Here is a 57671-nt window from a genome sequence, read left to right as displayed (position 1 = left end):
TTCTCCCAATAGTCGAACCATTCCGTCGCATCGTCGGCCGTGAAACCGAGCCCGACGCTTTCCCTCGCAAAGAGGCTCTTGCCGCGTTGGCGCAGCCAGGCGTCGAACACATAGGCGTAGCGGGCCGCATAGGGGCCTCCGCTCTTGCCGGACGCCTTGGCGAGTTCCACGGCGAGCTTGGCATATTCATCCCAGGTGAGATCGGGTGTCGGCAGCGGAATGCCGGCCTTTTCGAATTCGACCGTGTCGAAGAACATCGAGAAGGAGTTGAGGCCGAGGCCGACGCCATAGAGTTTGCCGTCGATGGTGGTCAATTTCAGCATGTCGGGGCCGAAGGACTGAACCTTCAATGCCGATGGGACGAACTCGTCAAGCGGCATGCAGGCGCCGCGCTTGGAATAGTCGGAGATCGTCCCCGGTTCGAGCTGGAAGATGTCGGCGATCGAGCGCCCCGCCATCTGGGTGGCGAGCTTCGTCCAGTAGCCGTCACCGGAAAGCGATTCACCGACGATCGTGACGCCGGGTGTCTTCGACTGGTAGAGTTTGGCGACGTCGAGCGTGCGTTTGGCGCGGTCGTTGGACCCCCACCACATGGCGCGCAGCGACGTGTCTTCGGCAAAAGCCGGAATGGCGCGTCCCGCGAATGCCAGGCCGGCAGCTGCGCCGGCGGAGCCCATCAGGAATGAACGGCGGTTGACCTGCATACTATCCTCCCTTGTCCCTTATATGCCCGCGGCCAATCCTCCAGAGTGTCGTCGGGCATTCGGCAGGCAGAGTACGCAAAAAAATATTTATTGCAAGAAATAACGTTCATGTTGCAAATTTGCGTAGTTTGCATAATGTTTGCTCATGGGCGATGAAAAAATCAGACGGCCGCGTCAGGCCGATATAGCCACATTGGCGGGTGTCTCGGTCTCGACGGTGTCGCGCGTGCTGGCGAACGAGCCAGGCATCAGCGAAACCGTCCGCCGTCAGATATTGAAGGTCGCGGCCGAGCACGGTTATCCGGTCAAGCCGGCTGTTGAAGCCGTTGCCGGCGGGCTGGCGCTGATCGCCAGCGACGGCGTCACGGGCGGCCTCAGCGTCTTCTACGAGGCGATCGTCGAGGGCCTGCGCGCCGGAGCGGCCGAAGCGGGCATGCCGTTCGAAGTCCGGATGGTTCGGGAGGAGCGCATCACGCCGGACGCCGCGCGCGATTACATGCAGGCCGCAGCGGCCGAAGGTCTCTTTCTTGTCGGCATCGATCCGAACGACATGCTGCGCGACTGGCTGCAGGACGCCATGGTGCCGACCGTTCTCGTCAATGGCACCGACCCGGGAATGCGTTTCGATGGAGTTTCTCCGGCTAATTTCTTTGGCGCCTATCAGGCGACTGGCCGGCTGACGAAGGCCGGCCATCGCCGCATCCTGCATCTGAGCGGCTCTCATCGCCAGACGATCCGTGAGCGTATCCGCGGTTTCGAGGCGGCGATTGCCGCTGTTCCCGGCGCCGAAGGTCGTTTCGTAGCCATGACGCTGCAGGGCAGCGCCAGCCGTGAGGCCCATGAACGCACGGCGGCGATCCTCGCCGAGAATGCCGGTTTTACCGCCGCCTTCTGCATGAATGATTTCATCGCCGTCGGCGTGCTCGAGGCTGTCATCGAAGCGGGCCTGCGGGTGCCGGAGGATTTCGCGATCGTCGGTTTCGATGATCTGCCTTGTGCGCTGATGACCAATCCGCAGCTCTCCACCATGCGCGTCGACCGCGCCGCCCTCGGGCGCGAAGCCGTTTCGCTGATGCTGTCCCGTTTCCGCAACAGGACGGCGCCGGCGCGCCACATCTGCCAGGCTGTCGTTCCCGTTGCGGGAGGGACCGTTGTGAACGTCGAAACCCGTGAGTTGATCCAATGACCTATGATCCCGCCAGCGCCAATCCGCTTGCCGGCAATCCGCTCGAAACCCGCGCCGATATGAGCCGAGCCCTGCTTGATCTCTTCGATCCGCTGCTTGCCTGTTTTTCGAAAGGCAATGCCCGCGTCAGGCTGAGCGGTGCCGCCGCCCATTTCGACCGGGCGGCGGCCGATCTCGAAGGTTTTGCCCGCCCGCTCTGGGGTTTGGCGCCGCTTGGCGCCGGCAATGGAGACTTCGCCCACTGGCATCGTTTTGCCGAGGGCCTTGCAAACGGTACCGACCCCGCCCATCCCGAATATTGGGGAACGGTCAATGGCCGCGATCAGCGGATGGTCGAGCTTGCCGCCCTCGGTTTTGCCCTGGCGCTGGTGCCGGAAAAAATCTGGGAGCCGCTCGATACGCGCGCCCGCAGCAATGTCATTGCCTATCTCAAACATGCTAGACAGTTCGACTATGCCGACAACAACTGGAAATTTTTCCGGATTTTCGTCGACATCGCCCTCGATCGCCTCGGCGCCGATTTCGACCGCAGCCTGACGCGGCAATATCTGGAGGAGCTCGAAGGCTTCTACATCGGTGACGGCTGGTATCGCGACGGAAACGTGCGCCGCATCGACCACTACATTCCCTTCGCCATGCATTTTTACGGGCTGATCTATTCGAAGCTCGTCGATGACGATTATGCGAAACGCTATCGCGAACGGGCGATCCTCTTCGCCCGGGATTTCCGCCACTGGTTTGCCGCCGATGGGGCAACCATCCCCTTCGGCCGCAGCCTGACCTATCGCTTTGCCTGTGCCGGCTTCTGGTCGGCGCTGGCCTTTGCCGGCGTCGAGGCACTGCCCTGGGGCGAGGTCAAGCACCTTTGCCTGCAGCATCTGCGCTGGTGGAGGGACAAGCCGATCGCCGATCGCGACGGCGTGCTGTCGATCGGTTTCGGCTATCCGAACCTCTTGATGTCGGAGAGCTACAATTCCGCCGGCTCGCCCTATTGGGCATTGAAGGCCTTTCTGCCGCTGGCGATCGCCGAGGATCATCCGTTCTGGACCTCCGAGGAGAAGGCGCCGGAGCCGACGTCAGTAGTCATCCCCCTGCGCCATCCCGGCATGGTGATCATGCGGGCGGGCGGCGATGTCGTGGCACTGTCATCAGGCCAGGAAAACCTGCAGATGCGCTTCGGCACGGAAAAATACGCGAAATTCGCCTATTCCACCCGATACGGCTTCAGCGTCGAATCCGATGAGCGCGGCTTTGCGCTCGCCGCTTTCGATTCGATGCTGGCCTTCAGCGATGACGGCCTGCATTACCGCGTGCGCGAAACGAATGAGGAAGCCAGGCTCGCGGGCGATATGCTTTATGCGAAATGGTCACCCTTCCCCGATGTCAGCGTCGAAAGCTGGCTGGCGCCCGCGGCCCCCTGGCATATCCGCCTCCACCGGATCAGGGCGGCCCGGCCGCTGAGGGTCGCCGAAGGCGGCTTTGCCATCGCCCGCCGGGATTTCGAGCTGGACACGCTTTCGGCGTCGGATGGCGCTGCCTATGCGATCGGCGAAGCTGATTTCAGCGGTATTCTCGACTTGGGATCGTCGGTCGATCGCGCCGGGCTCGCGCAGAAGGCCCAGCCCAACACCAATGTGATCGTCGCGAAGACCATCGTACCGCAGCTGCGCGGTCAGATTCCGGCCGGTGAGACCATCCTGGTAACGGCGGTGCTGGCGCTCGGCGATCCCGCCGCCGTCGCGTCCGCCTGGACGCGGCCGCCGAAGGCGCCTGATATTGCGGCGCTGGAGGCGCTGGTGCGGGAAAAGGGTGTGATCGTCAGCGCCATCGAAGCGCCGGGTCAGATGCCATGAGCCGCCCGGCAATCGTCCTTGCCATGGAACCGTCGCGCACGGAGCATGTCCTGCCCGACGAGATCCTGCGCCGGCTCGATACCATCGGCCGCCTGCTGGATTCCGAGCCGTTGCAGCATTTCGAGGACGAACGCGCCAGCCGCCTGCTGGCCGAAGCCGAAATCTTGGTGACCGGCTGGGGCGCGCCCTATGTCGGGCCTGAGATTCCCGCTGCCGCGCCGCGGCTTCGCCTCATCGTCCATGCGGCCGGCACGGTGAAGGGGATCATCGACGAGGCCATCTTCGAAGCCGGCATCGCGGTCAGCCACGCGGCCGAGGCCAATGCCGTGCCGGTCGCCGAATTCACGCTAGCCGCGATCCTCTTCGCGGGCAAGCGCGCCTTCCGGTTCCGCGATCTCTACGTCGCCGACCGCAACCGCGATCGGACCTATCCGATGCAACGCGAAGCGATCGGAAATTATGGCCGCACCCTCGGTATTATCGGCGCCTCGCGCATCGGCAGGCGGGTGATCGAGCTGTTGAAACCGTTCGAATACAGGCTGCTGCTGTTCGATCCGATGGTCGATGCCGCCGAGGCGGCAGGCCTCGGAGCTGAAAAGGTCGAGCTCGACGATTTGATGCGCCGCGCGGATATGATTTCCCTGCACGCGCCGTCGCTGCCGTCGACAGAGCATATGATCGATGCATCAAGACTATCGCTGATGAAGGACGGCGCGACGCTCATCAACACCGCTCGTGGCATTCTCATCGATGAGGCGGCTCTGCTTTCGGAGCTGAAGACCGGCCGCATCGACGCGGTCATCGATGTGACCGATCCGGAAATTCCGGAGGCCGGTTCGGTTTTCTACGATCTGCCGAACGTTTTCCTGACCCCGCACATCGCCGGCGCCATCGGTCTGGAACGGGCGCGCCTCGGCGAGATGGCAGCGGATGAGATCGAGCGTTTTACGGCCGGCCGGCCGCTGCTTTATCAGATCAGGCGGCAGGATCTCGAAAACATCGCCTGAGGCAATCCTCGTCCAACGGCACGCGTCAGCGCGGTGTCCTCAACGAATTGGGCGAGCCGTCATTGGCAAGCTCGGGCATCAGCTCGGCGATATCGACCACCTTGCCGGTGTGCGAGCTCGTCAGCGCGGCGATGCCGCAGAGCACGGACATGGCGCCCGCCCGGGTACCGGCGCGCTGGCCGAGCCTGTCTTCCATGCCGGGCTTGAAGATCATGTTGCGCATGCGGTCGTCGCCTCCGTAATGGCCGCCGGTGAAATGCGGAACGACGATGCGCTCGACGGCTTGCCGGTCGTTCGGGAAATTGCGGATGAGGAGGATCGTATCCTCCTTCGGCTGTTCCCAGGGCTGGGCCTCATACTGGCGAATTTCGATGCGCCCCTTGGTGCCGTTGAAGGCGAGGTGATGGCCTTCGATCGGCTGGAAGGTGTTCAGCGAATAGGAGACATGAACGTTGTTGCGGTAGCGGAGGTTGACCACCATCGTATCGGGAATGTCGATATCCTCGCGGAAGACGCAGCCGTCGCGGAAATAACCGTCGATCTTCGAGGGATCCTCGTAAAGCTGATCCAGGAAAGGATCGGCCTCGAGATCGAGATAGTAGTCGCATTCATGCGCGTGCGGACAGAGCTTGCAGCGGGGCCCGCGGAACGGCCCCTTGCGGCCGTAGTTCTGCAGGTCGGCAAAGGACGTGACCGCTTCGGGATCGCTGTCGAGATACCAGTTCAGAAGATCGAAATGGTGGGTCGCCTTGTGAACGAACAGGCTGCCGGAATTTTCCGTATAGGCGTGCCAGCGGCGGAAGTAGTCAGCGCCGTGCTTGGTGTTCAAATACCAGTGGAAGTCGACGGAGGTCACTCGGCCGATCTCGCCGGCATTGAGCAGTTCCTTGATGCGGGCCGCCGTCGGCGCATAGCGATAGTTGAAGGACACGTCGACCCGGCGGCCGGTGCGCTTCTCGGCGTCGAGAATCCGGCGAATTTTCTCGATCGAGGTGGTCATCGGCTTTTCGGTGATGACGTCGATGCCGGATTCCAGCGCCCGCACGATGATATCGTCATGCGTCTGGTCGGGCGTGCAGACGATGACCAGATCCGGCTTCTGCTCGGCGAGCATGGAATCGATGTTTTCATAAAGCGGCGCATTGCTGCCGATCATGTTGCGGGCGCGCTCGCCGCGCAGCGAGTTCTTCTCGACGATGGCGGTCAGGTCGACATGTTCGCGCCAGCCGGCAAGCAGGTCCTTGCCCCACATGGTCGTGCCGCGGTTTCCGGTGCCGATCAGGGCAAAACGGCGTTTCTCCATCGAATGATTCTCCTGCATGCGTGATGAAACAAATACTGAAAATCAGATCTGACAGCAGCTGCGGAAACGCTCGACGCAGGTGGCGATCACCTCGTCGGCCGGGCGTTTCCACCAGGTCTCGGCCGAGAAGATCTCCACCTCCTGCGCCCGAAGAAACCGGCGGCCTCGATCATCCGTCTTATGCCTTTGAGGTCGATGACGCCATCGCCCATCATGCCGCGGTCGAGCAGCATGTCCTTGGTCGGCACCAGCCAGTCGCAGATGTGATGGGCGAAGATACGTTTCATGCGGCCCGCGCGGGCGATCTGATTGGCGAGATCGGGGTCCCACCAGACATGGTAGACATCGATCGCAACGCCGACATCCTCGCCGAGCGGTTCGCACATGTCGAGCGCCTGGCCGAGCGTGTTCACGCAGGCCCGGTCCGCGGCATACATCGGATGCAGCGGCTCGATCGCGAGCTTCACACCGGATGCCTGGGCATGCGGCAGAACGGCAGCGATGCCGTCGAACACCATTTGCCGGGCCGCGACGATATCCTTCGAGCTGCCGGGCAGGCCGCCGACGACGAGCACGAGGCAATCGGCGGAAAACGCGGCCGCTTCGTCGATGGCGCGCCTGTTGTCGTCGAGGTTCTTTTGCCAGTCGGCCTCGTTTGCCGCCGGAAAGAAGCCGCCGCGGCAAAGGCCGGTCAGCTTTATGCCGTTCGACTTGACGATCCTGACCGCCTCGTCGAGGCCGGCCTTGGCGACCTGGTCGCGCCAGGGCGCGATCGAGGTGATGCCGTGCTTCAGGCAGATATCGACGGCTTCGGCAAAGCCGCATTGCTCGCGGATCGTCGCCAGATTGATCGAAAGTCCTTCGACCTGCATCTCATTCCCCTCCCATTGCCATGCCTGAGATCAGTGAATGCCGTGGACGGCCAGCACTTGGCGCATGCGCGCCGTTGCAAGTTCCGGATCGGCCAGAACCCGTGCCTTGTCGGCCAGGCGGAAGAGTTCGGCCAGATGCGCCAGCGAACGCGTGCTCTGCTGGCCGCCGACCATGACGAAATGATCCTGCAGACCGTTGAGATAGGCGAGGAAGACGACGCCGGTCTTGTAGAAGCGGGTCGGCGCTTTGAAGATGTGGCGCGACAGCGGCACCGTCGGCTCGAGCAGATCGAAGAATTCGTGATTGCTTTTGCGGCCGAGCGCGTCGAGCGCGGCCGACGCTGCCGGCGCGATCGCATCGAAAATGCCGAGCAGTGCGTCGGAATGGCCCTCTTCGTCGCCGGCGATCAGTTCGGCATAGTTGAAATCGTCGCCGGTATACATGCGCACGGCTTTCGGCAGCTGCCGGCGCATGGTCACTTCTTTCTCCTTGGAAAGAAGCGAGATCTTGATGCCGTCGACCTTGGCGGCATTGGCTTCGATCACCTCAAGGCAGGTTTCCATGGCCTTCAGGTGGTCGCCATTGCCCCAATATCCCTCGAGCGCCGGGTCGAACATCTCTCCCAGCCAGTGGATGATGACGGGTTCCTTGACCTGGCGGAGGATACGGTCATAGACGCGAATGTAATCGTCCGGCCCCTTGGCGGCGACGGCAAGCGCCCGGCTCGCCATCAGGATGATGCGCCCGCCGGCCGCCTCCACCGTTTCGATCTGCTCTTCATAGGCTTTGATGATCGTGTCGATGGTCACGTCAGGACCGGGCGACAGATGGTCGGTGCCGGCGCCGCAGGCAATCAGCGCATCCTTGCGCCCGGCCGCCTCGCCGAGCGCCCGGCGGATGAGGTCGCGCGCTTCAGGCCAGCCGAGGCCCATGCCGCGCTGCGCCGTATCCATCGCTTCGGCGACGCCGAGGCCAAGATCCCAGAGCCGGTGGCGGAAGGCGAGCGTCTGCTCCCAGTCGATCGCCGGCGTCAGCCAGGGATCGTTGTCGACAAGCGGATCGGCAACGACGTGCGTCGCCGCAAAGGCGATGCGCGGGAAGCTCTTCGCTTCGCGCTTCTTCAGTTCGATCGGCGTGCCGGTCAGCGTATAGGGGACGATCTTGCCGTCGAGGGGGAGATTGATCGTCGTCACGGCTCAGAACTCCAGTGCGGGAACGTCGAGCCAGCGGCGCTCGGCCCAGGATTTCAGTCCGAGTTCGGCCAGCTGCACGCCCTTGGCGCCGGCTTCGAGCCCGTAGGGCCACGGCGCGTCCTCAACGACATGGCGGATGAACATTTCCCACTGCGCCTTGAAGCCGTTGTCGAAGGCCTGGGTGTCCGGAACCTCGTCCCAGGTCTTGTAGAAGTCGATCGTCTGCGGCTGGTCTGGGTTCCAGACCGGCTTCGGCGTGTTGACGCGGTGCTGGCTCCAGCATTTCGTCAGGCCGGCGACGGCCGAACCATGGGTGCCGTCGACCTGGAAGGTGATGAGATCGTCGCGGCGCACGCGCACCGCCCAGGAGGAGTTGATCTGCGCGATCGCACCGCCTTGGAGTTCGAAGGTCGCATAGGCTGCGTCGTCGGTGTCGCAGTCATAAGGCTTGCCCTGTTCGTCGATGCGCTGCGGAATATGCGTGGCGCCAAGGCAGGAGACAGCTTTCACCTCGCCGAACAGATTGTCGAGCACGTAGCGCCAGTGGCACAGCATATCGAGGATGATGCCGCCGCCATCGGCCTTGCGGTAGTTCCAGGAAGGGCGTTGGGCGGGCACGCCCCAATCGCCTTCGAACACCCAGTAGCCGAATTCGCCGCGCACCGAGAGGATCTTGCCGAAAAAGCCGGAATCTCTGAGCAGCGCCAGCTTGCGCAGGCCCGGTAGGAAGAGCTTGTCCTGTACCACGCCGTGCTTGAGTCCTGAGCGGCGCGCCTTGCGGGCGAGATCGATCGCCACCTGCAGATCGTCGGAAATCGGTTTTTCGCAATAGATGTGCTTGCCGGCGTCGAGCGCCTTGGACAGAAGCTCGGCACGCATCAGCGTCGTACCGGCATCGAAGAAAACCGTGTCATCGGGATTGGCGAGCGCATCATCGAGATCGGTCGACCAGCGCTTGATGTTATGCTTCTTCGCCAGCTCTTCCATCTTGGCGCCGTTGCGGCCGACGATGATCGGGTCGATTTCGAGTTTCTCGCCCGATTTCAGCGTGATGCCGCCTTGGTCGCGGAAGGCCAGAATCGAGCGCACCAAGTGCTGGTTGTAACCCATGCGGCCGGTGACGCCGTGCAAGATGATCCCCAAGCGTGCCATTTTTTCCTCCCTGCAACCTTTTGCGGCGGGAGCGGGCGTCCTGGCCCGGCCCTCCCAACCCGGTAACTAAACGGTTACTTGATGGCAGAAGAGCGGCGAGCCTGTCAAGAAGTCAAATCCTGCTTTCGTTATTCAGCGCTTGATCGAGGCGAGGGTGACGTGGACGATATGCCTTTCCCAGGCATTGAGATTGGCCGGCTCGATAAGATCGCGGCCGAAGATCGTCGAAAGCGTGTACTGGTTGGAAAGGTAGAAATAGCCGAGTGAGGCAATCGTCAGGTAGACATGCAGCGGATCGGCCGCCTCGATGAAGACGCCCTGTTTCTTCCCCGCTCGAGCACTTGGGAAAGCTCGCCGATCAGATGCGAATGCAGTTCCTTGAGCCTGACGGACTGGCGCAGCCACCGGGCGCGATGCAGGTTCTCCGTGCCGAGCAGGCTCAGGAATTCCGGATGCTGGAGGAAATAGCGCCAGGTGAAGAGCGCCAGCTCGCCGATGCCTTCCTCCGGGCTGCGATCGCCGATATGCAGCGCGCGTTCGGCGGTGCGGATGCCGACATAGGCCTCCTCGAGCACTTTGAGGTAGAGCTGCTCCTTGTCGCCGAAATAATGATAGAGCATGCGCTTGTTGGTGCCGGCCCGTTCGGCGATGGCGTCGACACGGGCGCCGCCCATGCCGTTTTCGGCGAATTCCCGGGTTGCCGCCTCGAGGATCGCCGCGCGTGTCCGCTCCGGATCGCGCTGGGCCGTCCGCTCCGGCGACGGTCGCCGGGCCTGCTTCTTTTCCCTGTTTCCCGCGCTGTCGTTCATCGCTCCACCCCTGTCTCACGTGTTGCGCTCATAAGCCTTCGGTGCGAAATTGTAAAAACCGAATTTGGAAGGGCGGCCCACCAGAACAGAAGGGTCGGAGCATGACGTCGCATGAAACCGTCGAGGCTTTTCGCCATCATGCTCTGACCGACACCGCTTGACAGGCTTGCCGCTTTGCTCGTAGCTTGTAACCAATTAGTTATTTGCGCAAGCGAAACTGGTTTGGAAGCGTGTGGAGGCGCTTCCCTTTGGAGGAGGAAAAAATGACCCTGCGTGTAAACAGACGTAATTTCGTGGCCGGAGGCGCAGCACTTCTGTCGCTCTCGGCGCTCGGCACCAGCGCCTTGGCTCAGGAAAAGCGCCTGCGTCTCCTGTGGTGGGGCTCGCAGCCGCGCGCCGACCGAACCAACAAGGTGTCGCAGCTCTATCAGACCAAGAATCCGGGGACGTCGATTACTGGCGAATTTCTGGGTTGGGGCGATTACTGGCCGCGCCTTGCGACCCAGGTCGCGGGCCGCAACGCGCCCGACGTCATCCAGATGGACTATCGCTATATCGTCCAATATGCCCGGCGTGGCGCGCTCGCCCCGCTCGAATCCTATATGCCGGCCAAGCTCAACCTCGACGATTTCGACAAGGCCCAGATCGAAGGCGGCAGCGTCGACGGCCATCTCTATGGCGTCAGCCTCGGCGCCAATTCCGCCGCGACGGTGCTAAACACCACCGCCTTCAACGAGGCCGGCGTCGATCTGCCGACGCAGGCGACCACCTGGGATGAATTCGCCCGCATGGGTACGGAGATCACGAAGGCCGGTAAGCGCAAGGGCATGTTCGGTATAGCCGACGGGAGCGGCGCTGAACCGCTGTTCGAGAACTGGCTGCGTCAACGCGGCAAGGCACTCTATACCGCCGACGGCAAGATCGGTTTCGGTGTGGAGGATGCATCGGAATGGTACGACATGTGGGCCAAGTTCCGTGAGGCTGGCGCCTGCGTTCCCGCCGATATCCAGGCTCTCGACAAGAATGATATCGAAACCAACACGGTGTCGCTCGGCAAATCGGCCGCCGGTTTCGCCCATTCCAACCAGTTCGTCGCCTATCAGGCAATGAACAAGGATAAGCTGGCGCTCACCAATTACATGCGCGTCAAGCCGGATTCGAAGGGCGGTCACTATCGTAAGCCTTCGATGTTCTTCTCGGTATCGGCCCAGTCGAAAGCGATCGACCTGGCCGTGGACTACGTCAATTTCTTCGTCAAGAATCCTGAAGCAGTGCTGCTCCTGGATGTCGAACGCGGCATTCCGGAATCGGCCGCCATGCGCGAGGTCGTCGCGGCGAAGCTCGATGAGAACGGCAAGGTGGCATTGGCCTATGTCAGCGGTCTCGGCGATCTCGCCGGCAAATTGCCGCCGCCGCCGCCGGCCGGCGCCGGTGAAGGCGAGCTGATGCTGCGAAACATCGCCGAACAGGTCGGTTTCGGACAGCTGTCTCCCGCCGACGGCGGCAAACAGTTGGTCACTGAAATTACGCAGATTCTCGCACGAGGCTGATCCCGTATGAGCAATGCGATGCGCACGCCCGCAGGGGCCATAAATGTGGAAAGATATCAGGGGGCTGTGGCCGAAGGACGCTTCCGGCGTCTTTGGAATGCCAATGCCCCCGGCTATCTCTTCCTTCTGCCATGGCTTGCCGGCTTTTTCGGGCTGACGCTCGGGCCGGCCCTGATTTCGCTCTACCTCTCCTTCACCGACTTCGACATGCTGCAGTCGCCGCGATGGGTGGGAATTGCGAATTACGTGCGCATCGCCGCGGCGGATCCGAAATTCTCGGCCGCCATGCATGTCACCCTGACCTATGTCGTCTTCTCGGTGCCGTTCAAACTGACCTTCGCCCTGCTGGTCGCCATGGCGCTGAACCGCGGCCTGCGTGGGCTGACCTTTTATCGCGCCATCTTTTACCTGCCCTCATTGCTGGGCGGCAGCGTGGCGATCGCCGTTCTCTGGCGCCAGCTTTTTGCCAGTGATGGTCTCGTCAATGCCGCGCTTGCCCAGATCGGCATCGAGGGGCCGAGCTGGATCTCGCATCCGAATTATTCGATCTATACGCTGGTGGCGCTCTCGGTCTGGCAGTTCGGTTCGCCAATGATCATCTTCCTCGCCGGCCTGCGCCAGATCCCGCAGGACATGTATGAGGCGGCCAGCCTCGACGGCGCCTCGAAATTCCGGCAATTCTACAAGATCACGCTGCCGCTTCTGACGCCGGTGATTTTCTTCAACGCCGTCGTCCAGACGATCGAAGCCTTCAAGGCCTTCACGCCGGCCTTCATCATCTCAGGCGGCACCGGCGGGCCGATCAATTCGACGCTGTTCTACACGCTCTACCTCTATCAGGAAGCCTTCGGCAATTTCCGCATGGGCTATGCCTCGGCGCTCGCCTGGATCCTGGTGGTGATCATCGCGATCTTCACCGCCTTCTCCTTCCTGACCTCGCGTTACTGGGTGCACTACGATGACTGAGACGACCGCTTCCATCACTGCGGCCAGGCCGCCATCGGACATCACCAAACGCAGCCTGCCGGCGTCGCTCGTCATCCACGCCCTGCTGATCGCCGCTTCGCTTCTGATGCTCTATCCGCTGTTGTGGATGGTCTCGGCATCGGTCAGGCCGGAAACCGAGATTTTCTCGTCGACTTCGCTCATCCCGTCTTCGATCGATTTCTCCTCCTATGCACGCGGCTGGGTCGGCCTCGATGTCAGCTTCGGCCGGTTCTTCTGGAATTCGCTCGTCATCTCGCTGCTGGTGGTGACCGGTAATGTCATCGCCTGTTCGCTGACGGCCTTCGCCTTTGCCAGGCTGCGTTTTGCCGGCCGCAATTTCTGGTTTGCGATCATGCTCGGCACGCTGATGATCCCCTATCACGTGACGCTGATCCCGCAATATGTGCTCTTCCTCAACCTTGGCTGGGTCAACACCATCCTGCCGCTTGTCGTGCCGAAGTTCCTGGCAAGCGATGCCTTCTTCATCTTCCTGATGGTGCAGTTCTTCCGCGGCATTCCGCGCGAACTCGACGAGGCGGCGATGATGGACGGCTGCAGCGCCTGGCGCATCTATTGGAAGATCATGCTGCCGCTGTCGCTGCCGGTGCTGGCAACCGCCGCCATCTTCTCCTTCATCTGGACCTGGGACGATTTCTTCGGCCCGCTGATCTACCTGAACGATATGAACACCTATACGATCCAGCTCGGCCTGCGCACCTTCGTCGATTCCACCAGCGCATCGGATTGGGGCGGTCTGTTCGCCATGTCGACTTTGACGCTCGTGCCGGTCTTCTTCTTCTTCCTGTTCTTCCAGCGCCTGCTGATCGAAGGCATCGCCACGACGGGCATGAAACGCTGATGGCGGCAGTGGAAAAGAGTGACATGAGCATCAAGACCGTCGCGATCGTCGGCTGCGGCATCGGCCGTTCGCATATCGTCGAAGGCTATCTGCCGCATTCCGACAAGTTCAAGGTCGTGGCGATCTGCGACCTGAACGGTGAGCGGTTGGCTGCGGTCGGAGACGAGTTCGGCATCGAGCGCCGCACCACTTCCTTTGCGGAGCTGCTTACCGATGACATGATCGACATCATCGATATCTGCACGCCGCCCGGCGTGCATCTGGAGCAGGTGGTCGCAGCACTCGCCGCCGGCAAGCATGTCGTTTGCGAAAAGCCGCTGACCGGCTCGCTTGCCGCCGTCGATACGATCATGGAAGCGGAAAAGACTGCCAAAGGCGTGCTGATGCCGATCTTCCAGTATCGTTACGGCGACGGTATCCAGAAGGCCAAACGGATCATTGATGCCGGCATTGCCGGCAAGGCCTATACGGCTTCGGTCGAAACCTTCTGGCTGCGCAAACCGGAATATTACGCCGTGCCCTGGCGCGGCAAATGGGCGACGGAACTCGGCGGCGTGCTCGTCACCCATGCGCTGCACCTGCACGACATGATGATGCATCTGATGGGCCCGGCGGCCAGGGTTTTCGGCCGCGTCGCGACCCGCGTCAACGATATCGAGGTCGAAGATTGCGCCTCCGCCAGCCTGCTGATGGAAAACGGCGCCTTCGTCTCGCTGTCCTGCACGCTCGGCTCGCAGGAGCAGATCAGCCGGCTGAGGCTGCATTTCGAGAATGTCACCTTCGAAAGCACGCATGAACCCTACACGCCGGGCAAGGATCCCTGGAAGATCATCGCCGCCAATGATGACGTCAGGGAAAAGATCGACCGCGTGGTCGGCGACTGGCAGCCGGTGGCGCCGCGGTTCACCACCCAGATGGGTCAGTTCCACGCCTTCCTCAGCGGCAATGGACCGCTGCCGGTGACAACTGCGGATGCGCGCCGCGCCCTGGAACTTGTCACCGCCATCTACCAATCTTCCGACAGCGGTGCTGAAGTGCCACTGCCGGTCGGTCCCGACAGTCCGAAATACGCCGATTGGCGCGCAAGAACGAAGTAACCGACAAATAAACGAGAGGGTTTTGAGAAGATGGCAACCAGTGTCGTTCTTCAGAAGGTCGAGAAGCGCTACGGCGCGATGGATGTGATCCATGGCATCGACCTCACGATCGATCCCGGCGAATTCGTCGTTTTCGTCGGGCCCTCCGGCTGCGGAAAATCGACCCTTCTGCGCATGATCGCCGGCCTCGAAGAGATATCGGGCGGCGCGCTGCTCCTCGACAGCGAGCGCATGAACGAGGTGGCGCCGGCCAAGCGCGGCATCGCCATGGTTTTCCAGTCCTATGCGCTCTATCCGCATATGTCGGTCTACAAGAACCTCGCCTTCGGCCTGGAGACGGCGGGTTACAAAAAGGCCGAGATCCAGCCGAAGGTCAAACGCGCCGCCGAGATCCTGCAGATCGAAAAGCTCCTTGAGCGTAAGCCGAAGGCACTGTCCGGCGGCCAGCGCCAGCGTGTCGCCATCGGCCGCGCCATCGTGCGCGAGCCCCGCATCTTCCTGTTCGACGAGCCGCTGTCGAATCTCGATGCCGAACTGCGCGTGCAGATGCGGGTCGAGATCTCCCGCCTGCACCGGCAGCTCGGCAACACCATGATCTACGTCACCCATGACCAGGTCGAAGCGATGACGATGGCCGACAAGATCGTCGTCTTGAATTCCGGCCGCATCGAGCAGGTCGGCGCGCCGCTCGATCTCTACAACAACCCGGCCAACCGCTTTGTCGCCGGCTTCATCGGCAGCCCGAAGATGAACTTTCTGCAGGCGCGCATCGAAGAGGTCGGTGAAGCCGAAACCAGCATTCATGTCTGCGGCAATTCCGTCCGCTTGCCGCGCCGGCTGCAAGGCGAGGCCGGTGAGACCGTCACCTTCGGCATCCGCCCCGAGCATCTTTCCCTCACGCAGGGTGCCATCACGCTCTCGACCGTCAATGTCGATCTCGTCGAAAATCTCGGCGGCGCCACCATGCTCTACACCACGACGCCGGATGGCCAGTTGCTGACGGTCGCGCTCGACGGTCAGCAGAAGGTCGAGCCCGGCGCCAATGTGAAGGCTCTCTTCGATCCGGCCCGCTGCCACGTCTTCGACGCCGCCGGCAGGACGATCTGACCTAAAGCGCCCTTGGCGCGTCCGGAAGGACGCGCGCGGCTGCTTGACAGCCTATCCTGCTCTGCCCCATCATTTTGCCAGCGCCGCAAGGGGGATAGCATGACGCCTGAGGATAGGATTCATGCGCTTGGCATCTGGCAGGGTCCGATTGAAATTACGCCGATATCTGGCGGCATCACCAACAGGAACTACCTGGTCAGCGATGCCGTCGAGCGCTGCGTGGTGAGACTCGGCACCGATATTCCGATCCACCACATCATCAGGCAGAACGAGCTTGCCGCAAGCCGTGCGGCGCACGCCGCCGGCCTGTCGCCGGCCGTCATCCACCATTCGCCCGGCGTGCTGGTGCTCGACTATATCGAGGCGCGGGCGCTGTCGCCCGAGGATATCAGGACGCCGGAAATGCTGGCCCGGATCGTGCCGCTGGTGCGCGCCTGTCACCATGATATCGCACGGCATTTCCGCGGCCCGGCGATGATCTTCTGGGTCTTCCATGTCATCCGCGACTACGCCGCCAGCCTGAAGGAGTGGGGCAGCCTCCACCTCCCACTGCTGCCGGCGTTGATCGCCAAGGCCGAGACGCTGGAAGAGGCGGCAGCGCCGTTCGAGATCGCCTTCGGCCATAACGACCTGCTGGCCGCCAATTTTCTCGATGACGGCAAGCGGCTCTGGCTGATCGATTGGGATTATGCCGGCTTCAACACGCCGCTGTTCGATCTCGGCGGGTTGGCCTCCAACAACGAGTTCTCGCAAACCGCCGAGCAAATGATGCTGGAGATCTATTTCGGCCGGCCGCCGACCGATGATCTCCGCCGCCGCTACGGCGCGATGAAATGCGCCTCGCTGCTGCGCGAGACGCTCTGGAGCATGATTTCCGAAATCCATTCCACCATCCAATTCGACTACGCCGCCTATACGGCCGAAAATCTCGCGCGCTTCGAGCGCGCCTATCAAGCCTTTGAACAGGATAGATAAATGACGAAACAACTACCGAAGACGGCCAAGGCCGTGGTCATCGGCGGCGGTATCATCGGCTGCTCGACGGCCTATCATCTCGGCAAGCTCGGCTGGACCGATACGGTTTTGCTCGAGCGCAAGAAGCTGACCTCGGGCACCACCTTCCATGCCGCCGGTCTTGTCGGCCAGCTGCGCAGCAGCGCCAACATCACCCAGCTGCTCGGTTATTCCGTCGATCTCTACAAGCGGCTGGAAGAGGAAACCGGCCTCGGCACCGGCTGGAAGATGAATGGCGGCTTGCGGCTTGCCTGCAACGAGGAGCGCTGGACGGAGGTCAAGCGCCAGGCGACGACGGCGCAGTCCTTCGGCCTCGAAATGCAGTTGCTGACGCCGCAGGAGGCCTTCGATCTCTGGCCGCTGATGACAACAGACGATCTCGTCGGCGCCGCCTTCCTGCCGACCGACGGCCAGGCCAACCCTTCCGACATCACCCAGGCGCTGGCGAAAGGCGCCCGCATGGCGGGCGTTTCGATCTTCGAGGATACCGAGGTTCTCGACCTCGACATCGACAAGGGCAGGATCCGTGCCGTCATCACGGCTGAAGGCCGCATCGAATGCGAGCGCGTCGTCGTCTGCGCCGGCCAATGGACGCGGGCCTTCGCTGCCCGCTTCGGCGTCAACGTGCCGCTGGTCTCGGTCGAGCATCAATATATCATCACCGAATCCTTCGGCGTGCCCTCCAACCTGCCGACGCTGCGCGATCCCGATCGCCTGACCTATTACAAGGAGGAAGTCGGCGGCATCGTCATGGGCGGCTATGAGCCGAACCCGATTGCCTGGGCTGAGAAAGGCATCCCCGAAGGTTTCCACTACACGCTGCTGGACAGCAATTTCGACCATTTCGAGCAGATCATGGAACAGGCGCTCGGCCGCGTTCCGGCGCTGGAGAATGTCGGCGTCAAGCAGCTGCTGAACGGCCCGGAAAGCTTTACGCCGGACGGTAACTTCATTCTCGGCGAGGCACCCGAGCTCAAAAATTTCTTCGTCGGCGCCGGCTTCAACGCCTTCGGCATCGCCTCGGCCGGCGGCGCCGGCATGGCGCTTGCCGAATGGGTGACCAAGGGCGAGCCTCCCTACGATCTCTGGCCGGTCGATATCCGCCGTTTCGGCCGTCCGCACTTCGATACCGACTGGGTGCGCACCCGCACGCTCGAAGCCTATGGCAAGCACTACACCATGGCCTGGCCGTTCGAGGAGCATTCGAGCGGGCGCCCCTGCCGCAAGTCGCCGCTCTATGACCGGCTGAAGGCGCAGGGCGCCTGTTTCGGCGAAAAGCTCGGCTGGGAGCGGCCGAACTGGTTCGCCGATCTCTTCGCCAATGAGGAGCCCAAGGATGTCTACAGCTACAACAGGCAGAACTGGTTTGACGCCGTCGGGCGCGAGCACAAGGCGGTGCGCGAGGCGGCCGTCATCTTCGACCAGACCTCCTTCGCCAAATTCGTGCTGAAGGGCAGGGATACCGAGGCGGCACTCTCCTGGATCGCCGCCAATGATGTCGCAAGGCCCGTGGGATCGCTCATCTATACGCAGATGCTGAACGACAAGGGCGGCATCGAATGCGACCTGACCGTCGCCCGCATCGCCGAGAACGAATATTACATCGTCACCGGCACCGGTTTCGCCACCCACGACTTCAACTGGATCGCCCGCAATATTCCGGCGGAGATGCATGCCGAGCTGGTCGACGTCACCTCGGCCTATTCCGTTCTGTCGCTGATGGGACCGAATGCACGCGCCGTGCTGGAGAAGGTGACCGGCAGCGACGTCTCGAATGCCGCCTTCCCCTTCGGCCAGGTCAGAACCATCGGCATATCGGGCTGTCCAGTGCGAGCGCTGCGCATCACTTATGTCGGAGAGCTTGGCTACGAACTTCATATCCCCATCGAATATGCGACCACGGTCTATGACGCGCTGATGGCAGCAGGCGGCGAGCTCGGCCTCGTCAATGCCGGCTACCGCGCCATCGAAAGCTGCCGCCTGGAAAAGGGCTATCGCGCCTGGGGCTCCGATATCGGCCCCGACCACACGCCGGTGGAAGCCGGCCTCGGCTGGGCGGTGAAGATCAGGAAGAACATTCCCTTCCGCGGCCGCCAGGCGATCGAGCGACAGCTTAAGGAGGGTGTGAAGAAGCGCCTTGCCTGCTTCGTTCCCGACGATCCCGATACCGTGCTGCTCGGCCGCGAAACCATCTATCGCGACGGCAAGCGCGTCGGCTGGCTGTCGAGCGGCGGCTTCGGCTATACGCTGGGCAAGCCGATCGGCTACGGCTATGTCCGTAATCCCGACGGGGTCACGGAGGATTTTGTGCTGTCCGGCAGCTATGAGCTGGATGTCGCCAGGGAACGCATTCCCTGCCGGGTGTCGCTGGCGCCGCTCTACGATCCCGACATGGTGCGGGTGAAGGCGTGACCATGTGGCGTGGCTGAGCGCGCCACCCAGAACTCCCTCATTCCTGTGCTCGTCACAGGAATCCAGCCACCGCGCGTCGGCGCGGTGAATGACTCATTTACTTATGTGAGGAAGAGTCTCTCGCGCTCAAGGACTTTGAGCGCGCTGGATCCCTGTGACAAGCACAGGGATGAGGGAAGAGATAGAGGCTGCGTTAGAGAATCTTCAACTCTCAAAACAGCGGCAGCCGATCGTCCTGGATCAGGATCTCCAGCTTGTCCGAGACATCCTGCGCCCAGGCACGATGGCCGGTCAAAGCGGTCGAGAAAAGTCCGGGCAGGGTGAACAGCGCCGCCGAAATCGCCGGGCCGGTGCGCGGCACATCGGCGATCAACGCGGCGATCTCCGCTGCACGGGGATCGCGCAGCTCGTAGCGCTCGCCATTGCCGCGTTCGCCGATCGCATAGCGCATCCATGCCGCAACGGCGATCGCATAGGTCTCTGCCCGGTCGCCGTGCGCCAGCGCCTCGCATGCCGGTTCCAGCAGCCGCTGCGGTAGCTTCTGGGTGCCGTCCATGGCGATCTGATAGGTGCGGTGTGCGATCGCCTTGTTTGCAAAGCGCGCTATCAATTCCTTGGCGTAATCATCGAGATCGATGCCGGGGACCGGATCAAGCGTTCTCGCCGCCGCGTGCATGTGGCGATAGGCAAGTGCGGCCAGCGCGTCATCGTCCATGACGTCGCGGATGAATTCATAGCCGCCGATATAACCGAGATAGGCGAGCAGCGAATGGGCGCCGTTCAACATCCGGAGCTTCATCTTCTCATAGGCCGAGACGTCTTCGACCATCAGCGCGCCGCGCACCTTTTCCCAGGCCGGCCGGCCATTGGCGAAATGGTCCTCGATGACCCATTGGGTAAAGGGTTCCGTCTCGATCGCCGCCATATCGGTGCGGCCCGTCAGCCGCTCGGCATCGGCATAGGTCGCCTCGGTGCTGGCCGGCGTGATCCGGTCGACCATCGTCGAGGGGAAGGGCACGTTGGCTTCGATCCAGCGATGCAGATCGGCATCGATGCGGGAGGTGAATTCGAGCACCAGGCGTTTCAGCACGGCGCCGTTGCTCGGCAGGTTGTCGCAGCTCAGCGGTGTAAAGGGGGCGATCCCCTTCTGCCGGCGGCGCGCAAGGCCTTCGACGAGATAGCCGATGACACCGCGCGGCGCATGCCGGTTGGCGAGGTCGGCGACGATATCGGGATGTTTGAGGTCGAGGCCGCCGGTTGCCGGATCGAAACCATAGGCCTTTTCCGTCACCGTCATGCTGACGATACGGATCGCCGGATCTTCGAGCCGCGCCAGCAGGCCGGCCGGATCGCGCGGCGCCACATGCGCCTTCAGGATCGAGCCGATCACCTCAGCCGTCGTGCCCGAGGTATCGCGGATCAGCGTCGTATAAAGCCCGCTCTGGGCAGTCAGATTGTCCGCGACATCGGGCGTGCGCAGGCTCGCCACCTCGATGCCCCAGTCGCCGCCTGCGGCGGCGAGCGCGCCATCGGTAAACGGCGCGAAATGAGCGCGGAAGAAGGCGCCGGGGCCTAGATGCAGAATGCCGCTTTTCAGCCGGCTGCGGTCATAGGCGGGAAGCTTCGCCGTCGGGGCGAGGCCGGAAAGGGTCTGCAGTCGTTCGCTCACAGCTTGTAGGCCTTCTTCGCATTGCCATAGGAAAGTTCGCTTGCCACGATCTCCGCGTCCGTCTTGGAAAGCCGGTGCTCGGCGACAAGCCCGGCGAGGAAGCGGCAGACTTCGCGGCGCCAGACATCGTGCCGCGCCGGGATCGAAAGCAGCGCGCGCGTATCGTCGTTGAAGCCGGCCATATTGGCAAAACCGGCCGTTTCCACGACCTGGTCGAGATAGCGGCGAATGCCGAGCGGGCTGTCGTGGAACCACCACGGCGGACCGATCATCAGGCAGGGCCAATGGCCGGCCATCGGCGCCAACTCGCGCGCATAGGTCGTCTCGTCGAGGGTGAAGAGCAGCACGCGCAACCCCGGCTCATGGCCGTATCTGGAAAGCAGCGCATTCAGGCCGCCGACCCAGTCCGTTCGCGTCGGAATATCGGCGCCCATATTGGGGCCACGCGTCGCAAACAGCCCGCTGTCGGTATTGCGCCGCGAGCCGGCGTGGATCTGCATGACCATGCCGTCCTCGGCCGAAAGCCCGGCCATCTCGGTCATCATCTGGCCGCGGAAAAGCTCGGCATCCTGAGGAGAAAGCGGCCCCTTCAGCGCCTTGTCGAGCAGCGCCTGCTTTTCAGCAAGCGGCAGGTCGGCGGTGAAGGCGGTCGGCACACCGTGATCGGTCGCGGTGGCGCCGAACTGGCGGAAATAGGCGCGCCGACGCCGGTGCGCCTCGATCAGCCCGTCCCAGCGCGTCACGTCAGCGCCGGTGATCTCTCCGAACTTGACGAGATTGTCGCGGAAACCGACGGCATCGGGATCGGTGACGCTGTCCGGCCGGTAGGTGGTGCGCACTCTGCCGATCCAGCCGTCCGCGGCCATCTTCTGGTGATGGGCCAGCGGGTCGAGCGCGCCCTCGGTCGTCGCGATCGTTTCGATGCCGAATCGCTGATGCAGCGCCCGCGGCCGGAATTCCGGCAGGGCGAGCTGGGCATTGATGTGATCGTAGAGCGCATCGGCATTGTCTGATGTCAGCGGCTCAGTGCAGCCGAGCACGGCCGACATGGCGTGGTCGACCCAGAGGCTCGAAGGCGTTCCGCGGAAGAGATGGTAATGCTTGGCAAAGCTCCGCCAGATCGCGCGGCCTGCAGCCACCGGCTTGCCGTCGAGCCGCGGCACGCCGAGCTCGTCCAATGGAACGCCGACGCTGTGCAGCATGCGGAAGAGATAGTGATCGGGAATGACCAGCAGCGAAGCCGCGTCTTCGAAGGGCTTGTCGTCGGCGAACCAGGACGGTTCGGTATGCCCGTGCGGGCTGACGATCGGAAGATTGCGCACCGTCTCGTAGAGGTCTCGCGCGATGGTCCGTGTTGCCGGATCGGCCGGAAAGAGCCGGTCCGGATGAAGAAAGCCGTTTCCTGCATCCATCAGTATTCCTCCCTGATGGATAAGGGCCTACCCCACAACATCAGGCGCGGCAAGGTCTTTTAGTAACCAAACGGTTCAGTTTTGCGCGCGGCTGCGCCGGCCATCGAAAACATTGACGAGATGGCCTATTTCCGCTTTGGGAGAACCATCTATTCTGCCGGTGTCGGCAAAGGAGGATCGATGTCCGACGAGACGAACCGCATCACCCGGCTGGAGGAAATGCTGGCCCATCAGGCAAAGACGATCGAGGAGCTTTCCGATCAGCTGGCCGAGCAATGGAAGATCGTCGAGCAGATGCGCACCAAGCTCGACCGACTGACCGAACGTTTCCTGTCGCTCGAGGAGCAGTCGCTAGAAGCGCCTGGTATCACCCGCCCGCCGCATTATTGACGGCACGCGGCGAGTGGCGCGTGCCCGCTTCTCGCGGCTGGCGAATCAGACGCCACCGATGCAGAGATATTTCATTTCGAGATAATCGTCGGCGCCGTGGCGCGAGCCCTCGCGGCCGAGACCGGATTGCTTGATGCCGCCGAAAGGCGCCGTCTCGGACGACATCAGGCCGGTATTGATGCCGATCATGCCGTATTCCAGCGCTTCCGCCACCCGCCAGACCTTCTTCAGGTCGCCGGCAAAGAAATAGGCGGCCAGGCCGAACTCCGTGTCATTGGCCTCAGCGATCACATCCTCGGCCGTCTCGAAGCGGAAGAGCGGCGCCACCGGTCCGAAGGTTTCCTCACGCGCCACCTTCATGCCGCGCGCCACGCCGGTCAGCACCGTCGGCGCAAAGAAGGTGCCGGCGCCGTCGATGCGCTTGCCACCGATCAGCACCTTGGCGCCCTTGGCCAGCGCGTCGCCGACATGATCTTCCACCTTGGCAAGGCCCTGCTCGTCGATCAGCGGCCCGATCTCGACACCCGCCTGGAAGCCGTCGCCGACCGACATCTCGGCGACCCTGGCGGCAAGCTTGGCCGCAAAGGCGTCATAGATGCCCGACTGGATGTAGAGGCGGTTGGCGCAAACGCAGGTCTGGCCGGCATTGCGGTATTTGGAGGCGATCGCGCCTTCGACCGCGGCGTCGAGATCGGCATCGTCGAAGACGATGAAGGGTGCATTGCCGCCGAGCTCCAGGCTCACCTTCTTGATCTGGTCGGCGCACTGCCGCATCAGGATGCGGCCGACCTCGGTCGAGCCGGTGAAGCTGATCTTGCGGACCTTGTCATTGCCGCAGAGCTCGCGGCCGATCGCTGGGCCGTCGGTGCCGACGATGAGATTGAAGACGCCGGCCGGGATGCCGGCCTGTTCGGCGAGCACGGCCAGTGCGATTGCCGTCAGCGGCGTCTGTTCGGCGGGCTTCGAGACGACCGTGCAGCCGACGGCCAGCGCCGGCGCAATCTTGCGGGCGATCATCGCCGCCGGGAAATTCCACGGCGTGATCGTGCCGACGACGCCGACCGGCTGCTTGATGACGATCATGCGCTTGTCCTGGGAAGGCGCCGGGATCGTCTCGCCGTAGATCCGCTTGGCCTCTTCGGCGTACCATTCGACATAGGACGCGGCATACAGGATTTCGCCGCGCGCTTCGGCGAACGGTTTGCCCATTTCGGCGGTCAGGATCGCGGCGAGTTCGTCGGCATTGGCGACCATCAGGTCGAACCATTTGCGCAGGATGGCGCTGCGCTCCTTGGCCGGGCGTGCAGCCCAGGCCGGCTGGGCGACATAGGCCGCATCGATCGCCGCCCGCGTCTCGCCGGCTCCCATATCGGGCAGTGAAGCAAGCAGCTCGCCCGTTGCCGGATTGAGCACGTCGAAGGTCTTGGCGGCGTCGCCCGATGTCCAGACGCCGTTGATATAGCCGGCGTCGCGCAGGAACGGCGAAGAGAAGGGAACGTGCTTCGTCAGAGCAGTGGTGAAAGCCATGTCAAATCTCCTTGGAAGCGGCTGCCGGTCGCCGGCAGCCGTTGAAATCCGGTCCGGTCACTTGGCCGCACCGGCTTCCAGCATCGAAGCCTCGAGAATATCGAGCGCCTCGCCGAAAACCTCGTCCTGAATGGTGATCGGCGCGAGGAAACGGATGACGTTGCCATGAACGCCGCAGGTGAGCAGGATCAGGCCCTTGTCGAGTGCGATCAGCCGCACCCGGTTGGCGAATTCAACGCTCGGCAATCCGGTCGTCCGGTCGTTGAATTCGACGGCGTTCATGAAGCCAGGGCCACGGATATCGGCGATCTCGGGCACGCTGTCGCGCAGCGATTCCAGCCGCTGCTTCAGCCGACCGCCGAGCAGGTTCGCACGGTCGCAGAGATCCTCTTCGGCGATGACGTCGAGGACGGCATGCGCGGCGGCGATGCCGAGCGGATTGCCGCCGTATGTGCCGCCGAGTCCGCCAGGTCCCGGTGCGTCCATGATCTCGGCGCGGCCGGTGACGGCGGCGAGCGGAAAGCCGCCGGCAAGGCTCTTTGCCATCGTCGTCAGGTCGGCCGCCACCTCGTGATGGTCCATCGCGAACATCCGGCCGGTACGGGCAAACCCGGTCTGCACTTCGTCGGCGATCAGCAGGATGCCATGCTGGTCGCAGAGTTCGCGCAGCGCCTTCATGAAGGCTGCGGGTGCGGAATAGAAGCCGCCTTCGCCCTGCACCGGCTCGATGATGATGGCGGCGACCCGCTGCGGATCGACATCGGCGGCAAAGAGCTTCTTTAGCGCGGCAAGCGACTGATCGGCGGTAACACCATGCAGTTCGACCGGGAAGGGGACGTGGAAGACGTCGCCCGGCATGGCGCCGAAGCCGACCTTGTAGGGCACCACCTTGCCGGTCAGCGCCATGCCCATGAAGGTGCGGCCGTGAAAGCCGCCGCCAAAGGCGATGACGGCCGAGCGGCCGGTTGCCGCACGGGCGATCTTGACGGCATTTTCCACCGCCTCGGCGCCGGTCGTGACGAAGATCGTCTTCTTTTCGAAGGCACCCGGCAGCAACGCGTTCAACCGTTCGGCAAGGCTGACGTAGCTTTCGTAGGGAACCACCTGGTGGCAGGTATGGGTGAAATGGTCGAGCTGATCCTTGACTGCCGCGATGACTTTGGGATGGCGGTGCCCGGTGTTGAGAACGGCGATGCCGGCGGCGAAATCGATATAGCGGCGGCCTTCCTTGTCCCAGATCTCGGCATTCTCGGCGCGGTCCGCATAGATCTGGGTGGTCATGCCGACGCCGCGCGAAATTGCGGCGTTCTTCCGGTCCGTAAGGCTTGTCGCGGTCATCGATCTGCTCCTGTAGCGAAAGGGCGAGAAAATTATCTTGCATAAGTTCTGCAAGGCTTCATGAAATTCCTACATTTCTTCTGCAAAAAAACAAGCGGCATTTTTTGCTTCAAACATCACGCGTTTTGATGAATGCTCGTCCGACGAGAATCGGGGATAGTGGCGAATGAACGATAACGGGCCTGTGCGCTACAAGGTGGCGGAGGCCGCGCGGCTGGCGGGCGTTTCCGCCTCGACGCTGCGTCTCTGGGAAAGCCAGGGTCTGGTGGTTCCCGGCCGCTCCGAAACCGGTCACCGACAATATAGCGCCGACGACGTGGCGCGCCTGAAGCGCATCTCCTGGTATCGGGTCGAGCGCGGCCTCAATCCCGCGGCCATCCGCGAGGCGCTGGAGGGTGAAGACCCCTCGGCCGAGGGGGAGGCAAGCCAGGATTCCGGCCTCGGCCGCAGGCTGCGCAGCCTGCGCCATGCCGCCGGAAAGACGCTGGAACAGGTGGCCGGCGATAACGGCATCACCGCTTCGACCCTCTCGACGCTCGAGCGCACCTCGCAGGGCGTCGGCTTCAAGACGCTGCACGATCTCGCCGATTATTACGGCACCACCGTCTCCCGCCTCTCCGGCGAGGAAAGCGGCGAGGTGCCGGTCCTGGTGCGCGCCGGCGAATGGCGCAGCTGGCCGGAAACGACGCCCGGAGTGACCGTGCAGCTGCTGGCCGAAGGCCCCAGGATGATGGATTGCCATCGTTTCGTGCTGGCGCCCGGCGCGGCCAGCGAGGGCGCCTATCGCCACGAGGGCGAGGAATTCATGCATGTCCTGTCCGGCCAGCTGGAACTGGTGCTCGACGGCGATCAGTTCTTCGAACTCTTTCCGGGCGATTCGCTGTATTTCGAAAGCCGCCGCTACCATTCCTGGCGCAACCGCCACGACGGCGAAACCGTGCTTCTCTGGATCAACACGCCGCCGACATTCTGAGCGAAGAAGCGGTTTCGCACTTCGCGCCTTTGCGCTATAGCGCTACCTACGCAATTCCTTAGGTCGAAAATCGATATAAGGATAAAATCACGCAGCAATTCAAGCGCTATAGCGTCCTTTGCGCGTCTGAAAAGAGACGCGGCTGTTTCGAACGAAAGATAGTCTCATGGCCGCCACCATACGTTATCACGAAGGCGATATTTCCACGGCCGATGCGGCCCGCTACACCGGCGCGGTAGCGATCGACACCGAAACGCTCGGCCTGGTGCCGCGCCGCGATCGGCTCTGCGTCGTCCAGCTTTCGCCGGGTGACGGCACCGCCGACGTCATCCGTATCGCCGCCGGCCAGAAAGAGGCGCCCAATCTCGTCGCCTTGCTCGAAGATCCGACCCATCAGAAGATCTTTCACTATGGCCGCTTCGATATTGCTGTGCTCTTCCACACCTTCGGCGTCACGACGACCCCGGTCTTCTGCACCAAGATCGCCTCGCGCCTGATCCGGACCTACACCGATCGCCATGGCTTGAAGGACAATCTCAAGGAAATGCTCGACATCGACATCTCCAAGACGCAGCAATCGTCCGACTGGGCGGCCGAAACGCTGTCTCCGGCCCAGCTCGAATATGCCGCTTCCGACGTACTTTACCTGCATGCTTTGCGCGACAAGCTGACCGCACGCCTGATCCGCGACGGTCGCTTCGACCATGCCACCGCCTGCTTCGAATTCCTGCCGACCCGCGCCAAGCTCGATCTGCTCGGCTGGGAAGAGGCCGATATCTTCGCCCATAGCTGAGCGAACCGCCCGGTGAACGCTGGCACCCGCGTGCGTGGCTCCGCGGCCGTAAGCGAACACTGAAGGGCGTGAAACGAATCCAAGTGATCGCGCCGCGCTTTAGCTCTTTGTTTCTAGGCATGTTCTTGTCCCGGAACCGCTGCACAGTTCCGGGCGACATGCATTAGCATTTCGTTAAGATCTCTTTACTAAAATTCTTGTTAATTTTTATGCATTCGATGACGCCGGAATTGCGTCATGCGGACAGGAGGATCTGCTGGGATGCAGAGGGATCGGATGAGCACGGTCCTTTCATAGAGCCTGCTTTCATCGTCACTTTGCGAAAGGAGCATGCCATGTTGACTCCCGTTCGTGCAGCGTCCAATGCAAGCTTTTCGTCTCAAGGCCAGACTGCGGCGATCGTCGCCGGCGGCCTCGGCCGGTCTGTCATTGCTCCGGCGCCCGTCAATGCCGTCGAAGCCGCCGACCTGAATTCCGCCATTGCCGGCAAGCTGAATATCCTGCTGCTGGCCGCGCGGGAGCGCATGGTCGACGCCCTTTTCGATGTCCTCGATGCGGCCGGCCGTGCCATCTCTCTGGATCGCGGCGAGGACGAAACCAATCTTGCCTTCGCCTCCCGGCTCGCCGATGCCATCCGGCGCCTGCCGGCCGCCCGGATCGACGAGGTCGAGCGCCAGCTTGCCGGACAGGGCCATAACCTGCCGCTCAGGATGATCGCCGAAGCCTTGAAGAATCCGACAGGTCCGGAAGCTGCCCGGATCGTCGCTTATCTCGAAATCGTCCGCTACAAGGACCGCGATCTGGCCGCCCGCGCCGTGGTGCGTTCCTATGGCCAGAACGACGCTTCGCCGATGCGCGCCGATGCCCGCCCTGAAATCCAGCTGCATGAGGGCAGCCTGCCTGCCGCCATGCGCCAGCCGGCAGAAGAGGCGCCCGCGCCGGCCGATGCCCATGTCGGGGCTGAAGCACTTATGACGGACGAGAAGATGATCGCCGCCGAGACTGTCGAAACAGCCGAGCCGAAAACGCCGCAGCTTGGAGGCAACGCCCGCTCCGCGCCGGCGACGACAGAAGACCTCGCGCCGGAAAATCCGGCCGCCCCGGAGCCCGAAGCCCGGCAATCCATGGAGACAGCCGCGGCCGGCGACAGCAGGGAGACGGCGGAGCCGCCTGCCGTCCAACCGCGCGCGAATTCGGAAAAGGCCGATCCCGTCATTCCCAGAAACTGGACGGGTATTGTCGCTTCGATGACCGAAGAGGTCTCCAAGATGATCGCCACCATCATCCGCGAGCAGGACGCCGACACCGGACTGGAGGATGGTCCCGTCGAGGCGGCAGTGGAGATCGATGCCATTCTCGATGACGCTGTCATCAGCGATGCGGCCGAGGCTTTGGCGAGACAGCCGGCGGAAATTCCGGCATCCGACCTGCGCCAGGCCGTAGCACTCCATCCCGCGCCGACAGAGAGCAAGGTCACCGCGGCGGCTGACCGTCAGCCGATGGAGATTGCCGCACAGCCGCAAATACTGTCGACGCCTGAAGCCGTTGAACCCTCCTATGTGCCGCTTGCGGCAAGAATGCCGGATGGTTTTGCCTATACCCAGCTGCCTTATCAGTTCGCCAAGGATATGCCGCCGAACGAAACGGCAGGGGAAACGCATCACCAGCATCAGCATCAGCGCGACGACGCTTCCGAGGATCAGCAGCAGGAAGAACAACAGGCGCAGTCCGGCGAGGAGGCCGAGCCCGACCCCGCAACGACCGACGCCGCACCTGCGCGAAGGACGCCGCGAATGATCGACGCCGATCCGGCGCCCCAGCCGGCCGGCGCAGTCGCCGACCCTGTTTATGCGCTCTACCAGCGCATGGTCGGCTGGGAATGATACGGCTTCATTGCCTGAAAATGCAGAACCCGCCGGATCGCTCCGGCGGGTTCTTCAATTTTGCGAAGGATGCGGGGCTTATTCGCCGCCGCGGTTCTTCAGGGCTGCGCCCAGGATGTCGCCGAGCGAAGCGCCGGAGTCGGACGAACCGAACTGAGCGACGGCTTCCTTCTCTTCCGCAATCTCCAGAGCCTTGATGGACAGCATGATCTTGCGGTCCTTCTTGGAGAAGTTGGTGACGCGGGCGTCGAAGACCTGGCCGACCGAGAAGCGCTCGGGGCGCTGTTCGTCGCGGTCGCGGGCGAGGTCGGCACGGCGGATGAAGGACGTGATGTCCTCGTGGTTGACGAGCTTCACTTCGACGCCGCCATCGTTGACCGCGATGACTTCGCAGGAAACAACGGCGTTCTTGCGCAGGTCGCCCGATGCAGCGGCGTCGCCGACCGCATCCTTGCCGAGCTGCTTGATGCCGAGCGAGATGCGTTCCTTCTCGACGTCGACGTCGAGAACGACGGCCTTGACGACGTCACCCTTGTTGAACTCCTCGATGACCTGTTCGCCCGGACGGTTCCAGTCGAGGTCGGAGAGGTGCACCATGCCGTCGACATCGCCGTCGAGGCCGATGAACAGGCCGAATTCGGTCTTGTTCTTGACTTCGCCTTCGACTTCAGTGCCGGCCGGATGGCTGCGGGCGAATGCTGCCCACGGGTTTTCCAGCGTCTGCTTGAGGCCGAGCGAAATACGGCGCTTGGACGGATCGACTTCGAGAACGACGACTTCGACTTCCTGACTGGTCGACAGGATCTTGCCGGGGTGAACGTTCTTCTTGGTCCAGGACATTTCCGAGATGTGGATCAGGCCTTCGATGCCCGGCTCCAGCTCGACGAATGCACCGTAGTCGGTGATATTCGTGACGGTACCGGAAATCTTCTTGCCTTCCGGATACTTGGCCTGGATGCCATCCCACGGATCGGACTCGAGCTGCTTCATGCCGAGCGAGATGCGGTGGGTTTCCTGGTTGATGCGGATGATCTGAACCTTGACCTGCTGGCCGATGTTCAGGATTTCCGACGGATGGTTCACACGGCGCCATGCCATGTCGGTGACGTGCAGCAGGCCGTCGATGCCGCCGAGGTCGACGAACGCACCGTAATCGGTGATGTTCTTGACGACGCCGTCGACAACCTGGCCTTCTTCGAGGTTCTGAACGATTTCAGAACGCTGCTCGGCACGGGATTCTTCCAGAACCGTACGGCGCGAAACCACGATGTTGCCGCGGCGCTTGTCCATCTTGAGGATTTCGAAGGGCTGCGGGTTGTGCATCAGCGGCGTGACGTCGCGGATCGGGCGGATGTCGACCTGAGAACGCGGCAGGAAGGCGATCGCACCGTCGAGGTCGACCGTGAAGCCGCCCTTGACCTGGTTGAAGATCACGCCTTCGACGCGCTCGCCGGCTTCGAACTTGGCTTCGAGCTTGACCCAGCTCTCTTCGCGGCGAGCCTTCTCGCGCGACAGAACCGCTTCGCCGAGCGCGTTTTCGATACGCTCAACGTAAACTTCGACTTCATCGCCAACCTTGAGCTGGCCATCCTTGGCGCGTGCGCCGAATTCCTTGAGCGCGATGCGGCCTTCAACCTTGAGGCCGACGTCGACAACGGCGACGTCCTTCTCGATACCCGTCACGATGCCCTTGGTGACATAGCCTTCGGCCAGGTCGTTCTTGGCAAAGGACTCTTCGAGAAGAGCCGCGAAATCCTCGCGGGAGGGAGTAGCTACTGACATAAAATCTCCTGCGTGTCCTGGATAGGAAAGCGGACACGTATGCGCCGGTTGGTTTGCGTTGAACGGGCCTGAACCCAGTCCGCCCTCTTTCACGAAGGCAATCCGGCGCTTGGACGGAATTTCAGGCTGCATTAACAGCGATCGATGCGTCTCCGCATGCAAAATCGCTTCAATTTAGGCATTTCGGCTCAAGACCGCATCGATGATCGATTGCGCAGCTTGAAACGCGGCCTCTATACTCATTTCCGACGTATCAAGCAAGTGCGCATCGACCGCTGGTTTCAAGGGGCTGTCGGCCCGTCCCATGTCGCGTTCGTCACGCCGCTTGACGTCCTCGAAAATCGCATCGAAATCCGCCGTCGCACCCTTGCCGACAATCTCGTCATAACGGCGCCTTGCGCGCACCTGCGGCGTTGCCGTCACATAGAGTTTGACCGGCGCATCCGGGCAGACGACCGTGCCGATATCGCGCCCGTCGAGCACCGTGCCCGGCGCTTTTTCGGAGAACCGCCGCTGCGCCTCGACGAGCGCCCGGCGCACCGCCGGCATGACGGCGATCTTCGAGGCGGCTTCGCCGATCTCGTGTTGCGAAAGTATATCGCGATCGAGCCCGCCAAGTTCAACCTCCCGCGCCATCTTTTCCGCCACCGCCTCATCGTCAAGCGGCAGGCCGGCGTCGAGCAGCGCCTTGGCGGTGGCGCGGTAGGTGAGGCCCGTATCGAGATGGTGGAAGCCATATTGCTCGGCGATGCGGCGCGAAAGCGTGCCCTTGCCGGCCGCCGCCGGGCCGTCGATGGCGATGGTGAAAGTCTTGGTCGTCATGGATCAATCCTGGAGCAGGGCGCTTACGGGCCTCGACGCGGTGCCACACGTGGCATAATGCTTTGTAAAGGCGCAGCATTTCCTTCGCAAGCCCGCCCTTTCCGGCGGCCGTCTCCGCCCGCTTCCGCAGCCCTCGCGCCTCGTTGCGAGAGGGGAGCCGGCCGGGCATCCGCCGGTGCCGGAAATGCCCGGCACTGCGATCATAAAGTTTGGCTTTGACATGCGAAGCCGCAGCGATTAAGGGGACCGGCTTATAAATTCCGATGGAACGCCGGCTTGAACGGCATTTTGCCGAATCGCGGATTCGGCCATTCTCACGAGGCTTATAGTGGCGAAAGCGGAACTTGGAACCAAGCGCACCGATCCGGAAACCGGCAAGAAGTTCTACGATCTGAACCGGGATCCGATCATTTCTCCTTATACCGGCAAGTCCTACCCCCTGTCCTTCTTCGAGGAAACCTCGGCGATCGCCGACGTCGCCGAGGAAGACGAGGTTGCGGAAGTCGATACCGAAAACACTGAAGTCGAACTGGTCTCGCTGGAAGATGCCGATGACGCCGCCGGCGGCGACGACATCCCCGATATGGGCGACGACGATGTCGAAATCGAAGGCGACGACGACGACGATACCTTCCTCACACCCGACGAAGACGATGACGATGACGACATGAGCGACATCATCGGCGTGACCGGCGACGAAGACGAAGTCTGACGACTGCATTTCGGCCCGGCGAGGAAAAAATTCTCCGGGCCGAATTTTTTAGGCTTGCTATCTCCGAAAACCGGAAGTAATAAGCCGCCACTCCGCAGGGCACGCCCTGCGAAGCATCCCAGGACCGGCACTCAGCCGGACCACCTTGATGGGGCTATAGCTCAGCTGGGAGAGCGCTTGCATGGCATGCAAGAGGTCAGCGGTTCGATCCCGCTTAGCTCCACCAACTCCCCTCGCATTCGCTATCTTTAATTAAAATCAATGGGTTGTGGCAGCCGTCCAGTCGATCAAGTACCCAATAAAGTACCCACGGGTAGTACCCATCGTTGTGGGTATCGAGGATATTAACCGGAAGCAGCGTAGCTTTTTGATTCGCGTTAGGTGAAACTCAAGCCAACCATCGGAGAGATGAGCGTTATGTCATGAGCGGGGGATACGACCCACGGGCTGTAGCGAACCTCATGTTGGATGAGGCGGATAGGCTTGGCATTCAGCTCACGAACCTCTCCCTCCAAAAGCTTCTTTATTTCGCTCACGGCATTTACCTGATGCAGACCAAGACGCCACTTGTCTCAGGCTACTTCGAGGCATGGCAGTACGGTCCGGTACATCCGTCCGCCTATCGCGCATTCAAGGACGCCGGCTCATCGGCAATCACGTTTCGGGCGACAGGTCAACATATCCTCACAGGCCGACCCCGCGCGATAGCCACCCCTAACGACGCTCGGTTGACCGGCTTGCTTCAGCAGGTTCTTAATTCCTATGGTCGCATGCCCACTGGCCGTCTCGTGGACCTTTCTCATGCAAAGGGACTCTCCATGGTCGCATGTAGTGGACCGCGCAAAGGCAGAAGTTGCATTCGGTTTGAGAATCTCCGATACTGTAATCATTGATCGATTCCGTCACCATAAGGTCTCGATTGGTGCGGAACCGTTATCTGGAGACCCAAGTGACGACACCCCTTTTGCCTGACGCTGATCTAGCGCGGATTGCTCCCCTCCCGGATGACATGAAGCGGGCTGCTCTGAGGCAAATGAAATCGGGCTTCTCCACGTTCTCCTACAAGCATGTTCGCTCCTGCTTCGGCGACCTCTTCAACATTCAGCCTGCCATGTTCGGCCTCTCCGAGGCGACGCCCTACTGCAAGATTGACGAGCGTTTGGTCCGGGGCTGCAAGGCAGGTCCTGAACTAAAGAACAATAGGCAGATTGCCAAGGCGCTACACGCGTTCGCCACCTCACGCGGGGTGATAGGCAGGCACCATGATTTCTTTCCGTTGGCTATGGGGATTGGCCGCAAGGTAAGCTTCTGGCTGCCTATGGTCTTGGCGCTTGAGGAGCAGCCTTACGCAGTCTTCATAGACCCTCGCCGGACCCGAGGTTTAACCCAAGAAGCACGACGCTTTGCATTCTCCATGATGCATGAGCGTATTCGGGCCTCCGATGACGACTTTTCAGACATCAACCTTGCTATCATCCGCTTCAGTGCTGATGACGATGAGGGCGACCGTGCGGTAAAGCTGTTCACCGATCATGGCGTTGACCTCTATTCACTCGACGAGTTGGAAGACATGGTGGCCTCTACCTACCGCATTTGGCAGGAGGTCAACGACGAGCGTACAGCGGAAGCGCGGCGCAAGCGGAGCGGCATCGGAGGCATCTTATAACCACCAAAGTCACCCCAAATTGGATAGACGGTAACGTATCCGAGATGTCATCACATAGAAGCGGAGGCGAGGCTTGCCCCTGATGCCCTCTAGCCGTCCCGCTGGTGAAACGATGCGCTAGAGGACTTCGCCTTGGTCGCTGGCTACAGCACCTTTACTAGGTCCAGTTCGATAAAGTCATCCTTCGCGCCGACCGCGATCTCTAATGCCTTTTTCACGCCGATGTTAGCAAACTCAATATCTTCGCCAACTGTCCAGAACATTAGTCTTAATCCCAATTTGCCTTCAGTAAGATGGACCCTAGACGCCTTCGCGCCATCAAAGTTACGCACTTTCTGTTGTGGTCGACCGAACGTGCCGACTTCCCTACCACAAAGCCCGGCAACCAGTTGCGTAAGCAAAAGGCGGGTTGCGGAGGAAAACTTACCGCCACCACAGCAGCCGTGCTCAGTCAGGCTATCAACGAGAAGTGGTCCCAAGCGAAAGCGCTTGAGGCTGCTCAATTCGGAATTCAGCCCAGCCGCCCTGCGCAAGGCGATTGCCCCGAGCGTAATCGCAAAATGTATTTCCTGGTCGCTACTGGCTCGGGTCCAGACTTGCTCCGCTGATCCGGCCAGGGCATCGACTCTCGGCACTAGGTACGCACCTCCGACATGTCTACTAGGGAGTTCTCCCGCCATTTCCGCCTGAGCGCCAGTCGCGTCCGTTACGTCAGCACCAACCTCGTAGAGTGTACAAGTGCCGCCGCTTAGTGAGGACCCGACCGACCAGCCCCCTTCTAGTTGGTTAAGGACCGCGACGTTGAGCAATATTCGCTGTGTCTCATTCGCAAGGTTAGCTGGCGCGAGCGCTTGATCCAATTGAGGATCAACTGAGAAATTGTTGAAAGCGGTAATCTCGACGCCACATAGGTCTGCGGACCTGGAAGCGCGGTCGAGAATTGTGTTGTAACTTCTCAGCAGATCATTCGCCGAGTAATAGTCTGATATCTCCATCAGATCCATGAATTCAGCTATTTGGTCGCGCTCCGGGCCATGATGAACGCTCCACAGGGTATCCTCTGTCATACTGCTGATCACCAATCGCAGAGGTATGTCACTCGGCGCCGACGCAACATCAGAAAAGTGCAGAACGCGATCTATCAACTCTTGAGCGCTGTTCCCGTCGATAGCGTAGTTTGGCACAGCAAGAAGCGCAGTATCAAGGTATACGTATTCCATCAGTGACTAGATTCCGTCGTACGGTGTTTCCGTTTGGAAGCGGCAGCCTTCAGGATCTGCCCAACATCTTGCTGTGACTGCTCAAAGAAGTCTTTTGGCCAATTTGTAATCGCACCGAACTCGCTAATTTGAATGGGCGTCAATGTACTGGTGCCGGCTTTTTTCTCTGAAAACATCATGTTAACCAATGGCCGGATGGTGTCGGAATCGGACTGCGCAATACGAAGTCGAAAACGATCAACGAGATACTCGCTATGGGTCTCCAGCAATATCTGTTTGCCGTCGAGAGCAAGGGCCAAAAAGAAATCAGCTAGCCGTGCCTGCACACGCGGGTGAAGATGGAGCTCAGGTTGCTCGAATATGAGGAGGTTGCCAGGCTGTGCGAGTAGCGCGGTGACTACCAATGGCAAAACTTGGCTGACACCTACGCCGACATTTGTGAGATGGTCCATACGGCCCGACGTGTCGGTCGAAACCTGGAGCTGATTTCCAAATACACCAGCATCAGTTGTCTGCACGTCTTCCGCTACGCCAAGATAGCTGAGCCACTCTTTCACCGCAGAAATCAACGTATTGTGCCGCAAAGTCGACGTGGCGGCATAGTCTTGCTTCGATGGTTCCGGCGGACTGCGGTAGGCTATTATGTTGCTGCCGTTCAAATCTAACACAGCGGCAGTATGTTCCCCGCGATACCCAACGTCAGTTGGATTTTCGAGCGCCTCAACTGGGTAAACCGGTCGCGGTGCGTCGCGAAGCGGACCTAGATAGCGAACGCCCTGCGTCAAGAACTCCCGAAGGTATTCCGTCGCGTTTCGAATAGTGCGCGGCTGCTCGAATTCTATGTCATAGCTCGGAGGTGTTTCTTTGAGCATTACACTTAAAAGTCGCTGCCGAAACCTGCCGGTGTCTCCCGCGAATTCATCAGAGCGCTGCCAGTTCAGAAGGTTCCTCTCGCCAAGGTGAGGCTTGAGGTGATTTTTAAGACGTTTCGCGGTGATTGGTCCGCCACCTTCTGTGACGATTTCTGCCCCTCGTTCCAGCAGCCAATCATTGACCACGGCGATGACATTGGGAGAAACCCTCTCCTCACCCACGTCGGGCGAAATCATAGTCAGCATTGATCGCTCAGTGAAAATGAACTCAATCGTGTCAATAATTTTCTTAGCGGCTCTATTGTAAGACACTGCGGTCCACGCCGGAAGGAAGTGCCACAGGAGGGTTCCCCGGATCTGGGCGTCAGGCTTGTCGGTTGAGACCTCTAACTTGCTATCCTCGTCCAATGATACGTTATAAAGCTCGAGCTGCGGACGCTGAGGTTCAGCTTCGCCGGTCTCCCCACCCAGCTTCTCCATGAGCATGAAGACGTCGCTACTCTCGCTTTCAGTATGCATACTGACACTCAAAGAGACTTTTGACAGGTCTGTGCTCTGCTTTGATAGGCGGGGGTCCGGCACGTTGTAGTCAGCTTCGAACAATTCATCACGATGACTGTACGTCAGTTGCAGCGACAGAGAATCCCACGTTTGATTTTGGTGTAGGAAGGTACCACCAGAGCGCCTCCGCCACGGGGCAGAGCGGTCACCAGAGAAACCGCTGAAGTCGAGATCGAAACCAAGTATCAACGGCTCGCCAACAGCGTCGCGGTTTCGCACATCACGAAAATCCCCTAGGCGGAGCAGTGGGCCGTTGAACGCGATAGGCCGCGACCGGGCCCCATACTGAACAGTCTGCTTGAGCAACAGAATGCTCTGGATAATGCTACTTTTGCCACTGCTATTCGCCCCAGCAAGCACATTAATCCGGGACATTTCCAGCGGTGCAGCGTCTCGGAAGGACTTAAAGTTCTTAATGTACCAGCGCTTAATCATTTTCCCCCGCGACCAAAAATGGCAATATGCACATGGACAACTTATTGTCGATCGACACCCAACCTGCAAGTCCTCCGCAATATGAGAGTACGCCTCGAGAAGGTATATCCAAGAGCTTATCGGCTCTCCCTCCGTCAAAACACCTCGCATTTAAGACGAAGCTCGGCGTGTCGGAGCATGCAAAAAGCGGCTGCAGCTTCGGTATCTACGAGCTTTTGGCGAAGAGCAGGAGATCGATGGTCACCCTTGATGTGAAACCGGGGGTTGGAGCAAGTTCCGGTGCCCTCAGGCTGTTGAGCGAAGATTTGGCAAAGACGGCCGTAAAAACCTCCTGAATGCGCGTGTGCTGCAACGAGAATTCCCTATAATCTTAGTATCGCGCATGTGAGAGGTCACCTATGTGCCAGCGACCGCGCGATTTCCCCCGGTGGGGCTGGATGGGGCCCCTTTTCGCGGAGGAAATGCCGCACACCCCACGCTTAAGGCTGCCATATGGGCAAGCAACCGGTTGCGGGATGTAGTCGCCGCGGCTAGTCTTGGTTGTGCTCAAAAGGGGCTTTGGTGCGCCATGACAGACGAAACCAGTAGTCAAATCATCACCTACGGGGCTGCTTTCGCCGGCGATCTCATTTCGCTGCTGGTGCCTGGAGGTGGCGTCTTTGGCAAGTTAGCTGACGGATACCTGGCGAAGAGGCGACAAGAAGCAATCGACATATGTCTTGGAGAGCTATCCCGAGGAAAGGAGGATTATGTCGAGGCCGACATGGAGCCTTTCGTTGTCATTTTGCTGCGCTACTCGAAATCCGTGGCTGACGGCGCAAGTCGGAAAAATCTTCGGGTACTTGCCCAAGTTATCGCCGGGCTAAAGCGGAATAAGACATTGAGCGGTGATCTATTCCAGAGGTGGGCAGGCATCCTCGAGCACATGACACGCGACGAACTAATGTTGATAGGCCAAGCAATAACCATAGAGCGGTCATTTGCGTCAGATGCTCAAGGCCTTAACCAGAATTTCTGGAATGTGCTCACAGAGAAGATGATAGAAGGAAATTACAGTAAAGAAGAGCTGTCCGCGCTGGGAGCTTCCGTAAGCCGATACGGGCTCCTTGTACCTGTGACCGCATGGGACGGCATCTTCTATCTTCCAAGCCTATGGCTCGCGGACCTCTCTCGTTTAGTTGATGCCACGACAATGATGGGTGCCGACTAGCGAGTGTCTCAATAGGGCAAGCTCTTGTAAGTCCCTCCTAAGCCACGCTTTTTCATCTCATTGAATAGCATGGCAGTTTGAGGTTGACGGGATCTGATAGTCTCCACCGCAAAGTTCGCGTCCTGCGGTTCGAGTCGGGTCTCACCCTCTTCTGATCGTCTTTGCCAATTCCTCAATGAAGAGGATTTATCCTGCTGCCGGAACTCAGTGATTCCACTTCAGGACCTTGAGCAATGACCAGAGCAAGACGCCGCCGTATCATCCGTACCCGACGCACCCTGACGGGGCTCGCCCTCGTCGGCTCGATTTCGTTTCTGGCCGGCATGACCGATGCGACCGGGCTGCTGCTGACCGGCGATTTCGTTTCCTTCATGACCGGCAACACGACGCGGGCCGCACTCGCCTTGAGCGAGGGCAATCTTTTTCACGCGGCGGTGCTGATCTCGGCCATTCTCGTCTTCGTGCTCGGCAACGCGGCCGGCATTGTCATCGCCCATGTCTCCCAGCGCCGGATTTTCGTGGTGCTCGGCTGCGTCGGTCTCGTCCTGGCGCTCGCCTCGATGACAACAGGGCAGAGTTTGATGCTGGCGCGCTTCTCCATGATCGTCTTTTCCATGGGCATGGTGAATGCCGCCGTCGAACATATCGAGGGTCTGCCGATCGGGCTGACCTATGTCACGGGCGCGCTGTCGCGTTTCGGCCGCGGCATCGGCCGCTGGATTATCGGCGATCGTCGGATCGAATGGACGATCCAGATCGTGCCCTGGGGCGGCATGGTGCTCGGCGCGATCGCCGGCGCTGTCCTGACGCGGTTGACCGGCGCGCATGCCTTGTGGCTGGTCTCGATCTTTGCCATGGCGCTGGCGCTTGCCGCCATGTTCATTCCCCGGCCGCTTCAGCGGCGCTTCAACCAGAAGTTCGCGCCGCACCCCTCGGCCGCTGCGCGCGGCAAATAGAAGCGTCGCATTCCTGTTACCCTCGAATCGGATAGGAAGGATCGCCGTCCGTCCTCAAGGAGTAGATCTTGTTCCTGATTTCGAAGCTTGTCTGGATTTTGGGCCAGCCGTTGTCGCTGGCATTCCTTCTTGTCTTCTTCGCCCTCCTCGCCGGGATTCTGCGCTGGCGCGCCTTAAGTCTTTTTGCGACAGCCGGTGGCGCCCTCATCCTCTTCGTCACGCTCTACACCACGGCCGGCAACCTCATGATGCAGGGGCTCGAGCAGCGGTTTCCAAAGCCTGCCGCCGATCCGGAAAACCTGCAATGCATGATCGTGCTCGGCGGCGCCTTCGAAAACGAGGTGAACACGGCCCGCCACGGTATCGAATTCAACGGCGGCGCCGACCGCTTCGTCGAAGCCCTGCGGCTGGCGCAGAAATTTCCCGACTCGCGCATTCTCGTTTCGGGCGGCGACGGCTCCATCTCCGGCATTTACGAAGGCGATGCGGCGGCGTCCGAGCGGTTCTTCCCGCTGTTCGGCATCGGCAAAGATCGGCTGATCGAGGAGCGGCAATCGCGCACCACCTTCGAAAACGCCGTCAACACCAAGGAATTCCTGGCAGGCCAGGGGCTTTCCCATTGCCTGCTGATCACCTCGGGTTTCCATATGCCGCGTTCCGTCGGCATCTTCCGTAAGCTCGGCATCGATATCGTGCCTTGGCCGACCGATTATCGCACCGACGGGCAGGTGAGGCCGGGCCTGGATTTCACCCAGCCGAACCTCAATGCCCAGAACATGGCGACGGCGATCCGCGAATGGTACGGCCTGGTCGGCTATTACCTCGCCGGCCGAACGTCGGAGCTCTATCCCCGCTGAGTCACTTCTTCGAGATGGTGACGAATTTCGTGCCGCGCACGCGCGCCGTCACGATGCAGGGGTCACCTTCGGTGCGGTCGCAGAACCGCGGATGCATCTTCATCGCCAGCACCATGTTGCCGAAGCGCTGGACGAAGTCGTAGCCGTAGATCTGCGCCGTCGCGATCATGAAATAGCCGCCTTCGGCGACCTGCAGATAGAAATTATAGGTGCAGCCGTCGTCATTGCATTGCGGCCCCTTCTGCCCGTCGCAGGTGAGCAGGCCTTCGTTGACCACCGCGTCGATCAGCCCGTCATTGTTGATGTCCTGCCGGGTGATAAAGCCGTCGGCGAATTCGGCCGCCTTGCACTGCTCCTGGAAATGCTTCTTCTCGTAGATCTCCGGGTCGGAGATCAGCGATTGCTGGCCGAGGGCCGCAGCCGGCATGACGAGCAGCAGGAGAACATTCAGAACGGCGAGCACCAGCGTTTTCACGGGCTTTCCTCATTTGGATAAAGCTCTATCAGCTCGCTTTATGGCCGCCCCGCCTTGCGCCGCCCTTGCCGCCGTGGTTCTTTCCGGAAACTGTTCGCCGGCTCCGGGGTCCGCATGTCCTTGCTCGTCTATCTCGATTATGCCGGCATTGCGCTGTTTGCCGCGACAGGCGCGCTCGCCGCCTCGCGCAAGCAGCTGGATCTGATCGGCTTTCTGTTTTTCGCCATGGTGACGGGAACCGGCGGCGGCACCGTGCGCGATATCGTCCTCGGGCGCGTGCCGGTCTTCTGGGTGCTGAACCCCGGCTATATCCTCGTCTGCTGCATCATGGGCGTCATCGTTTTCTTCACCGCTCACCTGCTGGAATCGCGCTATCGCCTGCTGATCTGGCTGGATGCGATCGGTCTGGCCGCCTATTGCGTGCTCGGCGCCGCCAAGGGACTTGCCGCCACCGGCTCGCCGACCATCGCCATCGTCACCGGTACGCTGACGGCAACCTTCGGCGGCATCCTGCGCGATCTGATGGCAAACGAGCCTTCGGTGCTGCTCAGGCCGGAAATCTATGTGACGGCAGCCCTTATCGGCGCCGGCGTGTTCACGCTTGCCAATGGGCTGGGGATGCCGCTTTATCTCGCCTCGGGCTGTGGCGTCGCAGCCGCCTTTGCCGTTCGCGGCGGAGCGCTGTGGTTCGGCTGGACCTTCCCGATCTACAAGCACAAGCCGGGCCGGCATCCCGACGATGTCATGTAGAGACCGAGCATGATGCCGAAAAGTGTAAGCGGTTTTCGGATGACATCATGCTCTAGCCATTTAAACTAGAACAGGATGATTTTAGGTCGACCGACCTAAAATCATCCTGTTCTGGGGCGCCGTCAGCCCCGCTTGGCCCGCAGGCGGATCACCACGTCGACATGGGCGATCTCCATGCCCTCGGGCGGCTCCGGCAGATTGGCGATGGTCAGGTTGCTGACGGGAATGTCGAGCACCTCGTTTTCGCCTTCGACGAAGAAATGATGGTGGTCGGAAACATTGGTGTCGAAATAGGTCTTGGCGCTCTCCACGGCGAGGACGCGGATCAGGCCGGCCTCGGTGAACTGGTGCAGCGTGTTGTAGACGGTCGCCAGCGAAACAGGCACGCCGGCGGCAACCGCCTCCTCATGCAGTTCCTCGACGGTCAGATGTCGGTCGCCCTTGGCAAACAGGAGGTCGCCGAGCGCGACGCGCTGGCGGGTGGGACGCAAGCCTGCGCCACGCAGCCTTACCTCTATTGCGATCGGGAGTGCACCCGTCATCAAAACCAACTCCGGTTATTCCTGCATAAAGCAATCATGTTTCTTAAAGCGGTATAACTTTTGCATTGGAGCCTTTCAATAGTTCAATGGGGACAGGAGCCTGATAAACGCGGCAAAAACGGGCTTTTGACGCAAATAGGTCTGGTCGCGGCCCTGGCCTTCCTGTATGCGACCACCAAATAATGGCGTAGGCCTGGTCCGGGGCGAGGAAAGAAGCTGCCTTGCTTGTGCTTCATTTTCTGAAGAACTTGGACTACACGTTCACATCCATCGGCTTCACGCGGGGGAAAAAGAAATTTATGACAACCAGACAGTCCAGCTTCTCGTATGAAGAACTCATCGCTTGCGCTCATGGCAAGCTGTTCGGCCCCGGCAATGCGCAGCTGCCGCTGCCGCCCATGCTGATGGTTCACCGCATCACGGAAATTTCCGAAACCGGCGGCGCCTTCGACAAGGGCTATCTGAGGGCCGAATACGACGTACGCCCCGACGACTGGTATTTTCCCTGCCATTTCGAAGGCAATCCGATCATGCCGGGCTGCCTCGGTCTCGACGGCATGTGGCAGCTGACCGGCTTCTTCCTCGGCTGGCTCGGCGAGGAAGGCCGCGGCATGGCGCTTTCGACAGGCGAAGTGAAATTCAAGGGCATGGTGCGGCCGCAGACGAAACTCATCGAATACGGCATCGACTTCAAGCGCGTCATGCGCGGCCGCCTCGTGCTCGGCACGGCCGACGGCTGGCTGAAGGCAGACGGCGAGACCATATACCAGGCGGCCGATCTTCGTGTCGGTCTATCGAAAGACAAGACCGCCTGAAACCGCATTTCGAGCGGCTGACGAAAACAACAAAGGTTTGATCAGATGAGACGGGTAGTTGTCACGGGTCTGGGTATCGTTTCCTCGATCGGAAGCGACGCGGCCGAAGTCACCGAATCCTTGCGCCAGGCAAAGTCGGGTATTTCCTTTTCCAACGATTTCGCCGAGCACGGCTTCAAGTGCCAGGTCTGGGGCAGCCCGAAGCTTGGCCCGGCGGAACTTGCCGAGCTGGTCGATCGCCGCGCCATGCGCTTCTTGTCGCAGGGCGGCGCCTGGAATCATGTCGCCATGAAGCAGGCGATCGCCGATTCCGGTCTGGAAGAGACGGACTACGCGCAGAACGAACGCGCCGGCATCATCATGGGATCCGGCGGTCCGTCCACCCGCACCCTCATCGAAGCGGCCGACATCACCGTCAAGAACAACAGCCCGAAGCGCATCGGCCCCTTCGCCGTACCGAAGGCGATGTCTTCGACCGCCTCCGCCACGCTCGCCACCTGGTTCAAGATTCACGGCGTCAATTATTCGATCTCGTCGGCCTGCTCGACCTCGGCGCACTGCATCGGCAACGCCGCCGAGATGATCCAGTGGGGCAAGCAGGACGTGATGTTTGCCGGCGGCCACGAGGATCTCGACTGGACGATGTCCAATCTCTTCGATGCCATGGGCGCCATGTCCTCCAAGTACAACGACACGCCCGACAGCGCCTCGCGCGCCTATGACGTCAACCGCGACGGCTTCGTCATCGCCGGCGGCGCCGGCGTGCTGGTGCTCGAGGAGCTCGAGCGCGCCAAGGCCCGCGGCGCCAAGATCTACGCCGAAATAGTCGGCTACGGCGCCACCTCTGATGGTTACGACATGGTCGCTCCTTCGGGCGAGGGCGCAATCCGCTGCATGCGCCAGGCGCTTTCGACAGTCAAAGGCGACGTCGACTATATCAACACCCACGGCACGTCGACGCCGGTCGGCGACAGCAAGGAAATCGGCGCCATCCGCGAGGTGTTCGGCGCCAGGATCCCGCATATCCAGTCGACCAAGTCGCTGACGGGCCATTCGCTGGGTGCGGCCGGCGTGCAGGAATCGATCTATTCCCTGCTGATGATGCAGCAAGGCTTCATCGGCGAGAGCGCCCATATCAGCGAGCTCGACCCCGAATTCGAAGGCGTGCCGATCGTGCGCGAGCGTATCGACAATGCGAAGATCGATATCGCCCTCTCCAACTCCTTCGGCTTCGGCGGGACGAACGCCACGCTCGTCTTCCAGCGCCATAACGGATAATAATATGACTGGAATCATGCAGGGTAAGCGCGGCCTCGTCATGGGCGTCGCCAATAACCACTCGATCGCCTGGGGAATTTCGAAGGCCCTCGCCGCACAGGGTGCGGACCTCGCCTTCACCTATCAGGGCGAGGCGCTCGGCAAGCGCGTCAAGCCGCTTGCCGCCGAAGTCGGGTCGGATTTCGTGCTCCCCTGCGACGTCGAGGACATCGCTTCGGTCGATAGCCTGGTCGACGCGATCGAACAGCGCTGGGGCAAGCTCGATTTCCTCGTTCATGCCATCGGTTTTTCCGACAAGAACGAGCTGAAGGGTCTCTACGCCGATACGACGCGCGAGAATTTCAGCCGCACCATGGTCATTTCCTGTTTCTCCTTCACCGAGATCGCCAAGCGCTGCGCGCCGTTGATGGAAGACGGCGGCGCGATGCTGACCTTGACCTACAATGGCTCGACGCGCGTCATCCCGAACTACAACGTCATGGGCGTCGCCAAGGCAGCGCTCGAGGCTTCGGTGCGCTATCTCGCCGCCGATTACGGCCCGCGCGGCATCCGCGTCAACGCCATATCCGCCGGGCCGATCCGCACGCTCGCCGGCGCCGGCATCTCCGATGCGCGCGCAATCCTCTCCTGGAACCAGCGCAATGCGCCGCTGCGCAAGACCGTGACCATCGATCAGGTCGGCAATTCGGCGCTCTACCTGCTCTCGGATCTTTCCGCCGGCGTCACCGGCGAGATTCACTTCGTCGACGCCGGCTTCAACGTCACCTCGATGCCGACGCTGGATACGCTGCGCAGGGCAGACGTCGAGTAGACGCCGCTCATCGAAATTCAAAGGCCGTGCGCAGAGCCTGCGCACGGCCTTTTTGTTTTCGTGATGGGGAGATCGCTTCGACGACGCCTGAGCCTTATTTCTTCGCCCACAGCACCTTGAAGCGGGCATTGCGGCAGGTTTCGCCGCTTTCCCTGAATTCCGCCGCCAGAACCGGCTCGTAGGGCAGGCCGCGATTGGCGACCAGCAGCAGTCGGCCGCCGCCGCGAAGGGCGGTTGCGGCGGTCTTGATCATCGCCTGGCCGAGCGACGGTTCGGCGGCGTGGCCCTCATGGAAGGGGGGGTTCATGATGACGAGGTCGTACTTGTCCTTGACCGGCTCGCCCGCCAGGTCGTGCCAGAAGAAGCGCGCAGGCGCGTTCGGGCAGTTCTCCGCCATATTGTCCCGCGCAGCCTCCAGGGCCGCGTGATTGGCCTCGTAGAGGTCAAGGCGCCCCAGTCCACGCGATCTCTGCGCCATCTCGACAGAGAGATAACCCCATCCGGCGCCGAAATCGGCGACGTCGCCGGTAAAATCCTGCGGCAGGCGCGAGGCGAGCAGCTCCGATCCGGCATCGACGCGGTCATGCGAGAACATGCCTGCTGTCGCATGGAAGCGGTCGTCGACGCGCACCGGCGCTTTCGCCAGCTTGGAAACGATCTCGCCGGCATCGGCCGGCCGGCCGAACCAGAAGGCGACGCCGTGATATTTCGGCATATGGTCGATGGCGAGGCCGAACCCTTCCAGGCGCTTGCGCAGCGGCTGGATGCCGTCTTCCTTGGCCCCGGCAACGACGATCAGGCCGCCCGCCCGCGTGCGGGCGATCGCGGCGGCGAGATTGGCCTCGTTCTCGCCCTTGTGCTTGGTGCAGAGCACGAGTGCCGCGTCATAATCCTCGCCGTCGATCTCCGGCTTTGCGTCGATCCGCTGCGCCAGAAGCTGCCGGAAGAGCGGCCGGAAGCCCTGGACGGCGCTGAGCGAGGCGGCAAAGCCCTCGGGCAGCTGAAAGCCTGCCTCGGCGCCGAGAAAGAGCACGCGCTCGCCCTCGCCGGGCGCCTCGACTGTGCCGCTGGCAAAGGGATGGAACAGGGTCTTCAGCGTCTCGCGGCTCATGGGTCTCGTCTCGTTAAAGCGTGTCGGGCAAAATTGTGCAGCGGTTTTGCGACCACGACATGCGCAAAACCAGGATACAAAAAGGGCGCGGAAGATTCCCGCGCCCGGAATTAAATCTGGGAGACGCGGCTTATTCGGCCGCTTCTTCCTTCTTCTTCTCGTTCGCGATCTCCTGGCCGGTGGCCTGGTCGACGACCTTCATCGACAGGCGAACCTTGCCGCGTTCGTCGAAGCCGAGCAGCTTGACCCAGACCTTGTCGCCTTCCTTGACGACGTCCTGCGTCTTGGCAACACGCTCGGAAGCGAGCTGCGAGATATGGACGAGGCCGTCGCGGGCGCCGAAGAAGTTGACGAAGGCGCCGAAGTCGGCGGTCTTGACAACAGTGCCTTCGTAGATCTGGCCGATTTCAGGCTCGGCAACGATCGAGTGGATCCACTTGCGGGCCGCTTCGATTTCCTTGCCGGAAGAGGAGGCGATCTTGACGGTGCCGTCGTCCTCGATGTTGATCTTCGCACCGGTCTTTTCGACGATTTCGCGGATGACCTTGCCGCCGGAGCCGATGACTTCGCGGATCTTGTCGACCGGAATGTTCATGACTTCGATGCGCGGAGCGAATTCGCCGAGCTGGCCGCGGCTTTCGGTGATCGCCTTGGACATTTCACCGAGAATGTGGGTGCGGCCGCCCTGGGCCTGGCTGAGCGCGACCTTCATGATCTCTTCGGTGATACCGGCGATCTTGATGTCCATCTGCAGCGAGGTGATGCCGTCGGCCGTACCTGCAACCTTGAAGTCCATGTCTCCGAGGTGGTCTTCGTCACCGAGGATGTCGGAGAGAACAGCGAAGCGATCACCTTCGAGGATGAGGCCCATGGCGATACCGGCAACCGGCTTGGCCAGCGGAACGCCGGCGTCCATCAGAGCGAGCGAGGTGCCGCAGACGGTCGCCATCGAGGACGAGCCGTTCAACTCGGTGATCTCGGAGACGACGCGCAGCGTGTAGGGGAACTGCTCGGCCGACGGCAGCATCGGACGGATCGCGCGCCATGCGAGCTTGCCGTGGCCGATTTCGCGGCGGCCCGGGGAGCCCATGCGGCCGGTCTCGCCGACGGAGTAGGGCGGGAAGTTGTAATGGAGCAGGAAGCGCTCCTTGTACATGCCCGTCAGGCTGTCGACATATTGTTCGTCTTCGCCGGTGCCGAGCGTGGCAACGACGATCGCCTGGGTTTCGCCTCGGGTGAACAGCGCCGAACCATGGGTGCGCGGCAGAAGCCCGACTTCCGAAACGATCGGACGAACGGTTTCGAGGTCGCGGCCGTCGATACGGCTCTTGGTGTCGAGAATGTTCCAGCGGACAATCTTGGCCTGCAGGTGCTTGAAGATCGCGCCGACTTCCTCGGCCGTGTAGCGGGCTTCGCCTTCCTCGGGGAGGAAGTGGGCCTTCACCTTCGCCTTGACGGCGTCGACGGCGGCGTAGCGGTCGGCCTTCTGAGTGATCTTGTAGGCTTGGCGAAGTTCAGCTTCGGCAAGGCCGAGCATCTCGGTTTCGAGAGCGGAATAGTCTTCCGGCTGGAAGTCGCGCGGCTCCTTGGCGGCAACTTCGGCGAGCTTGATGATCGCGTCGAGAACCGGTTGGAAACCCCTGTGGCCGAACATGACGGCGCCGAGCATGACGTCCTCGGGCAGTTCCTTGGCTTCGGATTCGACCATCAGCACGGCGTCGTAGGTGCCGGCGACGACGAGGTCGAGGCTCGACTCGTCCATCTCGTCGAGATGCGGGTTAAGAACATATTCGCCATTGATGTAGCCGACGCGCGCACCGCCGACCGGGCCCATGAAGGGAACGCCGGAGAGCGTCAGCGCTGCCGAGGTCGCGACCATCGACAGGATGTCGGGGTTGTTTTCAAGGTCGTGCTGGATGACGGTGACGACGACCTGCGTGTCGTTCTTGTAGCCTTCCGGGAAGAGCGGGCGGATCGGGCGGTCGATCAGGCGGGAAACGAGCGTCTCGTTTTCGCTCGGGCGTCCCTCGCGCTTGAAATAGCCGCCGGGGATCTTGCCGGCTGCGTAGGTCTTTTCCTGGTAGTTGACGGTCAGCGGGAAGAAGTCCTGGCCGGGCTTCGGTGCCTTGGCCGAAACGACGGTGGCGAGAACGACGGTTTCGCCGTAGGTGGCGAGAACGGCGCCGTCGGCCTGACGGGCGATCTTGCCGGTTTCAAGTTTCAGCGGGCGGCCGGCCCACTCGATTTCCACGGTGTGTGTATCAAACATATCTTGTCCTTCAATGCGGGAGCACGCGCCATCGCCGATATCAGGGCGCAGCGCACAGTCGACCGCAATCAATGCGACGTATCACGGGCAAGACAACGGGAGGCTTTTCGTCTCAGCTTCCTCAGGAACCCTTGTCCCCGGGAAATCGGGCCAAAGCTTCGAGAAGCTCTGGCCGAAAGCATCCGGCAATCCTGCCCCATGACAGGTCAGCGGTTGGTTTGGCAGAACCGGCCCATCCGGGTCCGCCGGTCGTTCCTCCGCTTGAGATAGGGCGCGGCCGGAACATTTCATCGGAACATCGTCCCGAAACAGATCCGGCGGACGCTCGAAAGCGCCCGCCGGACAATCTTAGCGGCGGATACCCAGGCTGTTGATCAGCTTGGAGTAGCGGCCTTCATCCTTCTTCTTGAGATAATCAAGAAGCGAGCGGCGGCTCGAAACCATCGTCAGCAGGCCACGGCGGGAATGGTTATCCTTCTTGTGGTCCTTGAAGTGTTCGGTCAGGTTGTTAATGCGCTCGGTCAGGATCGCGACCTGGACTTCCGGCGAACCGGTATCGCCTTCGGCGGTTGCGTATTCCTTGATCAGCGCAGCCTTGCGCTCAGCAGTGATCGACATCGGATGGTCCTTTCTATGAGAGGAGAAGAAGTCGCCAAAAGCCGGGATGCCGTCCAGCTTTGGCCGCGAATGCAATCGAGCGTGCCCGATGCTGGCGCTGCCTATAAACCAAATAAGCAGCGATGGAAAGAGGGAGCCCCGCAGCAGCTTTCAGCGGCCCGTCATGGCGCCCCGAATCATCGCGTTATAGCCTGCAGGATCCTGCAGCATGGCGAAGTGGCTGGCGTCCTTCAGGATGACGAGCTTTGCGCCCGGAATTTCTTTCGCCATCATCTCGGTATGATCGAGCTCTACGGCCTCATCATGATCACCGATGGCAAGCGTGACCGGCAGCGCGATCTTGCCAAGCTCCGTCGCCGTCCAGTTCGGCTGCGTCGCCCACATCTGCGAAATCTGCGTAACGAAGGCGTCGTATTCGTTCGGTGTCGGCGACAGCTTCCGGTATTGTTCGCCGGCGACGCGGATGTATTCGTTGAAGGTCTTGTTGCTCAAGACGTCCGGCTTGACGCCGTCCGTGGTGACATTGGCAGCCTGGGCAATGACCCGCGTCAGCTTTTCCGGATATCTCATCGCCATGTCGATGCCGATGATGCCGCCGTCCGACCACCCGACGAGCGTCACCTTGTCGATCTTCAGATAGTCGAGCAGGGCGACATAGTCCGATGTCATCAGATCGTAGCCGAAAGGCTGCTGGCTGCGCGTCGAGCGGCCGTGACCGCGGCTATCGGCAACGATGACCAGATGATCTCTGGCGAATTCGGCGATCTGGCGACCCCAGACGCCGGTATTGCCAAGACCGCCATGGATGAAGAGGATCGGATCGCCTTCGCCATATTCGGCATAATACATCCTGATGTCGTTAACATCAGCCATGCCGCTCACCTTCGGCGCCGGCATGGCAGGAAAAGCCGGGAGCCCGGCCCAGCGCTCGCCGGATTGCGCGCCGGCGACGGTCAGGAACAGCGAAAAGAACGTCAGTATTCCAATTGCGATTGCGCGCATAATTTTCCCCTCGGGCCACCATGGCCCCTCGGGCCGTTACGGCCACGAAAGGAAGATATCGCATCGCGATCGTCTGGCAACCGTCAGCTGTACAGGCTCAGGCGAAAACCCGCTTTGGGCGAAACTCGCCCTGGCCGATCTCGCCGATCGCGATCAGCCTGCCACGAGCCGTCGCATAGGCCTCGCTTTCGGCAATCGGCGCATCGCGGCCGCGCACCAGGATCGGATTGCCCATCTTCAGCCGATGCGCCTGGTCGTCGTTGATGACGAGGTGAGGCAGGGCGGAAAGCGCTTCGCACGTGTCGATCAGCAACGCATCGAGGGCGGCGAGCCGCTCATCCATGTCTTCGATCGCTTCGAGCGCCACGAGGTTGGCAAGCGGCACCATGGCTTCTTCCTGGAAAGGCGCGACGAAGGTGCGCCGCAGCCCTGATATATGGCCGTAGCAGCCGAGCTCGCGGCCGAAATCGCGGGCAAGCGCCCTGACATAAGTGCCCTTGCCGCATTCCACTTCGAAATGCGCGGTATTCGCATCCGGACAGGCAAGCAGCGTCAGCCGGAAGATCTCGACTTCGCGTGAGGGAATCTCGACGGCTTCGCCGTCGCGCGCCAGATCATAGGCGCGTTCGCCTGCAATCTTGATGGCGGAAAACTGCGGCGGCACCTGGCTGATGGTACCGATATAGCGGGGCAGGATATCGCGGATCTGCTGCTCGGTGGGGCGTCTTTCCGAGCTCTGGGTCACGTCGCCTTCGAGATCGTCGGTGGCCCGCTCCTCGCCCCAGCTGACGGTGAACTCATAGATTTTCCGGCCATCCATCACATAGGGAACGGTCTTGGTCGCATCGCCGAGCGCGATCGGCAGCATGCCGGAGGCAAGCGGGTCGAGCGTGCCCGCATGGCCGGCCTTCTGCGCCTTGTAGAGCCATTTGAGCTTCGAAACGGCTTCCGTCGAGCCGAAATCCACCGGCTTGTCGAGGATCAGCCAGCCGGAAATCGGCCGGCCCTTGGGTTTGCGTGGTTTGGACATGCGTCTCTTCTGTTATTGTTCGTCGTTGTCGCCGTCGAGATCGCGGCTCACCTCGGGCGAACGCAAGAGCTCGTCGATCTTCTTGTAATTGTCGAAGCTGGTATCGTCGCGGAAACGCACCTCCGGCATGTATTTCATCTGCCGGAGCTGCGGCCCGAGCCGGCCGCGGATGAACTTCGCATGGCGGTTCAACGCCTCGATGACGATGCTGTGGTCGGAAACGCCGAGCGGCGTCACGTAAGCCGTGGCGATCTTGAGGTCCGGCGACATGCGTACTTCCGAAATCGAAATCACGGTCGCCTCGATGACGTCGTCGCGCACTTCGCCGCGCTGCAGCACCTGGGTGATCGCGGCGCGGACCTGTTCGCCAACGCGCAGCATGCGCTGCGAAGGCGCGGAGGATGTTGGTCTGGTCATTGTTATCTCTGTTTGCCGATGCGGCTGGGAATCGAACCCGTCAAAGGAGAGCGTCCATGACTCTTTTGGCTGCAAAGGTCAAGGCCGCCAGATACCAGAAGCCATCCGCCGGCTGGCGGATGGCTTCTGGAAGCTGTTGTTGCGCGAGGCGCCTGACGGTTAGAGCGTGCGCGTGATGTGTTCGACGCGGAAGCACTCGATGACGTCGCCGACGCGCATGTCCTCGTAGTTTTCGAAGGCCATGCCGCACTCCTGGCCCATCGGCACTTCGGAGACTTCGTCCTTGAAGCGCTTGAGGGTCTTGAGCTTGCCTTCGTGGACGACGACGTCGTTGCGGATGAGGCGGACGCCTGCCCCGCGCTCGACCTTGCCTTCGACGACACGGCAGCCTGCGACCTTGCCGACCTTGGTGATGTTGAACACCTCCAGGATCTCGGCATTGCCGATGAAGGTTTCGCGCCGTTCCGGCGACAGCAGTCCCGACATCGCCGCCTTCACGTCATCCACGAGATCGTAGATGATGTTGTAGTAGCGGATTTCGAGGCCCTGGCGTTCGGCGAACTGGCGTGCCTGCGCATTGGCGCGAACGTTGAAGCCGATGATGGCGGCGTTCGAGGCTTCGGCGAGCGAGATGTCCGACTCGGTGATGCCGCCTGCGCCTGAATGGACGATGCGGGCGCGGACTTCATCGGTGCCGAGCTTCTCCAGCGCGCCGGCAATCGCTTCGATCGAGCCCTGCACGTCGCCCTTGATGACAAGCGGGAACTCCTTGATACCGGCGCTCTGGCGCTGGATCATCATCTGTTCCAGCGAGCCGCGCTGGCTAGACTGGCGGGCAGCCGCCTTGTCGCGGGCAAGACGCTGACGGTATTCCGAGATTTCACGGGCGCGGCTCTCGCTTTCGACGACAGCGAACTTGTCGCCTGCCTGCGGCGTGCCGGAAAGACCGAGGACCTCGACCGGGGTCGCGGGACCTGCTTCCTTCACATGGTCGCCCTTGTCGGTCACCAGCGCACGCACACGGCCCCAGACATCGCCGGCGACGATGATCTGACCCGGACGCAGCGTGCCCTTCTGGACGAGCACAGTCGCGACCGAACCACGGCCGCGGTCGAGCTGGGCTTCGATAACGGTGCCTTCCGCCGTCCGGTCGGGATTGGCCTTGAGGTCGAGAATTTCGGCCTGCAGCAGGATCGCCTCGAGCAGCTTGTCGAGGTTCTTGCCTGTTTTGGCCGAAACCTCGACGTCGAGCACTTCACCGCCCATGGTTTCCACGAAGACTTCGTGCTGCAGCAGCTGGTTGCGGACCTTCTGCGGATCGGCCTCGTGCTTGTCGATCTTGTTGATCGCAACGATGATCGGAACGCCAGCCGCCTTGGCGTGGTTGATCGATTCGATCGTCTGCGGCATCACGCTGTCGTCGGCTGCAACGACCAGGATTGCGATGTCGGTCGCCTGCGCGCCGCGGGCACGCATCGCCGTGAAGGCGGCGTGGCCGGGTGTGTCGATGAAGGTGATCTTCTGGCCGTTCTGTTCCACCTGATAGGCGCCGATATGCTGGGTGATGCCACCGGCTTCGCCGGAAACCACGTTGGCATGTCGGATGGCGTCGAGCAGCGAGGTCTTGCCGTGGTCGACATGGCCCATAATGGTGACGACGGGCGGGCGCGAAACGAGTTCGCCGTCCTCGTCGGAGACGTTGAAGATGCCGAGTTCGACGTCGGACTCCGATACGCGCCGGACCGTATGGCCGAATTCGCCGGCGATGAGTTCGGCAAGGTCGGCGTCGATGACGTCGCCCGGCTTCATCATCTGGCCTTCCTTCATCAGGTACTTGATGACGTCGACGGCGCGTTCGGACATGCGCTGCGACAGTTCCTGAATGGTGATGGTTTCGGGCAGGACGACTTCGCGGGAGATCTTCTCGCGCGTTTCCTGCATCTGGCTGCGGCGGAATTTCTCCTGCCGGCGGCGCATTGCCGAAAGCGAACGGCCGCGGGCGTTGTCGTCGCCGTCCGCGTCGGCGGTCGTAATGGTCAGCTTGCCGCGGCGGCGCTCTTCATCCGTCTTCGGACGCGTGGTCACCGGTTTTGCGGGTTCGGGGCGAACGACGCGGCCACGGGCCGGACCGCCGCGTGCTGCGCCACGATCCTCGTCTTCCGTTTCGGGGCGACGGCCACGGGCACCGGCCGGCGCGGCGGCGCCTGGCGCCGGACGGGCGGCAGCGGGGGCTGCGGCATCGGGCCGGCGTGCAGCCGCAGGCCGCGGAGCCTCCGAGCGAGCTTCGGCGGCGACGGGAGCCGGTGCTGCCTCAGCGGCTGCCGGTTCAGCGACAGCGGGTGCCTCGGCCTGCCGGGCAGCCTCTTCGGCTGCCTTGCGGGCGGCTTCTTCTGCTTCGGCTGCCTTGCGGACAATCTCTTCGGCGGCACGGCGCTTGTCTTCCTCGGCGCGGCGGATCGCGTCCTGGGCGTCACGCGCCTGGGATTCGGCCAGCGCACGGCGGCGGGCATCCATCTCCTCAGGCGACAGATGGTTCAGCACGACAGGGCGCGGACGGTCGTTCGAGCGCTGCGGCTGATAGGACTGCTGCGGACGCTGGTTGGTCTGGCTGTTGCCCGGCTGATGAACCCGCGGTGCCGGTGTCGGCTGCGGCGGACGCGCCTGAACGGGCGTCGGCGCCGGTTCGGCTGCGCGGACCGGGGCTGCCGGGGCAGCGGGCGTGATCGGCTTTTCGTCTTCCGGGCGCAGCGGGCGCCGCTTGCGGGTCTCGACCACGACCGCCTTGGTGCGACCCCGACCCATATCCTGGCGAACGGTGCCCTGGCTCATCCCCGATGGTTTCAGGGTAAGCGTCTTTTTGCCCGTCACGCTGATTGTCTTGTCGTCGTTACTATCGGTCATTCGTTCCCGTTCCTTCGGACAGGGAGCGATGACTGAGATCAGACCCTGTCGTTCAAATACTGTCGATCAATGAGAATGAGACCGGCCGATGCCGGTGACCGTCTCATTGTTTTTGCCGGCCAGCGCCGCCCGCTGCCCGGGACTGACCGCCAATACGGTACCGTTCGAGCATCTTTGCGCGCTTCACTACACCCTCACCCGCCTGCCCTGCAAGCACTGCGGCATGGATAAAAGCATTCTGGCCCATCAGGCCTTCCATTTCGCTCTCCGAGAAGAAGCGGTAGGAAGGTATCTCCTCCTCGGTCTCCATTCCGAGGTGCCAGGCCTTGCGGGCCTGGTCGATTTTCCTCACACCGTCGTCCGCCGCGTCAGTCGCGTGGAATACCGCAAGGGCTGCTCCGCTTCTGACCGCGGCATCCACTTTCGAGGCGCCGCTGATGAACTGGCCGGCTTTCCGCGCCATGTTCATCATCTGCATCAATTGCGCCGCCAGCAGCCGGTCGACATTCGCACCGAGATCGTCCGCGGCCTTCACGTCGCTTTTCAGGGCGCGGGCGAAGAGCTTCTTCGCCACCGCCCGGTCGACCAGCGACCGGTCGATCTTCACCCAGCATCCGCGTCCCGGAAGCTCGCGCTTCAGATCGGCGACAACGGTTCCATCGGGAGCGGCAACGAAGCGGATCAGCTCTTCCGGCGATCCGCTTTCGCGCGTCACGATGCACATGCGTCCGTTCACGTCATAACCTGCAAGATCGTCGTCCTCGTCAGGGAGAGCGTCCGGCTCATGCGCGGTCATCATGCTTCTTGTTCGGCTTCGGCTTCGGCGACCTCTTCTTCGGTCCCCTTCGCCAGGTCCTCTTCGGTGATCCAGCCAGCCGACAGGCGGGCCTGGACGATCATCTGCTCGGCTTCGACGCGCGAGACGTCGAATTTCGAGAACAGGCCTTCGAACTTCTTCGTTTCGCCGTTCTTGCGTTCCGTCCAGCCGACGAGATCGTCAGCGGCGCAACCGGCAAAGTCCTCGATCGTCTTGATGCCGTCTTCGCCGAGCGCCACCATCATCTGGGCGGTCATGCCGTCGATTTCGCGCAGCTCGTCCTCAACGCCGAGCGCCTTGCGCTTCTCGTCCATCTCGGCTTCGAGACGCTCGAGGAATTCGCGGGCGCGGGTCTGGATTTCCTGCGCCGTATCTTCGTCGAATCCGTCGATCGAAGAAATTTCGTCGAGATCGACATAAGCGAGTTCCTCGACGGCGGCGAAGCCTTCCGAGGCCAGAACCTGGCCGACCATTTCGTCGACGTCGAGCGAATCCATGAACAGGTTGGTGCGTTCGTTGAATTCCTTCTGACGGCGTTCCGATTCCTCGGCCTCCGTCATGATGTCGATGTCCCAGCCGGTCAGCTGCGACGCCAGGCGGACGTTCTGGCCGCGACGGCCGATCGCAAGCGACAGCTGCTCGTCGGGAACCACCACTTCGATGCGCTCGGCATCCTCGTCGAGAACGACCTTGGCGACTTCGGCCGGCTGCAGGGCGTTGACGACGAAGGTCGCCGGATCCTGCGACCACGGAATGATGTCGATCTTCTCACCCTGAAGCTCGCCGACGACGGCCTGGACGCGCGAGCCGCGCATACCGACGCAGGCGCCGACCGGATCGATCGAACTGTCGTTCGAGATGACGGCGATCTTGGCGCGGGAGCCCGGGTCGCGGGCGACCGACTTCACCTGGATGATGCCGTCGTAGATTTCAGGCACTTCCATGGTGAAGAGCTTCACCATGAACTGCGGATGCGTGCGCGACAGGAAGATCTGCGGGCCGCGCTGTTCGCGGCGGACGTCATAGACATAGGCACGGACGCGATCGCCATAGCGCACGTTCTCGCGCGGGATCATTTCGTCGCGGCGGATGATGCCTTCGCCACGGCCGAGATCGACGATGACATTGCCATATTCGACGCGCTTGACGGTGCCGTTGACGATTTCGCCGACGCGGTCCTTGAATTCATCGAACTGGCGGTCGCGCTCGGCTTCACGCACCTTCTGCACGATCACCTGTTTGGCGGACTGTGCGGCGATACGGCCGAAATCCATCGGCGGCAGCGGATCGGCGATGAAATCGCCGAGGGCGGCGTCCGGGTTGCGGTCGCGGGCGAGCTCAAGCGGGATCTGCGTCGAATAATCCTCGGCCTTGTCGACGACTTCGAGCAGACGCTGCAGCCGGATTTCGCCGGTCTTCGGATTGATGTCGGCACGGATGTTGGATTCGGTGCCGTAACGCGAGCGTGCCGCCTTCTGAATGGCATCGGCCATTGCGGCAAGCACGATCTCGCGGTCGATGACCTTTTCGCGCGCCACTGCATCTGCGATCTGCAGAAGTTCGAGCCGGTTCGCACTGACTGCCATTGTCTTGTTTCTCCGTCTTTACTCCGGGGTTCCCGTCCCTGGGAGCGGTCTGTTAATCGGTTATTCCTGCTCGTCCGCTTCGTTCTGGTTGGCGGCCTGCGCTTTTGCCAGCTTGTCGGCGCGCAACGCGTCGCGGATCAGGTCGTCGGTCAGAATAAGCTTCGCATCGCTAAGCGCCGTGAAGGGAATGGTGACCTTCTGCTCTTCCCCGTAAGCGACCTGGTCACGCTCGAGCGTGAAACCATCGACGCCTGCTTCGACGATCTTGCCGCGGAAGCGCTTGCGATTGTCGATCAGGATCGACGTCTCGCATTTCACAAGGTGGCCCTGCCAGCGGACGAAATCGGATTTCCGCACCATCGGACGGTCGATGCCGGGCGAAGACACTTCGAGATGATACTCTTTATCGATCGGATCTTCCACATCGAGGACGGGAGAAATCGCCATCGAGACTTCTTCGCAGTCCTGGACGGTCATCGTGCCGTCGTTGCGCTCGGCCATCACCTGCATCGTCATGCCGTTCTGGTTCAGCATGCGCACGCGGATCAGCCGGAAGCCCATCCCGATGAGAACGGGTTCGATGATATCGGCAAGACGCTGGTCAAGGCCGGTTTCGGTAATCAGCCGCGGCTCAAGTTCGTTGTCTGCATTCGTCATGTCCGACAAGCGGTGCGCTCCTCGCAATTTCTTGCTGTTCAGGCGATCGAGCTAATAAAAAAGAGCGGGTCCTTGCGGCCCACTCTTCATCAAGCGATCAAGAATTTGAGAGCCATATAGTCGGGTTTTTACCAAATTGCAAGGTCTGCGGCCAATTCCGCCAATTCGCCTCCGACAAGGCGAACGCGCCTATGGCCAGCGCCGGTCATGCGCATATATTGCCCGGCGGGGCAATGACAAAAGCGGGAGAAATTGTGGCGTACACTTCGTCGACATTGGCGCCTTTGCGGCACGATACCTATCGCGCCATATGGTTTGCGAGCCTTTCCTCGAATTTCGGCGGTCTGATCCAGGCGGTGGGTGCTGCCTGGATGATGACGACGATCACCGCGTCGGAGGATATGGTCG

48 protein-coding genes, 1 tRNA gene and 3 pseudogenes (2 of these 52 running past the window's edge) are annotated in these 57671 nt (G+C 61.6%); 26 read left to right on the top strand and 26 right to left on the bottom strand.

Annotated features, from left to right (window positions below; genetic code table 11):
- Positions 1-704, bottom strand: the 5' portion of a protein-coding gene (locus MHI61_RS23410; RefSeq protein ID WP_239790767.1) for an ABC transporter substrate-binding protein. The gene continues 580 nt to the left of window position 1, outside the view; only the first 704 of its 1284 coding nucleotides appear in the window; the start codon lies at positions 702-704; its stop codon lies beyond the left edge, outside the window.
- A gap of 145 nt (positions 705-849) precedes the next feature.
- On the opposite strand from MHI61_RS23410, the gene MHI61_RS23405 reads away from it, so the two are divergent.
- Genes MHI61_RS23405 through MHI61_RS23395 form a run of 3 tightly spaced genes read left to right on the top strand, consistent with a single transcriptional unit; the run spans position 850 to position 4750 of the window.
- Complete coding sequence (locus tag MHI61_RS23405; RefSeq protein WP_239790765.1) at positions 850-1890, top strand: LacI family DNA-binding transcriptional regulator; 1041 nt, start codon at positions 850-852, stop codon at positions 1888-1890.
- Positions 1887-3743, top strand: coding sequence for a DUF2264 domain-containing protein (locus MHI61_RS23400; RefSeq protein ID WP_239790763.1), 1857 nt, complete (start codon positions 1887-1889; stop codon positions 3741-3743). Before MHI61_RS23405 ends, MHI61_RS23400 begins: the two co-directional genes overlap by 4 nt.
- Positions 3740-4750: a hydroxyacid dehydrogenase gene (locus MHI61_RS23395; protein ID WP_239790762.1), complete on the top strand. Its 1011-nt coding sequence runs from the start codon at positions 3740-3742 to the stop codon at positions 4748-4750. Before MHI61_RS23400 ends, MHI61_RS23395 begins: the two co-directional genes overlap by 4 nt.
- Positions 4751-4775: 25 nt before the next feature.
- Here the strand turns inward: MHI61_RS23395 and MHI61_RS23390 are convergent, their stop codons facing one another.
- From MHI61_RS23390 to MHI61_RS23370, 5 genes and pseudogenes are all read right to left on the bottom strand, one after another.
- Entirely contained in the window at positions 4776-6053 is a 1278-nt protein-coding gene (locus MHI61_RS23390; RefSeq protein ID WP_239790760.1) for a Gfo/Idh/MocA family oxidoreductase, read from the bottom strand.
- A gap of 42 nt (positions 6054-6095) precedes the next feature.
- Positions 6096-6925: pseudogene (locus MHI61_RS23385) on the bottom strand (sugar phosphate isomerase/epimerase family protein).
- A gap of 30 nt (positions 6926-6955) precedes the next feature.
- Positions 6956-8119: a dihydrodipicolinate synthase family protein gene (locus MHI61_RS23380; protein WP_239790758.1), complete on the bottom strand. Its 1164-nt coding sequence runs from the start codon at positions 8117-8119 to the stop codon at positions 6956-6958.
- A 3-nt stretch (positions 8120-8122) separates the two neighbouring features.
- Complete coding sequence (locus MHI61_RS23375) at positions 8123-9271, bottom strand: Gfo/Idh/MocA family oxidoreductase (protein ID WP_239790757.1); 1149 nt, start codon at positions 9269-9271, stop codon at positions 8123-8125.
- Positions 9272-9403: 132 nt separating this feature from the next.
- Positions 9404-10080: pseudogene (locus tag MHI61_RS23370) on the bottom strand (TetR/AcrR family transcriptional regulator).
- A gap of 263 nt (positions 10081-10343) precedes the next feature.
- Here MHI61_RS23370 and MHI61_RS23365 point away from each other — a divergent pair.
- From MHI61_RS23365 to MHI61_RS23335, 7 genes are all read left to right on the top strand, one after another.
- Positions 10344-11630: an ABC transporter substrate-binding protein gene (locus tag MHI61_RS23365; protein WP_239790755.1), complete on the top strand. Its 1287-nt coding sequence runs from the start codon at positions 10344-10346 to the stop codon at positions 11628-11630.
- A 6-nt stretch (positions 11631-11636) separates the two neighbouring features.
- On the top strand, positions 11637-12596 hold the full coding sequence (locus MHI61_RS23360) for a sugar ABC transporter permease (protein ID WP_239790754.1): 960 nt from the start codon (positions 11637-11639) through the stop codon (positions 12594-12596).
- A complete protein-coding gene (locus MHI61_RS23355) occupies positions 12589-13476 on the top strand; it encodes a carbohydrate ABC transporter permease (RefSeq protein ID WP_239790752.1) in 888 nt (295 codons plus the stop codon). The genes MHI61_RS23360 and MHI61_RS23355 overlap by 8 nt, the downstream gene beginning before the upstream one ends.
- Positions 13476-14573, top strand: a complete 1098-nt coding sequence (locus tag MHI61_RS23350) for a Gfo/Idh/MocA family oxidoreductase (RefSeq protein ID WP_239790751.1) — start codon at positions 13476-13478, stop codon at positions 14571-14573. The genes MHI61_RS23355 and MHI61_RS23350 overlap by 1 nt, the downstream gene beginning before the upstream one ends.
- 30 nt (positions 14574-14603) lie before the next feature.
- Positions 14604-15680 (top strand): sn-glycerol-3-phosphate ABC transporter ATP-binding protein UgpC, encoded by a 1077-nt coding sequence (ugpC, locus tag MHI61_RS23345; protein WP_239790749.1) that lies wholly within the window; start codon positions 14604-14606, stop codon positions 15678-15680.
- 99 nt (positions 15681-15779) lie between these two features.
- The gene (locus MHI61_RS23340; protein ID WP_239790747.1) at positions 15780-16655 is read left to right on the top strand and encodes a choline/ethanolamine kinase family protein; all 876 of its coding nucleotides are present in this window, start codon (positions 15780-15782) and stop codon (positions 16653-16655) included.
- Positions 16656-19106 carry an FAD-dependent oxidoreductase gene (locus MHI61_RS23335; RefSeq protein WP_239790745.1) on the top strand — a complete coding sequence of 817 codons (2451 nt, stop codon included), beginning with the start codon at positions 16656-16658 and terminating at the stop codon, positions 19104-19106.
- A 211-nt stretch (positions 19107-19317) separates the two neighbouring features.
- Here MHI61_RS23335 and MHI61_RS23330 read toward each other — a convergent pair whose 3' ends face one another.
- Both MHI61_RS23330 and uxaC read right to left on the bottom strand, forming a co-directional pair.
- Positions 19318-20775 (bottom strand): mannitol dehydrogenase family protein, encoded by a 1458-nt coding sequence (locus MHI61_RS23330; RefSeq protein WP_239790743.1) that lies wholly within the window; start codon positions 20773-20775, stop codon positions 19318-19320.
- Entirely contained in the window at positions 20772-22187 is a 1416-nt protein-coding gene (uxaC, locus tag MHI61_RS23325) for a glucuronate isomerase (protein WP_239790741.1), read from the bottom strand. The genes MHI61_RS23330 and uxaC overlap by 4 nt, the downstream gene beginning before the upstream one ends.
- Positions 22188-22367: 180 nt before the next feature.
- On the opposite strand from uxaC, the gene MHI61_RS23320 reads away from it, so the two are divergent.
- Positions 22368-22577 (top strand): SlyX family protein, encoded by a 210-nt coding sequence (locus MHI61_RS23320; protein WP_027682258.1) that lies wholly within the window; start codon positions 22368-22370, stop codon positions 22575-22577.
- Between the two features lie 45 nt (positions 22578-22622).
- On the opposite strand, the gene MHI61_RS23315 is transcribed toward MHI61_RS23320, so the two are convergent.
- Both MHI61_RS23315 and MHI61_RS23310 read right to left on the bottom strand, forming a co-directional pair.
- Positions 22623-24104 carry an NAD-dependent succinate-semialdehyde dehydrogenase gene (locus MHI61_RS23315; RefSeq protein WP_239790740.1) on the bottom strand — a complete coding sequence of 494 codons (1482 nt, stop codon included), beginning with the start codon at positions 24102-24104 and terminating at the stop codon, positions 22623-22625.
- Between the two features lie 57 nt (positions 24105-24161).
- Positions 24162-25442: a 4-aminobutyrate--2-oxoglutarate transaminase gene (locus MHI61_RS23310; RefSeq protein ID WP_239790738.1), complete on the bottom strand. Its 1281-nt coding sequence runs from the start codon at positions 25440-25442 to the stop codon at positions 24162-24164.
- Positions 25443-25608: 166 nt separating this feature from the next.
- On the opposite strand from MHI61_RS23310, the gene MHI61_RS23305 reads away from it, so the two are divergent.
- From MHI61_RS23305 to MHI61_RS23295, 3 genes are all read left to right on the top strand, one after another.
- Positions 25609-26415 carry a MerR family transcriptional regulator gene (locus tag MHI61_RS23305; RefSeq protein WP_097581255.1) on the top strand — a complete coding sequence of 269 codons (807 nt, stop codon included), beginning with the start codon at positions 25609-25611 and terminating at the stop codon, positions 26413-26415.
- Positions 26416-26581: 166 nt separating this feature from the next.
- Entirely contained in the window at positions 26582-27208 is a 627-nt protein-coding gene (locus MHI61_RS23300; RefSeq protein ID WP_010027227.1) for a ribonuclease D, read from the top strand.
- Positions 27209-27543: 335 nt separating this feature from the next.
- Positions 27544-29091 (top strand): hypothetical protein, encoded by a 1548-nt coding sequence (locus MHI61_RS23295; RefSeq protein ID WP_239790736.1) that lies wholly within the window; start codon positions 27544-27546, stop codon positions 29089-29091.
- A gap of 78 nt (positions 29092-29169) precedes the next feature.
- Here the strand turns inward: MHI61_RS23295 and rpsA are convergent, their stop codons facing one another.
- Positions 29170-30873 carry a 30S ribosomal protein S1 gene (gene rpsA / locus MHI61_RS23290; protein ID WP_003571265.1) on the bottom strand — a complete coding sequence of 568 codons (1704 nt, stop codon included), beginning with the start codon at positions 30871-30873 and terminating at the stop codon, positions 29170-29172.
- Positions 30874-31047: 174 nt separating this feature from the next.
- On the bottom strand, positions 31048-31695 hold the full coding sequence (gene cmk, locus MHI61_RS23285; RefSeq protein ID WP_097608070.1) for a (d)CMP kinase: 648 nt from the start codon (positions 31693-31695) through the stop codon (positions 31048-31050).
- Positions 31696-32023: 328 nt separating this feature from the next.
- On the opposite strand from cmk, the gene MHI61_RS23280 reads away from it, so the two are divergent.
- The 4 genes and pseudogenes from MHI61_RS23280 to MHI61_RS23265 all read left to right on the top strand — a co-directional run bounded on the left by MHI61_RS23280 (position 32024) and on the right by MHI61_RS23265 (position 34073).
- Positions 32024-32407, top strand: a complete 384-nt coding sequence (locus MHI61_RS23280) for a TIGR02300 family protein (protein WP_239790735.1) — start codon at positions 32024-32026, stop codon at positions 32405-32407.
- 150 nt (positions 32408-32557) lie between these two features.
- A tRNA-Ala gene (locus MHI61_RS23275) sits at positions 32558-32633 on the top strand.
- Positions 32634-32829: 196 nt separating this feature from the next.
- Positions 32830-33379, top strand: a pseudogene (locus MHI61_RS23270) (Panacea domain-containing protein).
- Positions 33357-34073: a hypothetical protein gene (locus MHI61_RS23265; protein ID WP_239790733.1), complete on the top strand. Its 717-nt coding sequence runs from the start codon at positions 33357-33359 to the stop codon at positions 34071-34073. Before MHI61_RS23270 ends, MHI61_RS23265 begins: the two are co-directional and overlap by 23 nt.
- A gap of 143 nt (positions 34074-34216) precedes the next feature.
- Here the strand turns inward: MHI61_RS23265 and MHI61_RS23260 are convergent, their stop codons facing one another.
- Together MHI61_RS23260 and MHI61_RS23255 are read right to left on the bottom strand one after the other, a co-directional pair.
- Positions 34217-35293 carry a hypothetical protein gene (locus MHI61_RS23260; protein WP_239790731.1) on the bottom strand — a complete coding sequence of 359 codons (1077 nt, stop codon included), beginning with the start codon at positions 35291-35293 and terminating at the stop codon, positions 34217-34219.
- The gene (locus tag MHI61_RS23255; RefSeq protein ID WP_239790729.1) at positions 35293-37161 is read right to left on the bottom strand and encodes a DUF3696 domain-containing protein; all 1869 of its coding nucleotides are present in this window, start codon (positions 37159-37161) and stop codon (positions 35293-35295) included. The genes MHI61_RS23260 and MHI61_RS23255 overlap by 1 nt, the downstream gene beginning before the upstream one ends.
- 568 nt (positions 37162-37729) lie before the next feature.
- On the opposite strand from MHI61_RS23255, the gene MHI61_RS23250 reads away from it, so the two are divergent.
- The 3 genes from MHI61_RS23250 to MHI61_RS23240 all read left to right on the top strand — a co-directional run bounded on the left by MHI61_RS23250 (position 37730) and on the right by MHI61_RS23240 (position 40184).
- Entirely contained in the window at positions 37730-38371 is a 642-nt protein-coding gene (locus tag MHI61_RS23250) for a hypothetical protein (protein WP_239790728.1), read from the top strand.
- 233 nt (positions 38372-38604) lie between these two features.
- Complete coding sequence (locus MHI61_RS23245; RefSeq protein ID WP_239790727.1) at positions 38605-39327, top strand: YoaK family protein; 723 nt, start codon at positions 38605-38607, stop codon at positions 39325-39327.
- Between the two features lie 68 nt (positions 39328-39395).
- Positions 39396-40184 (top strand): YdcF family protein, encoded by a 789-nt coding sequence (locus MHI61_RS23240; protein WP_239790725.1) that lies wholly within the window; start codon positions 39396-39398, stop codon positions 40182-40184.
- Between the two features lies 1 nt (position 40185).
- On the opposite strand, the gene MHI61_RS23235 is transcribed toward MHI61_RS23240, so the two are convergent.
- The gene (locus MHI61_RS23235; protein ID WP_239790724.1) at positions 40186-40659 is read right to left on the bottom strand and encodes a hypothetical protein; all 474 of its coding nucleotides are present in this window, start codon (positions 40657-40659) and stop codon (positions 40186-40188) included.
- Positions 40660-40773: 114 nt separating this feature from the next.
- On the opposite strand from MHI61_RS23235, the gene MHI61_RS23230 reads away from it, so the two are divergent.
- Positions 40774-41409 carry a trimeric intracellular cation channel family protein gene (locus tag MHI61_RS23230; protein ID WP_097665702.1) on the top strand — a complete coding sequence of 212 codons (636 nt, stop codon included), beginning with the start codon at positions 40774-40776 and terminating at the stop codon, positions 41407-41409.
- A 122-nt stretch (positions 41410-41531) separates the two neighbouring features.
- On the opposite strand, the gene irrA is transcribed toward MHI61_RS23230, so the two are convergent.
- Entirely contained in the window at positions 41532-41951 is a 420-nt protein-coding gene (gene irrA, locus MHI61_RS23225; RefSeq protein WP_038692124.1) for an iron response transcriptional regulator IrrA, read from the bottom strand.
- A 299-nt stretch (positions 41952-42250) separates the two neighbouring features.
- Here irrA and fabA point away from each other — a divergent pair, with 299 nt between their 5' ends.
- From fabA to fabI, 3 genes are read left to right on the top strand one after another with little or no spacing between them, the layout of a single operon-like run.
- The gene (gene fabA / locus MHI61_RS23220; protein ID WP_038686040.1) at positions 42251-42766 is read left to right on the top strand and encodes a 3-hydroxyacyl-[acyl-carrier-protein] dehydratase FabA; all 516 of its coding nucleotides are present in this window, start codon (positions 42251-42253) and stop codon (positions 42764-42766) included.
- Positions 42767-42811: 45 nt separating this feature from the next.
- Positions 42812-44044 (top strand): beta-ketoacyl-ACP synthase I, encoded by a 1233-nt coding sequence (fabB, locus tag MHI61_RS23215; RefSeq protein WP_097608076.1) that lies wholly within the window; start codon positions 42812-42814, stop codon positions 44042-44044.
- Positions 44045-44048: 4 nt separating this feature from the next.
- Positions 44049-44855, top strand: coding sequence for an enoyl-ACP reductase FabI (gene fabI / locus MHI61_RS23210; RefSeq protein WP_239790722.1), 807 nt, complete (start codon positions 44049-44051; stop codon positions 44853-44855).
- A gap of 94 nt (positions 44856-44949) precedes the next feature.
- Here fabI and MHI61_RS23205 read toward each other — a convergent pair whose 3' ends face one another.
- The 10 genes from MHI61_RS23205 to rimP form a co-directional block, all read right to left on the bottom strand.
- Complete coding sequence (locus MHI61_RS23205; RefSeq protein ID WP_239790721.1) at positions 44950-45966, bottom strand: class I SAM-dependent methyltransferase; 1017 nt, start codon at positions 45964-45966, stop codon at positions 44950-44952.
- A gap of 130 nt (positions 45967-46096) precedes the next feature.
- A complete protein-coding gene (gene pnp / locus MHI61_RS23200) occupies positions 46097-48235 on the bottom strand; it encodes a polyribonucleotide nucleotidyltransferase (protein ID WP_239790719.1) in 2139 nt (712 codons plus the stop codon).
- Between the two features lie 348 nt (positions 48236-48583).
- The gene (gene rpsO, locus MHI61_RS23195; protein WP_009997779.1) at positions 48584-48853 is read right to left on the bottom strand and encodes a 30S ribosomal protein S15; all 270 of its coding nucleotides are present in this window, start codon (positions 48851-48853) and stop codon (positions 48584-48586) included.
- Between the two features lie 150 nt (positions 48854-49003).
- Positions 49004-49855: an alpha/beta hydrolase gene (locus MHI61_RS23190; RefSeq protein WP_239790717.1), complete on the bottom strand. Its 852-nt coding sequence runs from the start codon at positions 49853-49855 to the stop codon at positions 49004-49006.
- A 97-nt stretch (positions 49856-49952) separates the two neighbouring features.
- Positions 49953-50885: a tRNA pseudouridine(55) synthase TruB gene (gene truB / locus MHI61_RS23185; protein WP_038686051.1), complete on the bottom strand. Its 933-nt coding sequence runs from the start codon at positions 50883-50885 to the stop codon at positions 49953-49955.
- 12 nt (positions 50886-50897) lie between these two features.
- Positions 50898-51302 (bottom strand): 30S ribosome-binding factor RbfA, encoded by a 405-nt coding sequence (rbfA, locus tag MHI61_RS23180; RefSeq protein ID WP_010030783.1) that lies wholly within the window; start codon positions 51300-51302, stop codon positions 50898-50900.
- Between the two features lie 159 nt (positions 51303-51461).
- Positions 51462-54203 (bottom strand): translation initiation factor IF-2, encoded by a 2742-nt coding sequence (infB, locus tag MHI61_RS23175; RefSeq protein WP_239790715.1) that lies wholly within the window; start codon positions 54201-54203, stop codon positions 51462-51464.
- A 103-nt stretch (positions 54204-54306) separates the two neighbouring features.
- Positions 54307-55002 carry an RNA-binding protein gene (locus tag MHI61_RS23170; RefSeq protein WP_239790714.1) on the bottom strand — a complete coding sequence of 232 codons (696 nt, stop codon included), beginning with the start codon at positions 55000-55002 and terminating at the stop codon, positions 54307-54309.
- On the bottom strand, positions 54999-56606 hold the full coding sequence (nusA, locus tag MHI61_RS23165; RefSeq protein WP_239790712.1) for a transcription termination factor NusA: 1608 nt from the start codon (positions 56604-56606) through the stop codon (positions 54999-55001). The genes MHI61_RS23170 and nusA overlap by 4 nt, the downstream gene beginning before the upstream one ends.
- Positions 56607-56666: 60 nt before the next feature.
- Complete coding sequence (rimP, locus tag MHI61_RS23160; protein ID WP_239790710.1) at positions 56667-57272, bottom strand: ribosome maturation factor RimP; 606 nt, start codon at positions 57270-57272, stop codon at positions 56667-56669.
- 245 nt (positions 57273-57517) lie between these two features.
- On the opposite strand from rimP, the gene MHI61_RS23155 reads away from it, so the two are divergent.
- Positions 57518-57671, top strand: partial view of an MFS transporter gene (locus MHI61_RS23155; protein WP_239790709.1) — the start only. The gene runs 1478 nt beyond the window's last position; 154 of the gene's 1632 nt are visible here — the first part of the coding sequence; it begins with the start codon at positions 57518-57520; the stop codon falls past the right edge of the window.

Source organism: Rhizobium sp. K102, assembly GCF_022385315.1.
GTDB classification, from domain to species: Bacteria; Pseudomonadota; Alphaproteobacteria; order Rhizobiales; family Rhizobiaceae; genus Rhizobium; species Rhizobium croatiense.
The sequence above is the reverse complement of the archived record's forward strand: the minus strand, read 5'-3'. Positions and strand labels throughout refer to the sequence as shown.

Coding starts and splice junctions, on each gene's coding strand:
- MHI61_RS23405 (WP_239790765.1), top strand. CDS start 850: ATGGGCGATGAAAAAATCAGACGGCCGCGTCAGGCCGATATAGCCACA.
- MHI61_RS23400 (WP_239790763.1), top strand. CDS start 1,887: ATGACCTATGATCCCGCCAGCGCCAATCCGCTTGCCGGCAATCCGCTC.
- MHI61_RS23395 (WP_239790762.1), top strand. CDS start 3,740: ATGAGCCGCCCGGCAATCGTCCTTGCCATGGAACCGTCGCGCACGGAG.
- MHI61_RS23390 (WP_239790760.1), bottom strand. CDS start 6,053: ATGGAGAAACGCCGTTTTGCCCTGATCGGCACCGGAAACCGCGGCACG.
- MHI61_RS23375 (WP_239790757.1), bottom strand. CDS start 9,271: ATGGCACGCTTGGGGATCATCTTGCACGGCGTCACCGGCCGCATGGGT.
- MHI61_RS23365 (WP_239790755.1), top strand. CDS start 10,344: ATGACCCTGCGTGTAAACAGACGTAATTTCGTGGCCGGAGGCGCAGCA.
- MHI61_RS23360 (WP_239790754.1), top strand. CDS start 11,637: ATGAGCAATGCGATGCGCACGCCCGCAGGGGCCATAAATGTGGAAAGA.
- MHI61_RS23355 (WP_239790752.1), top strand. CDS start 12,589: ATGACTGAGACGACCGCTTCCATCACTGCGGCCAGGCCGCCATCGGAC.
- MHI61_RS23350 (WP_239790751.1), top strand. CDS start 13,476: ATGGCGGCAGTGGAAAAGAGTGACATGAGCATCAAGACCGTCGCGATC.
- ugpC (WP_239790749.1), top strand. CDS start 14,604: ATGGCAACCAGTGTCGTTCTTCAGAAGGTCGAGAAGCGCTACGGCGCG.
- MHI61_RS23340 (WP_239790747.1), top strand. CDS start 15,780: ATGACGCCTGAGGATAGGATTCATGCGCTTGGCATCTGGCAGGGTCCG.
- MHI61_RS23335 (WP_239790745.1), top strand. CDS start 16,656: ATGACGAAACAACTACCGAAGACGGCCAAGGCCGTGGTCATCGGCGGC.
- uxaC (WP_239790741.1), bottom strand. CDS start 22,187: ATGGATGCAGGAAACGGCTTTCTTCATCCGGACCGGCTCTTTCCGGCC.
- MHI61_RS23320 (WP_027682258.1), top strand. CDS start 22,368: ATGTCCGACGAGACGAACCGCATCACCCGGCTGGAGGAAATGCTGGCC.
- MHI61_RS23315 (WP_239790740.1), bottom strand. CDS start 24,104: ATGGCTTTCACCACTGCTCTGACGAAGCACGTTCCCTTCTCTTCGCCG.
- MHI61_RS23310 (WP_239790738.1), bottom strand. CDS start 25,442: ATGACCGCGACAAGCCTTACGGACCGGAAGAACGCCGCAATTTCGCGC.
- MHI61_RS23305 (WP_097581255.1), top strand. CDS start 25,609: ATGAACGATAACGGGCCTGTGCGCTACAAGGTGGCGGAGGCCGCGCGG.
- MHI61_RS23300 (WP_010027227.1), top strand. CDS start 26,582: ATGGCCGCCACCATACGTTATCACGAAGGCGATATTTCCACGGCCGAT.
- MHI61_RS23295 (WP_239790736.1), top strand. CDS start 27,544: ATGTTGACTCCCGTTCGTGCAGCGTCCAATGCAAGCTTTTCGTCTCAA.
- rpsA (WP_003571265.1), bottom strand. CDS start 30,873: ATGTCAGTAGCTACTCCCTCCCGCGAGGATTTCGCGGCTCTTCTCGAA.
- cmk (WP_097608070.1), bottom strand. CDS start 31,695: ATGACGACCAAGACTTTCACCATCGCCATCGACGGCCCGGCGGCGGCC.
- MHI61_RS23260 (WP_239790731.1), bottom strand. CDS start 35,293: ATGGAATACGTATACCTTGATACTGCGCTTCTTGCTGTGCCAAACTAC.
- MHI61_RS23255 (WP_239790729.1), bottom strand. CDS start 37,161: ATGATTAAGCGCTGGTACATTAAGAACTTTAAGTCCTTCCGAGACGCT.
- MHI61_RS23250 (WP_239790728.1), top strand. CDS start 37,730: ATGACAGACGAAACCAGTAGTCAAATCATCACCTACGGGGCTGCTTTC.
- MHI61_RS23245 (WP_239790727.1), top strand. CDS start 38,605: ATGACCAGAGCAAGACGCCGCCGTATCATCCGTACCCGACGCACCCTG.
- MHI61_RS23230 (WP_097665702.1), top strand. CDS start 40,774: ATGTCCTTGCTCGTCTATCTCGATTATGCCGGCATTGCGCTGTTTGCC.
- irrA (WP_038692124.1), bottom strand. CDS start 41,951: ATGACGGGTGCACTCCCGATCGCAATAGAGGTAAGGCTGCGTGGCGCA.
- fabA (WP_038686040.1), top strand. CDS start 42,251: ATGACAACCAGACAGTCCAGCTTCTCGTATGAAGAACTCATCGCTTGC.
- fabB (WP_097608076.1), top strand. CDS start 42,812: ATGAGACGGGTAGTTGTCACGGGTCTGGGTATCGTTTCCTCGATCGGA.
- fabI (WP_239790722.1), top strand. CDS start 44,049: ATGACTGGAATCATGCAGGGTAAGCGCGGCCTCGTCATGGGCGTCGCC.
- MHI61_RS23205 (WP_239790721.1), bottom strand. CDS start 45,966: ATGAGCCGCGAGACGCTGAAGACCCTGTTCCATCCCTTTGCCAGCGGC.
- pnp (WP_239790719.1), bottom strand. CDS start 48,235: ATGTTTGATACACACACCGTGGAAATCGAGTGGGCCGGCCGCCCGCTG.
- rpsO (WP_009997779.1), bottom strand. CDS start 48,853: ATGTCGATCACTGCTGAGCGCAAGGCTGCGCTGATCAAGGAATACGCA.
- MHI61_RS23190 (WP_239790717.1), bottom strand. CDS start 49,855: ATGCGCGCAATCGCAATTGGAATACTGACGTTCTTTTCGCTGTTCCTG.
- truB (WP_038686051.1), bottom strand. CDS start 50,885: ATGTCCAAACCACGCAAACCCAAGGGCCGGCCGATTTCCGGCTGGCTG.
- rbfA (WP_010030783.1), bottom strand. CDS start 51,302: ATGACCAGACCAACATCCTCCGCGCCTTCGCAGCGCATGCTGCGCGTT.
- infB (WP_239790715.1), bottom strand. CDS start 54,203: ATGACCGATAGTAACGACGACAAGACAATCAGCGTGACGGGCAAAAAG.
- MHI61_RS23170 (WP_239790714.1), bottom strand. CDS start 55,002: ATGATGACCGCGCATGAGCCGGACGCTCTCCCTGACGAGGACGACGAT.
- nusA (WP_239790712.1), bottom strand. CDS start 56,606: ATGGCAGTCAGTGCGAACCGGCTCGAACTTCTGCAGATCGCAGATGCA.